Below are 55,089 nucleotides of genomic sequence, written 5' to 3' on the forward strand. Positions count from 1 at the left end.
TGACTTTTGGCACGCTGTTGAGTTCTCAAGGAACGGACGCTTCCTTCGTACTCACCCTCTCGGGCTTTCCTCCGGGCGCTTCCCTTCGGTGTTTCCGACTCTATCAGATCCTTTCGGGCCTGATTCCCTGTCGGCGGGGCCTTTCGGCATTCACTACGTTAGCCGATTCCCTCTGCAACTCATAATCGAGTTCCGCGCGTTTGAATTCAGGCATGCGGACATGCAGAATTCGCCCTCGCTGAGGGTGATCGTAAGTAGTGGTTTGGCCGCTTCCGGCTGCTGGCGATCGCCGTACCCGGTTCAAGCGGCTCGGGCTACGTTACGCACCTTCCAAGGGGGAGTCAACTTCGGCGGCGCCTGGGGACGTGGGCCCGATAAGGGCTCACCGTCGGGTCGTTGGCGACCCAGAAGCGCCACGGCTGCACGGCTCCGTCGCCGCCCACCCCGGTGCGCGGACCGTTGAGTACCTGGTCGGAGGCGATTGGAGTGCCCGTCAGGATGCGCAAGGGGGTCTCCCCGGGGGCGCATGCGTCCGTGCCGTCCAGGGCGCGGTCCACACCCAGGGCCGTGGCAAGACGGGCGGGTCCTTTGGCCAGTTCTTTGTCGTTTCGGGCCGAGAGTCGACGTTTACGCGCCTGCTCGACGCCTTCGAGCACCTCACCGGCGCGGAGCAGGACCCCGCTCGCCCGGTCCTCGGGGCCGCACACGAGGTTCATGCAGAACCACATGCCGTAGGTGAAGTAGACGTACACGTGCCCGGGCGGACCGAACATCACGCCGTTGCGGACGGTGCGGCCGCGATAGGCGTGGGAGCCGGGGTCGTTCTGGCCGTCGTAGGCCTCGATCTCCGTGAGACGCAGGGCGATCGGACCGTCGGGGGTCGTACGCACGAGGACTCGGCCCAGGAGATCCGGGGCGACTTCCAGGACAGGGCGGTCGAAGAACTCCCTGGGGAGTGGCGTACGGTCCGGGGGCGTGATCATGCGGCCCGAGCCTAGTCCAGACGGGTGGGAGCCAAGGACTGGTCAAGGCTTCGTCTGCTTGCCAGGGTGAGGGCGCGGAACCGGGCGGACCCGGATCGCGTTTGTAGGGATCAAGGATCCATACGTAAAGGGAGAGTCATGGCGTTCAAGAAGCTGCTCGCGAGTCTGGGGGCCGGCGGGGCTTCGGTCGAGACGGTACTGACCGAGGTCAACGTCGTTCCGGGTGGCGTCGTCCAGGGTGAGGTGCGGATCCAGGGCGGGTCCGTGAACCAGGACATCGAAGGCCTGTCCGTGGGGCTGCAGGCGAAGGTCGAGGTCGAGAGCGGCGACGAGGAGTACAAGCAGAACATCGAGTTCACGAAGGTGAGCCTCGGTGGGGCCTTCGAGCTCCAGGCGGGCGCCGTGCACGCCGTGCCGTTCGGGATCGAGATCCCGTGGGAGACGCCGGTCACCATGATCGACGGTCAGACGCTGCGTGGGATGAACATCGGTGTGACCACCGAGCTGGCGATCGCCCGTGCCATCGACTCCGGTGACCTGGACCCGATCAACGTGCACCCGCTGCCGGCGCAGAAAGCGATCCTGGACGCGTTCATCCAGCTGGGCTTCCGCTTCAAGAACGCCGACATGGAGCGCGGCCACATCCGGGGTACGCGGCAGACGCTGCCGTTCTACCAGGAGATCGAGTTCTACCCGCCGTCGCAGTACCGGGGCCTCAACCAGGTCGAGTTGAGCTTCGTCGCCGACGAGCACGCCATGGACGTCATCCTGGAGATGGACAAGAAGCCCGGCCTGTTCAGCGAGGGCAGCGACACCTACCGGTCGTTCCAGGTGGGTCAGCACGACTTCCACGGGACCGACTGGGCGGCGTACCTCAACCAGTGGCTGTCCGAGGTCGGCAGCAAGCGGAACTGGTTCTAGGCTCGGAACTGCTGATTCCGTAATCGATCAGGAGGTACCGAGGTGACCGAGCTCAAGCGGCGGCCGCTCCCCCACGACTTCCATCCGCCCGTTCCCGCGTTCACGGTGACGAGTGAGGACGTCCAGGAGGGCGCCACGCTCAAGGACGCTCAGGTCTACGCGGCCGGGAACACCTCGCCGCAGCTGCGGTGGGAAGGTTTCCCGGCCGGGACCAAGAGCTTCGCCGTGACCTGCTACGACCCGGACGCCCCGACGGGCAGCGGGTTCTGGCACTGGGTGCTGTTCGACATCCCGGCTTCCGTGACCGAGCTTCCGGTCGGCGCGGGCACCGGCAAGTTCGAGGGGCTGCCCGAGGGTGCGGTGCAGGCTCGTAACGACTACGGGTCCAAGGACTTCGGCGGCGCCGCCCCACCCCCCGGGGACGGACCGCACCGGTATGTGTTCACGGTGTACGCCGTGGACCAGGAGAAGCTCGGTCCGGACGCGGACGCCAGTCCCGCCTTTGTCGGCTTCAATCTGCGGTTCCACGCGATCGCGCGTGCCCAGCTGATCGGTGAGTACGAGGTGCCCGCGGAAGCCTGACGTTCATTGAACGTTTGCCCGCCCCCGGTCATGGAAGTGATCGGAGGCGGGCATTTTTTATTGCGTTGTCCATCTCGGCGTGCCCGGCCAGAGTTGATCCAAGCCCGCCAGGGGGTGGGCCGGTGCGCGTGGGAGGTGGGCTGGATGCGGGACACGCTGGTGCTGAATGCGAGCTTCGAGCCGCTGTCGACGGTGACGTTGAACCGAGCCGTCGTTCTGGTGCTGCAGGACAAGGCCGTCGTCGAGCAGGCCCACCCCGAACTGCGCATGCGGGGAGCCGCGGTCGACATACCCGTACCCCGGGTGATCCGGCTGTGCAGGTACGTGAAGGTGCCGTTCCGAAGACAAGCGCCGTGGTCCAGGCGGGGTGTGCTGGTCAGGGACCGGCACCGGTGCGCGTACTGCGGCCGGCGGGCGACGACCGTGGACCACGTGGTGCCGCGGTCGCAGGGTGGTCGGGACTCGTGGCTCAATACGGTCGCCTCGTGCGCGGAGGACAATCACCGTAAGGCCGACCGGACTCCGGAGCAGGCGGGGATGCCGTTGCTGCGGCTGCCGTTCGAGCCGACTCCTCAGGATGCGATGTTGCTGACGCTGGGGGCGGAGGAGTTTCGGGCGCTGCCTTCTTGGCTTTCACGGGACGCCGCCTGACCGTAGGGCTTCAGGTCGTATGCCGGGTGCGGCTGTCCTGTGGCCGGTCGCGCAGTTCCCCGCGCCCCTGACAGAACTCGGGGCCCGCCTTCCTGGAGAAGGCGGGCCCCACTGTCGTTGTGCCTCAGTCTATGGACGGCTTCTCGCGGCGTTCCGCTGCCTTCTCGGGGGCGCCACCGCCGGACGGGCCGCCGAGGCCGAAGTTGCCCATGGCGCCGGAGAGGCCCTTGAGGGCGTCGCCGATCTCGCTGGGGACGATCCAGAGCTTGTTGGCGTCGCCCTCGGCGATCTTCGGAAGCATCTGGAGGTACTGGTAGCTGAGCAGCTTCTGGTCGGGGTCGCCGGCGTGGATGGACTCGAAGACCGTGCGGATCGCCTGGGCTTCACCCTCGGCGCGCAGGGCGGCGGCCTTCGCCTCGCCTTCGGCGCGCAGGATCTGGGACTGCTTGTCACCTTCGGCGGTGAGGATCGCGGCCTGGCGCGTACCTTCGGCGGTGAGGATCGCGGCGCGCTTGTCACGGTCGGCGCGCATCTGCTTCTCCATCGAGTCCTGGATGGAGGTGGGCGGTTCGATCGCCTTGAGCTCGACGCGGTTGACGCGGATGCCCCACTTGCCGGTGGCCTCGTCGAGGACGCCGCGCAGTGCCGCGTTGATCTCCTCGCGGGAGGTCAGGGTCCGCTCGAGGTCCATGCCACCGATGATGTTGCGGAGCGTGGTGACGGTGAGCTGCTCGATCGCCTGGATGTAGCTGGCAACTTCGTACGTGGCGGCGCGGGCGTCGGTCACCTGGTAGTAGATGACCGTGTCGATGTTGACGACCAGGTTGTCCTGCGTGATCACCGGCTGCGGCGGGAACGGCACGACCTGCTCACGCAGGTCGATGCGGTTGCGGATCGTGTCGATGAACGGGACGACGATGTTGAGACCCGCGTTGAGAGTCCGCGTGTAGCGGCCGAAGCGCTCGACGATGGCGGCGCTGGCCTGCGGGATGACTTGGATCGTCCTGATCAGGGCGATGAAGACCAACACCACCAGAATGATCAGGACGATGATGACCGGTTCCATCGTCGTTCCCCGTACCCTTCTCCGCCTCGGCGCTTTCGGAAGATCTTATGGGCTGTTGAAGATCTTGCTGGTCGAGTCTGTCAGACCGTCGCACAACTCGTGGGCTGTTCCGTTCAGTTGAGTCCTGCGAGGTCAGATGACGATCGCGGTGGCTCCTTCGATCTCCACGACGTCGACTTCCTGGCCCACCTCGTAGGCGCTGTCGCCGTCGAGCGAACGTGCGGACCAGACCTCGCCGGCCAGTTTGATCCGGCCTCCGGCGCCGTCGACGCGCTCCAGGACGACGGCCTGCTTCCCCTTCAACGCCTCGACGCCTGTGGCGAGTTGGGGGCGTTGCGCGCTGTGCCGGGCCGCGATGGGCCGTACGACGGCGATGAGGGCGACCGAGACGACGCCGAAGGCGATCACCTGGGCCACGGCGCCGAAGCCGAGTCCTGCCATGACCGCGGCGGCGACGGCGCCCACCGCGAGCATGCCGAACTCCGGCATCGCCGTGACCACGAGGGGGATTCCGAGCGCAGCCGCGCCGACGAGCCACCACACCCATGCGTCGATGTCGTTCACGTCGTCATGGTAGGACCGCGAGTCCCGCCTCGGACAGGGCGCGATGTGGCGGGGAGGGGCTTCTTGCCCTTGTTTTCGCGGGTACTTCACACGGTCAGGACAGCGGCAGGCCCTGAGCGGTCCAGCGGTCGCCCATCTGTTCGACGACGAGCGGGAGGCCGAAGCAGAGGGAGAGGTTGCGGGAGGTGAGTTCGAGCTCCAGGGGGCCGGCGGCGAGGACCTTGCCCTGACGGATCATCAGGACGTGGGTGAAGCCGGGGGCGATCTCCTCGACATGGTGCGTGACCATGATCATCGAGGGGGCGATCGGGTCGCGGGCGAGCCGGCCGAGGCGGCGGACCAGATCCTCGCGACCGCCGAGGTCGAGGCCGGCGGCGGGCTCGTCGAGGAGGAGCAGCTCGGGGTCGGTCATCAGGGCGCGGGCGATGAGGGTGCGCTTGCGCTCGCCCTCGGACAGCGTGCCGAACCTGCGGTCCACGTACTCGGTCATGCCGAGGCGGTCGAGGAAGGCGCGGGCGCGCTGCTCGTCGACGTCCTCGTACTCCTCCTGCCAGCCGGCCGTCATGCCGTAGGCGGCGGTCAGCACGGTCTGCAGGACGGTCTGGCGCTTGGGGAGCTTGTCGGCCATGGCGATGCCTGCCATGCCGATGCGCGGGCGCAGTTCGAAGACGTCGGTGCCGGGCTTGCCGAGGGTCTCGCCGAGGATGGTCGCGGTGCCCTTGCTGGGGTAGAGGTAGCTGGACGCGACGTTGAGGAGCGTGGTCTTGCCGGCGCCGTTCGGTCCGAGGATGACCCAGCGCTCGCCCTCCTTGACCGACCAGGAGACCTGGTCCACCAGAGCCCGGCCCTCCCGGACCACTGATACGTCCTGAAGCTCCAGAACATCGCTCATGAGCGCGTTGTCTCCCCTTGCAGTGTGACCGGTCTCGGCGTCTCGGCTGTCGCGTGCGCGTTGTGGGCGCTGCCCTCGACGAAATCTACGCCACCGGTCGGCCCGACCATTCCATCGGTCCGGTCCTTAGGGTGGAGGCATGCTCTCGGAACCGCGCTCAGGACGCCTTGCGGCTTGGGGAAATGCCCTTTTGGCCGGACTTGCCTCACCCGATGACGCCGTGGTCACGATCGTCGGGGACGACGCCGTGCACCGGATGGAGGGGCTGCCCGGCGAGTCGGGGCCGGTCGGGCTCACGCTCGGGCTCGGTCGGCTGCGCGCCCTCGGGGTGACCGGGCTGCGGCTCGCACTGCCGGCGCCGGGACATCCGCTGGGACTGAGCGGCCCGCCGGAGTTCAACGCGCGGGCGATCGAGGCCGGGGAGGCGGTCATCTGCTACGGCGCCGCCTTCGGGCTGGTTCCCGAGGTGTACGAGGCCGGGCCCGACGGCGATGTCCATGTCGAGGTCGTCTGGCACTGTCTGCCGGTGCGGGAGGCCCCGCCGGCCGACGTGCCCTCGCTGGGCGAGGCCGAGCGGGAGCTGGCGGAGGCGCTTAGGGATGCCACGGAGGTGCTGTCGCGGCTGGACGTCGCCGCGTCGGGGCCGGTGGCGGAGGCGGCGATCGACGCGTATCGGGCGCGGGCCGAGCGGGGGCGCGGGCAGGAAGTACTGGCTCCGGGGTATCCGCCGCGGGCGGTGCGGGTGCTGGAGCTGGCGCAGCGGATCGGGTTGCTGGTCTTGATCGCGCGGGAGAACGGGCACGGGGGTGCGGTGAGCTCCGCCGAGATGGCGGCCCGGGCCGAGGCCTTGCGGCCGGTGGAGCGGGTGGGGCGGCGGGCTCAGGTCGCGGCGTACAACTCCGTTGTGGAGGAGCGGGAGCGGGGGGTGCGGTGAGCGTCGGTCTCTTCGGCGCCGGTGCTCTGCGGTGCCGCACCTGGGGGGCTTTGCCCCCAGACCCCCGTTTCGGCCTGGACGGCCTCCTCCTCAAACGCCGGCCAGGCTGGAAAGGCTGAGCCGGGCTGAAGAGGCCCACACAGAACTGACCGGCCTCCCGGGTGCCGGGAGGCCGGTGGTCACTGCATGCGTATGGGGGGTGTCAGCGGTTGACGCCCAGGTTGCCGAAGGCCGGGTTGAGGACGCCGATGACGTTCACGCTGTTGCCGACCGCGTTCACCGGGACGTGGACGGGGGCCTGGATGAGGTTGCCCGAGATGACACCGGGCGAGCCCACGGCGGTGCCGTCGGCGTGCGCGTCGGTGGCCGAGGCCATTCCGGCACCGGCCGCGATCAGTCCACCGGCCACCATCGTCACTGCCGCTGCCTTCTTCAGGTTCTTCACTTTCTGAGCCCTCCCTAGCGATTGCCGCGACGTTCGCCGCGGCACGCACTGGAGAACGGCGGAGATCCACGAAGGATGCGCCATCCGGGGGACATTCCCACGACGGTATGAATCTCAGCCCGGAAGGGAACCCTCCGAATTGCCGTCGGGAGCACCGGCGCGCGCGGCGCGTCTCAGCCCGTCACGCCGTGGCGTACGGCCCAGAGCGCGGCCTGGGTGCGGTCGGCGAGGTCGAGCTTCATGAGGATGTTCGAGACATGGGTCTTGACGGTCTTCTCGGAGAGGACCAGGGCGCGCGCGATCTCGCGGTTGGAGCGGCCGTCCGCTATCAGGCCGAGGACCTCGCGCTCCCGGTCCGTGAGCGAACCGCCTCTGCCCTGGCCCGAGTTGGCCTCCTCCTGGGACAACAGGGCGCCCGCGACCTCGGGTTGGAGCAGGATGTGCCCGGCGTGCACGGAGCGGATGGCGCCGGCGAGGGCGTCCGGGTCCACGTCCTTGTAGACGTAGCCGGCGGCGCCCGCGCGCAGGGCCGGGACCACCGTGCGCTGTTCGGTGAAGCTGGTGACGATCAGCACGCGCGCGGGGTTGTCCAGCTCGCGGAGCTTGCGCAGGGCGTCCACGCCGTCCATGCCCGGCATCTTGACGTCCATCAGGACGACGTCGGGCCGCAACTCCTCGGCGCGGGCGACTCCTTCGGCGCCGTCGGCCGCCTCGCCCACGACCTCGATGTCGTCCTGCACCTCCAGGAACGTGCGCAGGCCGCGCCGGACCACCTGGTGGTCGTCGACGAGCAGCACCTTGATTGCGTCAGCCACCGGGGACCTCCATCTCGATCGTGGTGCCCCTTCCGGGCGCCGACTCCACCGTCAGCGTGCCGCCGACCCCGCCCGCGCGGTCGCGCATGGACACCAGGCCCAGGTGGCGTCCCGCCCGTCGTATCGCCTTCGGGTCGAAACCGCTGCCGTCATCCGCCACACGCAGGACCGCGGCGCTGCCGCGCCGGGCCAGGGTGACGTCCACGCGCTCCGCGCCGGAGTGCCGCAGGGCGTTGTGCAACGCCTCCTGGGCGACGCGCAGGACGGCCTCCTCCTGGGAGGTGGGCAGGGCCCGTACGCCGCAGCTGTCGAAGGTCACGCGCGCGCTGTGGGCGCGGTCGAGGACCTGGATCTGGGTGCGCAGGGTGGCGACGAGGCCGTCCTCGTCGAGGGCCGCGGGGCGCAACTCCACGACGGCGGCGCGCAGTTCGTCCGCAGCCTCCGCAGCGAGCACGGCGACCTGCTGCAGCTCGCCCTTGGCGCGGGACGGGTCGCGGTCGACGAGGGCGGCGGCGGCCTGGGCGGTCAGGCGCAGGGAGAAGAGCTTCTGGCTGACCGCGTCGTGCAGTTCGTGCGCGAGGCGGGAGCGCTCCTCGGCGATCGTCAGCTCGCGGCTGCGCTCGTACAGGCGGGCGTTGGTCAGGGCGATCGCCGCGTGCTGGGCGAGGATCTCCAGCAGGTCCGCGTCGTCCTCGGTGAAGCCGCAGCCGCCCTCCGGCTTGGGGCAGTCCTTGTTGGCGAGGAAGAGCGCGCCGATGACCTCGTCGCCGTCCTTGATGGGCAGGCCCAGGAAGTCGGACATGTCGGGATGGGCGGAGGGCCAGCCCTCGAAGCGGGGGTCCTTGCGGACGTCCGCGAGGCGCTCGATCTTCGCCTCCCGGAGCATCGACGCGAGGATGCCGTGCTGGCGCGGGAGCGGGCCGATGGCCTTCCACTGGGCGTCGCTGACGCCGTCCACCACGAACTGGGCGAAGCCGCCGTGGTCGTCGGGGACCCCGAGCGCGGCGTACTGCGCGCCGAGCAGCTCGCGGGCCGAGGCGACGATCGTCTTGAGGACGTCGCGCACCTCGAGATGCCTGCTCATGGCCAGCAGCGCGGAGCTCACCGCGGCCAGGCCCGACCTGGGTCCTTGACTCATGTCCTCAAGGTACCGGCGGGGTGTGACAGCGCGGATCGGACCTGTGACCGCCCGGACTGCGCCGGTGGGCCTAGGTCCGGCGACCTAGGCCCTGAGCCCCGGACCTGCGGCTTAGGGCGAAGGGCCCCGGCACTTTGCGGCCCGCGTCCGACGCGCGGCGGGCGGCTCGGTTCCTACGTTGAAGTCACCGCCGATCGACAGGCGGGCGAGACGAGGGGACGTGTCATGCCGGTAGGGATCATCACGGGGGCCTCGAAGGGGCTGGGGCGGGCGCTCGCCGAGGCGCTGGCCGCGCGCGGCTGGGATCTGGTGCTCGACGCCAGGACGGCAGCGGTGCTCCAGGAGACGACGGACCGGCTGGAGACGTACGGCACGCGCGTGACGGCGCTGCCCGGGGACGTCACCGACGCCGGTCACCGGGCCGAGCTGGTGGCGGCGGCCCGGAAGCTGGGTGGGCTCGATCTGCTGGTGAGCAATGCGAGCGCGCTGGGCGCGGAGCCGCTCGTACGGCTGGAGGCGCTCGATCCGGACGGGCTGCGGCGGGCGCTGGAGGTGAACGTGGTGGCCGCGCTGGGCCTGGTGCAGGAGGCGCTGCCGCTGCTGCGGGCGTCCGGGGCGGGCACGGTGATCGCGATCAGTTCGGACGCGGCCGCAGAGGCCTACGAGACCTGGGGCGGGTACGGGGCGTCGAAGGCGGCCCTGGACCACCTTGCCGCGGTGCTCGGCGCGGAGGAGCCGGGACTGCGGGTCTGGGCGGTCGACCCGGGCGACATGGCCACCGACCTGTACGCGGCGGCCGTACCGGACGACGGGGATCCACGGCCGGCGCCCGCGAGTGTGGTGCCGGGCTTCCTCAGGCTGCTGGACGAGCGTCCGTCCAGCGGCCGCTATGCGGCTCAGGCGCTGCTGGAGGGACAGCGATGACGGTGGCGGCGCAGGTGCCGCGGGAGCTGTCGGCGCGTGTCCCGGTCGAGCAGCGCGGCGCCGGGCTCGGCCGGGACGCCGTACGGCTGCTCGTGTCGCGTGGGACGAAGGTGTCGCACCACGCCTTCAGGGAGCTGCCGCGGCTGCTGCGGGCCGGGGATCTGCTGGTGGTGAACACCTCGCCCACGCTGGCCGCCGCGGTGGACGCGCGGGTCGGGCACGCGCGCGTGGTGGTGCACTTCTCCACGCGCGGCGACGACGGGCGGTGGGCGGTCGAGCTGCGGGATCCCGACGGGAGGGGCACCACACGCGCGCGTGCGGGCGGGCCCGCGGGTACGGAGGTGTGGGCGCCCGGCGGTGTGCGGCTGGTTCTGGAGGAGCCGCTGAGCATGCGTGCGGACCGGTTGTGGTGGGCACGCGTGTCCGGGGCGGAGGTGCTCGGGATGCTGCGGGAGCACGGGCGGCCCATCCGGTACTCGTACACGGAGCGGGACCAGCCGCTGTCCGTCTACCAGACGGTGTTCGCGCTCCCCTCCCCCGACGGGACGGGCAGTGCGGAGATGCCGAGTGCCGCGCGGCCCTTCACCGCGCGGCTGGTCGCGGAGCTGGTGAGCCGGGGTGTGCAGTTCGCGCCGGTCACGCTGCACACCGGGGTGGCCTCGACGGAGGCGCACGAGCCGCCGTATCCGGAGCGGTTCTCGGTGCCGGAGGCGTCGGCACGGCTGATCAACGCCGCGAAAACCGGCGACCGCCGGGTCGTCGCCGTCGGGACGACCGCCGTGCGGGCCGTGGAGTCGGCTGCCGGTCCCGACGGGGCCGTACGCGCGCGTGAAGGGTGGACGGACCTGGTGGTCACCCCGGAGCGCGGGGTGCGGGTGGTGGACGGGCTGCTGACCGGGCTGCACGAGCCGGAGGCCTCGCATCTGCTGATGCTGGAGGCCATCGCCGGACGGGCCGCGGTCGACCGCAGCTACGACGAGGCGCTGCGCGGGCTCTACCTGTGGCACGAGTTCGGGGACGTCCACCTCATCCTGCCGGAGGAGGGCACTCACACAGCGCATTGCGCCAGCAACTGCCGGTGAGACTGTTACGCCTCTGATGTGAGCCCGCGCATAGGGTCCACATCACGTACGAAGCCCGGTAGGAGATACAGCGTCCCCTTTTGAGCGGGGCAGACGGTCCAGTCTGCCCCGTTTTGCCCATCCCCGATCCACTATCCAGGATCGTACGTCACATCTTTGCCTAGGCATTTTGCGGCCGCTAAGAATTGCTTCCGTCGCTCAGCGCCGCGGGTTACCACCGCGGCTTTTGTGCGGGAAGGGCCCCATGTCCCCCGCCGGCGTAGAGCGACCTCCGCGCTATTCGAAGAGGTCTGTCTGCAATGCCCAAGAACATCCAGATTCGCCGACTCAGTCGCTCGCTCAACCGTCACCAGAAGATCGCGATAGCCGGTGTCGCCTCCCTCGGCGCCGCTGCCCTCGCGTTCTCCGCGGTCCCCAGCAACGCCGACACGACCACGAGCGAGGCCGCCGTCTCCACGGCCAAGGTGGAGTACAGCAACAAGCCCATCAAGGACGTCAAGGCCAGCGTCACCGACCAGCTGGCCGGCCAGCACCTGAAGGCCGAGGCCGTCGCGAAGCAGGCCGCCGCCAAGAAGAAGGCCGCCGCCGAGGCGGCCGCGAAGAAGGCCCTGGCGAAGAAGAAGGCGGCCGCCGCTGCCGCCGCCAAGAAGGCCGAGGCCGCGCGTAAGGCCAAGGCGGCCGCGAGCCGGTCCGCCCACCGGCCCACGATCAAGAAGGCCGCCCCCAAGCTCTACTCGAACAACCTCAACGGCTGGATCAACCACGCCCTCGACATCATGCACAACAAGGGCATCCCGGGCAGCTACAACGGCCTGTACCGCAACATCATGCGTGAGTCCTCGGGCAACCCGAACGCGATCAACGGCTGGGACATCAACGCCATCAACGGCATCCCGTCCAAGGGTCTGCTCCAGGTCATCCCGCCGACCTTCACCGCGTACCACGTGTCCGGCACCGCCTGGAACATCTACGACCCGGTAGCCAACATCACCGCCGCCGCCAACTACGCGGCCGACAAGTACGGCTCGATCGACAACGTCAACAGCGCGTACTGAGGTCGGCGCGGACCTCTTCACGTGAACGCCGAAGGGCGGCACCCCTCACGGGTGCCGCCCTTCGCACGTCGCAGAACGGCGACTACTTGCGCATGACCTCCGGCTCGTGGCGGCGCAGGAAGCGGGCCACGAAGAAGCCGCAGATGACGCCCAGGACGATCAGGGCGAGCATGTCCATGCCCCAGGCACCGACCGTGTGCTCCCACAGCGGGTCGTTGCTCTTGCCCTTGCCGGGCGGGCTGATCTTGTTGAAGTCCAGCGTGGCGCCGGCCGCGGCGACCGCCCAGCGGGACGGCATCAGGTACGAGATCTGGTTGGCGCCGATCGAGCCGTTCAGCGCGAACAGGCAGCCGGTGAACACGACCTGGATGATCGCGAACATGACCAGCAGCGGCATGGTCTTCTCGGCCGTCTTCACCAGCGCGGACATGACCAGGCCGAACATCATCGAGGTGAAGCCCAGGCCCATGATCGGCAGGGTGAGCTCGATGAGCGTGGCGTTGCCCAGGACGAGTCCCTCCTTGGGGATCTCGCGGCTGGCGAAGCCGATGACGCCGACCATCAGGCCCTGCAGCATGGTGACCACACCGAGCACGAAGACCTTGGACATCAGGTAGGCCGAGCGGGACAGTCCGGTCGCGCGTTCGCGCTCGTAGATGACCCGTTCCTTGATCAGCTCACGGACGGAGTTCGCGGCGCCGGCGAAGCAGGCGCCGACCGCGAGGATCAGCAGGACGGTGGTGGCCGTGCCGTTCGGGACGGGCTGGCCGGTGGCCCGGTTGATCATCGGATTCGGCAGCAGGCCCTTGCCGGAGTCGATGAGCAGGCTCACCGCGCCGAGGACGAGCGGCAGGATCACCGTCAGCGCCAGGAAGCCCTTGTCGGAGGCGATGACCGAGACATAGCGGCGCACCAGCGTGACGAACTGCGACATCCAGCCCTGCGGCTTCGGCGGCTTCATCGCCTGCATCGGCGGCATCTGTACGGACTGCGGCGCAACGGCGTCGATGTCCGCGGCGTACATCTGGTAGTGCTGCGAGCCCTTCCAGCGGCCCGCCCAGTCGTAGTCGCGGTAGTTCTCGAAGGCGGAGAAGACGTCGGCCCAGGTGTCGTAGCCGAAGAAGTTCAGCGCCTCCTCCGGCGGGCCGAAGTAGGCCACCGAGCCTCCCGGGGCCATCACCAGGAGCTTGTCGCAGATCGCCAGCTCGGCAACGGAGTGGGTGACCACGAGGACCGTGCGGCCGTCGTCGGCGAGGCCGCGCAGCAGCTGCATGACGTCGCGGTCCATGCCCGGGTCGAGGCCCGACGTGGGCTCGTCCAGGAAGATCAGCGACGGCTTGGTGAGCAGCTCCAGGGCCACCGAGACACGCTTGCGCTGGCCGCCGGAGAGGGAGGTGACCTTCTTCTCCTTGTGGACGTCCAGCTTCAGCTCGCGCAGCACCTCGTCGATACGGGCCTCGCGCTCGGCGCCCGTCGTGTCGGCCGGGAAGCGGAGCTTGGCCGCGTACTTGAGGGCCTTCTTGACGGTCAGCTCCTTGTGCAGGATGTCGTCCTGCGGGACCAGACCGATGCGCTGGCGCAGCTCGGCGAACTGCTTGTAGAGGTTCCGGTTGTCGTAGAGGACGTCGCCCTGGTTGGCGGGCCGGTAGCCGGTGAGCGCCTTGAGCAGGGTCGACTTTCCTGAGCCGGACGGGCCGATGACCGCGATCAGCGACTTCTCCGGGACCCCGAAGGAGACGTCCTTCAGGATCTGCTTGCCGCCGTCGACCGTGACGGTCAGGTGGCGGGCCGAGAAGGAGACCTCACCGGTGTCGACGAACTCCTCGAGCCGGTCACCGACCAGACGGAAGGTGGAGTGGCCGACGCCGACGATGTCGTTCGGGCCGAGGAGTTGCGAGCCGCCCTTGGCGATCGGCTGGCCGTTGACGTAGGTGCCGTTGTGCGAGCCCAGGTCGCGGATCTCGAAGCGGCCGTCGGGCGTCGCGTGGAACTCGGCGTGGTGGCGGGAGACCTGCAGGTCCGAGACGACCAGTTCGTTCTCCAGCGCACGGCCGATGCGCATGACGCGGCCGAGGGAGAACTGGTGGAACGTGGTCGGACTGCGGTCGCCGTAGACCGGCGGCGCCCCCGCGCCACCACCGGGGCCCTGCTGCGCCGGGACCTGCGCCGCGGCCTGCTGAGGTGCGGCCTGCTGAGGCGCGGGCTGCTGCGGCCAGCCGGCCTGCGGGGCCTGCTGCTGCGGCGGCGCCTGCTGCGCCCAGCCTGGGCCCGCGCCCTGGGCGGCGTACGGCTGCTGCTGGGGCTGGGCGACGGCGGCCGCCGCTCCGGTCACGGTCACCAGCGGGCCGTCGGTCGCGTTGCCGAGGTGCACGGCGGCGCCCGGCCCGATCTCCAACTGATGGATCCGCTGCCCCTGCACGAACGTGCCGTTGGTGCTGCCGTGGTCGTCGATGACCCAACTGCGGCCGTTCCAGCTGATCGTGGCGTGACGCCAGGACACCCTGGCGTCGTCGATCACGATGTCGCCCTGCGGATCGCGTCCGAGGGCGTACGGCCTGGACGGGTCGAGCGTCCAGGTACGTCCATTCAATTCCAGTACGAGTTCAGGCACTCCATGCCCCATGAGTAGTCCCCCGAGTTGCCCCCATCACAGGGAGTCTAGGGATGTCGAACATCGTCGGGAACTATTTCAGGCTCGCCCCCCTGACCGAAAGTCGGGCCTTGTGAAGAGCACGCAGGTGCGCATCGGATGGTTCCGTTGACGGGGTTGAAACCGACCCGGAGAGTGGTAATCCACGCGAGGTGGGACAGGCGCGGTGGCCGTGCCGTGTCGCGGATCGGGGGGTCTGCCATGAGCGTGTCGTCGAGTGTCGAGTCGGGACGGAGCGGCACGAAGGTGCCGTGGGGAGACGTCGTGCTGTCCGCGATCGCCTCCGTGAGCTGGGCGTTGATAGGAATGGCGGGGACGGCCGCGCTCGGCCTGCACCTGCTGGGGGCGGACGCGTCGGCCTCGCTCGGGCCGATGACCGCGGCGGTCGTCGCACTGGGGGCGGGCGGCTCGGTCACCCCGTCCGGCGATGTGTCCGCATTCGGACTGAAAGGCGCGGAAGCACACACGGCCGTCACGATCACGCCATTGGGGGTGAGCCTGGTCGGAGCGCTGCTGCTGTCCTGGTTCTTCCTAAGGTCCCTGCGTGCAGCGGGAGTTGTGGTCGAACCGGCCGAACTCCTCGCGCGTGCGGGCGCGGTGGTCGCGCTGTTCGTGGCGACGCTGGGCGGGCTCGCCTGGGCAGGACACGATGTCATCACGATCGACGGTGGCTCGCTGGGCCTGGACAAGCTGCCGGGCGGCGGAGGCGGGGGCGGGGGCGTCAACATCCCCGGCCTCGGCGACATCGGGGACATCGGCGGGCTGCTGCCCGGCAAGATCGGCGACCTCATCCACGCGAAGGCGGCGGTCGGTTTCACGGTCGACACCGCCCCGACGCTGCTCGGCGGTCTCGGCTGGTCGGCCGGCGTCCTGCTGATCGCCCTGCTCGCCTCGCGCCGCACGCCCCTGCCGCGCGGCTGGGAGGCCGTGCACCGGGTCGTGCGGCCCGCGGTGTCGGCGATCGTCATGGTGATGGTGATGTCGGTGCTGGCGGGCCTCGCGGCGGCGGTGTACGCGGCGATCGGCGACGACCACCCCAAGCGGATCTTCGGCGCCGCGCTGCTGGGCGCGCCCAACGGCACCTGGCTGGCCGTCCCGATCGGCCTCTTCGTGCCCTACGACGGCAAGGCGACGGGTGAACTGGCCAAGCTGCTGCCGAATCCGCTGGACGACCTGCTCACGGCCAGGACCGACCAGTCGGTGACGCTGGGACGGCTGGCGGACCTGGACGGCCGGGTGTGGCTGCTGGCCGTGGCGGCGGCCGTGATGATGCTGCTGGCCGGGGTGCTGACGGCGGTACGGACACCGGTCGGCGTCGAGGGCGTACGGGGGCCGGGCGCGCTCGCGTTCGCGGGGCGCTGCGCGGTGCGGCTCGGGCTCGTCACGGCGCTGACGCTGCCGCTGCTCGCCTGGCTGACGGAGGTGTCGGTGAACGCCTCGCTGTCGGTGCTGGGCTTCGACGCCTTCGGCGCCGGGATCACGCTGCACGGGAGCCTCGGCCTCGCACTGCTCCTCGGCGCCCTGTGGGGTGCGGGGGCGGGGGCCGTCGGGGCGCTGCTGGCCTGGTCGTCCGGGTCGGCGGGGCGGCGGGCGGCGCCGCTCGCGCTGAGGACCGCGGCCGTGGGGGCGCCGGCCGAGGGCGCCGTACAGCCGCAGTACGTGCGCGAGGCCGGGGTGTCCGCCGGTGAGCGGGGCAGGCGCGGGGGTGCGGCGGGGCCGTACACGCCCGGCACGCCGTACCGGGCGCCGAACCCGGCCACCAATCCCTATCTCCAGCTGCCGGACGAACTCCGCGAGCCGGAGGACGCACGGCCACCGTCCGGCGACGCGCAGGGCCCCGGGAAGGCGCCGCCACCCGGGAACGGCGAAGGCGGCGGTGAGAGCGGCGACGGCGGCATGTACGGCGCTCCCACGGTCGCCTGGCAGGCCGGAGACCCGCCTCCGCCGCCCCCGCGCCGCCGCCCCCGGCCCGGTGAGCGGCCACGGACTTCGCGGGACGACGGGCCGCCTCCGCCGCCGCCCCCTCCGGGGCGGCCCAAGGGGCGTCCGTGAGCGAGCGGGGGACGCCGTGGGCACCCGAGGGGCGTCCGTGAGCGTGCAGGGGGTGTCGGTGGGCACCCGAGGGGCGTCCGTGAGCGTGCAGGGGGTGTCGGTGGGCGCCGAGAGGCGTCCGTGAGCGTGCAGGGGGTGTCGGTGGGCGCCGAGAGGCGTCCGTGAGCTGAGGGAGCGGCCGGTATGGCCTGCCCCCGTGATGTCTGCGAAGCTTCTGCTGCGGCCGTGGGCTCTCGGTGCAGTCGTGGTTGACCCTTCAATCCGTCGTCACCCACTCGACACCCACTGTTCCGTGTCCGCTAGGCGGACCGCGGCGGCGGTAGGCACTGGGTGCCGGATACGGTGGAGCCACCATGAGCGCTGAGCAGACCTCGACCTCCGACGTTCCCACACTCCTTGTCAAGATCTTCGGCAAGGACCGGCCCGGCATCACGGCCGGCCTCTTCGACACCCTCGCCGCCTACTCCGTCGACGTGGTCGACATCGAGCAGGTCGTCACCCGTGGCCGAATCGTGCTGTGCGCGCTCGTGACCCCGCCGCCGGCCGGACTCGAGGGCGACCTGCGCGCGACCGTGCACAGCTGGGCCGAGTCGATGAGGATGCAGGCGGAGATCATCTCCGGCCACGGAGACAACCGGCCACGCGGCCTCGGGCGCTCTCTGGTCACCGTCCTCGGTCATCCGCTCACCTCGGAGGCGACCGCCCGGATCGCGGCCAAGATCACCAAGGCCGGCGGCAACATCGACCGCATCTTCCGCCTCGCCAAGTACCCCGTCACGGCGGTCGAGTTCGCGGTGTCCGGCGTGGAGACGGAGCCGCTGCGCACCGCCCTGGTGACGGACGCGGCGGCACTCGGTGTCGACGTGGCGGTCGTCGCGGCGGGTCTGCACCGGCGGGCACAGCGGCTGGTGGTCATGGACGTCGACTCCACGCTCATCCAGGACGAGGTGATCGAGCTCTTCGCCGCGCACGCGGGCTGCGCGGACAAGGTGGCCGAGGTGACCGCGGCCGCGATGCGCGGCGAGCTGGACTTCGAGCAGTCGCTGCACGCGCGCGTGGCGCTCCTGGAGGGGCTCGACGCCTCCGTGGTGGACAAGGTGCGCAGCGAGGTACGCCTGACACCCGGTGCCCGCACCCTGATCCGCACGCTGAAGCGGCTCGGGTACCAAGTGGGCGTGGTCTCCGGCGGGTTCACGCAGGTGACCGACGACCTCAAGGAGCGGCTCGGGCTGGACTTCGCCCAGGCCAACACCCTGGAGATCGTCGACGGGCGGCTCACCGGCAAGGTCACCGGCGAGATCGTCGACCGCGCGGGCAAGGCGCGGCTGCTGCGCCGGTTCGCCGCCGAGGCGGGCGTACCGCTGGCCCAGACCGTGGCGATCGGCGACGGCGCCAACGACCTGGACATGCTCAACGCGGCCGGCCTCGGCGTCGCCTTCAACGCCAAGCCGGTCGTCCGCGAGGCCGCGCACACCGCGGTGAACGTGCCCTTCCTGGACACCGTCCTGTACCTGCTGGGCGTGACCCGCGAAGAGGTCGAGGCGGCGGACACGCACGACGAGGAGTAGACCTTCCGCCTACGTCGAGGAGCAGACCTTCCGCAGACGTCGAGGGCCCGGCACCGCGCTGGTGCCGGGCCCTCGCGCGTGGTGCCGGCTACTCGGACGGCGCCCAGTAGTCGAGCAGCTTGGCCGCGGAGGGCTCCAGGGTCTTCCAGGAGCCCTCGCAGGACAGGACGGCGAAGGCGGCGGCCGGGAAGCCGCGCCGGTCCATCCGCTCGCGGGCGTCACCCTCGGCCGAGCCGGCCAGGATGTCGGTGAGGCCCTGCACGCCCGGGTTGTGGCCGATGAGTACGGCGTTCTGCGCGTCGTCCGGGATTTCGTTGAGCAGCGCGATCAGCTCGCCGGGCGAGGCCTCGTAGATCCGCTCCTCGTAGATGGTTTTCGGCCGCTGCGGGAACTCGTGGACCGCGAGCTTCCAGGTCTCGCGGGTCCGGACCGAGGTGGAGCAGAGAGCCAGGTCGAAGGGGATGCCGGTGTCGGCCAGCTTGCGTCCGGCGACTGCGGCGTCCGTCCGCCCCCGCTCAGCGAGGGGGCGCTCATGGTCGGTCACCTGCGGCCAGTCGGCTTTCGCATGCCGGAAGAGGACGATCCTGCGGGGTTCAGCGACGCTCATGGAATCCAGCTTCGCATGAAACAGGCCAATGGGCGCAGGTAGTTGGCCGGTGGCCGCGCGGCACTCAGTGCGCCATCAGCTGCTGCAGGCGCTCGAAGAGGTGGGTGATCGCCGGGTCGCCCGACGCGGCCTGCGCGTCGGTCGGGTTCAGCATCAGTGCCAGGAGCACGATGAAGGCGAGCGCCGGCAGCGCGAGGGCCCACCAGGGCAGCCGGATGTCGACGCCACCCTTGGTCGCCGGGTGGGGCAGGGTGTGCGTGCGGGCCGACATGGGTACCTCCGCTGGTCTTCGAGTGGTCCGTGGTCCGCTTCTCGCGGTCACAGTTCGAAGGTACGGATCCGGTGGTCCCCAACCCATCCGGAGACCCACCCACTTGACCCTGACACCCGCCCCCTAGGGGATGGTGGGGCTAGCCCCACCATCGGGTGTCACGGCCGCGCGGCGAGGCCGTCGGGGGTCACGGCGAGGCGATCGTCGCAATGATGGCGATGATCACGAAGATGGCCAAGAACGAGCCGAAGACGAGCAGCATCTTCTTCTGGCCGTTCTGCGGGTTCGGGTCGAGCACTGGCATGCGGCAAGTCTCGCACCCCGCGCCCGCGGCGGTGCGGCGGGGGTGAGCAAGGCGCGCCGCCGCCCGTCCGGGGTCAGCCGGCCGCCTCGTCCTCCACCGTGCGGTTGCGCCCCGCCAGGACGCCGACGAGCATCTGCGGGATCAGCAGGGCGGTCATGAGGCCGATCGGCAGGCTCCAGCCGCCGCTGTGCTGGTAGAGCACCCCCACCAGGAGCGGGCCGGGGATGGAGAGCAGATAGCCGGTGCTCTGCGCGAAGCCGGACAGCTGGGCCACGCCCGCGCTGGTCCTGGCCCGCATGCCGACCATCGTGAGGGCCAGCGGGAACGAGCAGTTGGAGATGCCGAGCAGCACGGCCCACGCCCAGGAGCCGGCCGCCGGGGCGAGGAACAGGCCGGCGTAGCCGACGAGGCCGCAGGCGCCCAGCGCGACCACGATCGGCCCCTGGTGGGGCAGCCGGGTGGCCAGGCGCGGGATGACGAATGCCAGCGGCACGCCCATCACCATGGTGACGGCCAGCAGCAGTCCCGCCGTGCCGGCGGGCACGCCCGCGTCCCGGAAGATCTGCGCCATCCAGCCCATGGTGATGTAGGCGCCGGTGGCCTGGAGCCCGAAGTAGACGGCGAGCGCCCAGGCGGTGCGGCTGCGGGTGATCCGCAGCGCGGGCGGCTGCACGCGCGCGTGCTCCTGCGGCGCGGCCGGCTCCTCGGCGGGCCCGGCACCCCGGTGCCGCACCAAGGGGATCCACGGCAGTACGGCCACCGCCGCGAGGGCCGACCAGACCGCGAGGCCCGACTGCCAACTGCCGCCCAGGGCCTCGGTCATGGGCACGGTCACGGCCGCCGCGGCCGCGGTGCCCAGGGCGAGGGCCATCGAGTAGAGGCCGGTCATGGGGCCGACCCGGTCCGGGAACCAGCGCTTGACGATGACCGGCATCAGGACGTTGCTGACCGCGATACCCATCAGGGTGAGCGCGCTGGCGGCCAGGAAGCCGGCCGTGCTGTGCGTGTACGGCCGTACCAGCAGGCCCGCACAGATGGCGACCATGCCCACGCAGACCACCGCGGCCGGCCCGAAGCGGCGCGCCAGACGCGGGGCCGTGACGCCGAAGACGGCGAAGCAGAGCGGGGGCACGGAGGTGAGCAGCCCGGCCACGCTGCCGCTCATGCCGAGCCCGTCGCGGACCTCCTCCAGGAGCGCGCCCAGGCTGGTGATGGCGGGGCGGAGGTTCAGGGCGGTGAGGACGATGCCGACCATGAGCAGGCGCGTCACCCACGCGCGCGTGGCGGGCCCTGTGGTCGTCGGCGCCTTTGGGGGGCGTATCTGCTGGGACGTGATCGTCCTGGATTCCTCGCTTGCCATGTCGCCCATCATAGAATCATGGGATGATTGGTTGTCCATCCCCGGTCCGTCCGTTCCGGGTACCCCCGTGCGAAGGTGTGCCATGCCCTTGAGCCACCCCCGTCGCTCGGCACTGTCCGAGCAGGTCATCGCCGCGCTGCGGCACCAGATCACCTCGGGCGAGTGGCCGGTCGGCTCGCGCATCCCGACCGAGCCGGAGCTGGTCGGGCAGCTCGGCGTCGCCCGGAACACGGTCCGCGAGGCCGTCCGCGCGCTTGCGCACAACGGCCTGCTGGACATCCGCCAGGGCTCGGGCACCTACGTCGTGGCGACCAGTGAGCTGGCGGGCGTGATGCACCGCCGCTTCGCCGAGGCGGACCCGCGGCACATCGCCGAGCTGCGCTCCACGCTGGAGTCGGCCGCCGCCAGGCTGGCCGCCGAGCGGCGCACGGAGAAGGACCTCAAGCAGCTGGACGCGCTGCTGGTGCGGCGCGAGGAGGCCTGGGAGTCGGGCGACACGGAGGCGTTCGTCACGGCGGACGCGACCTTCCACCTCGCCGTCGTGGCGGCCTCCCACAACGACGTGATGAGCGCGATGTACGCGGACCTCGGCGAGGTGCTGCGGGACTGGCTGCGCGAGGACGTCGGCGAGGCCCTGACGCCGGAGACGTACATGGAGCACACGCGCCTGGTCGACGCGATCCGCGCGGGCGACGCCGAGGCGGCGGGCGTGGCGGCGGCGAGCTATCCGTTCCTGTGCCGTGCCGGGCGGTTCACCGCTTCTGGTGACTGATCCACACCGAGCGGACCTCCTCCCAGCACCGGCCGGTGAGCCGTACGGTCATCGCCGGACCGGTGTCGACCGGGGTGCCGTCGGTGTCGAGGTCCCACCAGCGTGCGCATTCGACGTGCAGGCTGACGGCGTCGGTCTGCGGATAGGGGTTGTGGCAGTACGCGGTCACGTGCGAGCCGGTGATCCTGGTGCGGCAGTCCGCTCCGAAGAGCTGCGGGGAGGGCGGCTTCCCGGGCGCCACGCGCGTGTGGGGCATCGCCTCGTACGGCAGGGACATCACGAGGGCTACGGCTACTGCCGCTGAGGCCAGGCTGCGGAACAGGCGCACAAGGGGACCTCCTCGGCCGGGCTGGGGAGGGAATCACGTGCTGAACACGTAATCCAGAGTGCCCAGTTGGGGCCCGGCCCGCCCGGCCGGATAGGCCGAACGGGTGATACGCCAAGGGCGCGCGTCCCGCAGGACGCGCGCCCTCGAAGGCGGTCGTACGGCAGTGTCCGTGATCAGGCGCCGATGGCGTGCAGACCGCCGTCCACGTGGACGATCTCGCCCGTGGTCTTCGGGAACCAGTCGCTCAGCAGCGCGACGATGCCCTTGCCGGCCGGCTCCGGGTCCTTGAGGTCCCACTCCAGCGGGGAGCGGCTGTCCCACACCGCGGCCAGGTCGCTGAAGCCCGGGATGGACTTGGCGGCCATCGAGCCGATCGGGCCCGCCGAGACGAGGTTGCAGCGGATGTTCTGCTTGCCCAGGTCACGGGCGAGGTAGCGGCTGGTGGCCTCGAGGGCGGCCTTGGCCGGGCCCATCCAGTCGTACTGCGGCCAGGCGTACTGGGCGTCGAAGGTGAGGCCGACGACCGAGCCGCCGTTCTGCATCAGCGGCAGGCAGGCCATGGTGAGCGACTTCAGCGAGTACGCCGAGACGTGCATGGCCGTGGCGACCGACTCGAACGGCGTGTTCAGGAAGTTGCCGCCGAGCGCGTCCTGCGGCGCGAAGCCGATGGAGTGCACGACGCCGTCGAGGCCGCCGAGCTCCTCGCCCACGATGTCGGCCAGGCGGCCGAGGTGCTCGTCGTTGGTGACGTCGAGCTCGACGACCTTGGTGGGCTTGGGGAGCTTCCGGGCGATGCGCTCGGTCAGCGTGGGCCGCGGGAACGCGGTCAGGATGATCTCGGCGCCCTGCTCCTGGGCCAGCTTGGCGGCGTGGAAGGCGATGGAGGACTCCATCAGCACACCGGTGATCAGGACGCGCTTGCCCTCGAGAATTCCGCTCATGGTGATCAGTGACCCATTCCCAGTCCGCCGTCTACGGGGATGACGGCTCCAGTGATGTACGAGGCGTCGTCGGAGGCGAGGAACCGCACCGTCGCGGCGATCTCCTCCGGCTGCGCGTAACGTCCGAGCGGCACCTGCTTCACGATGCCCTCACGCTGCTCGTCGGTGAGCACCTTGGTCATGTCGGTGTCGACGAAGCCCGGCGCGACGACGTTGAAGGTGATGTTGCGCGAGCCCAGCTCACGGGCGAGGGAGCGCGCGAAGCCGACGAGACCGGCCTTGGAAGCGGCGTAGTTGGCCTGGCCCGGGCCGCCGAACAGCCCGACGACCGACGAGATGAGGACGACGCGGCCCTTCTTGGCGCGCAGCATGCCGCGGTTGGCGCGCTTGACCACGCGGAAGGTGCCGGTGAGGTTGGTGTCGAGGACGGACGTGAAGTCCTCCTCGGACATACGCATCAGGAGCTGGTCCTTGGTGATGCCCGCGTTGGCGATCAGGACCTCGACCGGGCCGTGCTCGGCCTCGATCTCCTTGTAGGCCTGCTCCACCTGCTCGGTGTCGGTGATGTCGCACTTGACCGCGAGGAAGCCGGCCGGCGGCTCTCCCGAGCGGTATGTGATCGCGACCTTGTCGCCGGCGTCGGCGAATGCGCGGGCGATGGCGAGGCCGATGCCCCGGTTGCCTCCGGTGACGAGAACCGAGCGGCTCAACGGATCACCCTTTCGATAGCGGTCTGATGCCTCCGCCCGAACACCTGGATGACAGGCGGCTTCCTCGAAAACCTATCGGTCCGGGACCTCCGGCGGACAATCGGGCACCGACAGTGGCTAACGGGACTCGCTGTCGGGTCCCTACAGAAAGTTCTCCGTACCGGACCCAAACCTGTGGTCCGCCGGGCGGCTCTCACGACATGATCGGAGCAGCCACAGGTCACGACGGGTCACGACAGCAAGGAGAGACCTCGGTGCCTCATTCCATCGATGAAGCCTTCACGGCACTTCCTCTACGCGCCCTCGCCGACGCGGCGCTGGCACGCGCGCGTGCGCTGGGCGCCGAGCACGCGGACTTCCGGTTCGAGCGGGTGCGCAACGCGTCCTGGCGGTTCCGGGACGCCAAGCCCGCCGGTTCGTCGGACACCACCGACCTCGGGTACGCGGTGCGGGTCGTGCACGGCGGCACGTGGGGCTTCGCGTCGGGGGTGGACCTGAGCCTCGACGCCGCCGCCAGGGTCGCCTCGCAGGCGGTGGCGATGGCCAAGCTCTCCGCCCAGGTGATCAGGGCGGCCGGCTCCGACGAGCGGGTCGAGCTCGCCGACGAGCCCGTGCACGCCGACCGGACCTGGATCTCGTCGTACGAGATCGATCCGTTCACCGTGCCCGACGAGGAGAAGTCGGCGCTGCTGGCGGACTGGAGCGCGCGGCTGCTCGCGGCGAACGGCGTGGACCACGTCGACGCCTCGCTGCTCACCGTGCACGAGAACAAGTTCTACGCCGACACCGCCGGGACCGTGACGACGCAGCAGCGCGTGCGGCTGCATCCGTCGCTGACGGCCGTCTCGGTCGACGAGTCGAGCGGCGAGTTCGACTCGATGCGGACGATCGCACCGCCGGTCGGGCGCGGCTGGGAGTACCTCACCGGCACCGGCTGGGACTGGGAGGGCGAGCTGGAGCAGATCCCGGAGCTGCTCGCCGAGAAGATGCGGGCGCCCAGTGTCGAGTCGGGCCTGTACGACCTGGTCGTCGACCCGTCCAACCTGTGGCTGACCATCCACGAGTCCATCGGTCACGCCACCGAGCTGGACCGCGCGCTCGGCTACGAGGCCGCCTACGCCGGCACCTCCTTCGCCACCTTCGACCAGCTCGGCAAGCTGCGGTACGGCTCGGAACTGATGAACGTCACCGGTGACCGCACCGCCGAGCACGGCCTCGCGACGGTCGGCTACGACGACGAGGGGGTCGCGGGCCAGTCCTGGGACCTGGTGAAGGACGGCACGCTGGTCGGCTACCAGCTGGACCGGCGCATCGCGAAGCTGACCGGCTTCGAGCGCTCCAACGGCTGCGCCTTCGCCGACTCCCCCGGGCACGTGCCCGTGCAGCGCATGGCCAACGTGTCGCTCCGGCCGGATCCGGCCGGGCTGTCCACGGAGGACCTGATCGGCGGGGTCGACCGCGGCATCTACGTCGTCGGGGACCGCTCCTGGTCCATCGACATGCAGCGCTACAACTTCCAGTTCACCGGTCAGCGGTTCTTCCGGATCGAGAACGGGCGGATCACCGGGCAGCTGCGGGACGTCGCGTACCAGGCGACGACCACCGACTTCTGGGGCTCGATGGCCGCGGTGGGCGGCCCGCAGACCTATGTCCTCGGGGGTGCCTTCAACTGCGGCAAGGCCCAGCCGGGCCAGGTCGCCGCCGTCTCGCACGGCTGCCCCGCCGCGCTCTTCAAGGGCGTCAACATCCTCAACACCACGCAGGAGGCCGGTCGATGAGCGTCAGTGCAGGACTCGGCCGGGGGTCCGGGGGTCGTCCCCCGGGAAGGCACAGTCTCAACACCACGCAGGAGGCCGGTCGATGAGCGTCAGTGCAGGACTCGGCCGGGGGTCCGGGGGTCGTCCCCCGGGAAGGCACAGTCTCAACACCACGCAGGAGGCCGGTCGATGAGCGCGCGTACGAGCAAGCCGCACGAGGTCGTCGAGCGGGCCCTGGAGCTGTCCACCGCCGACGGCTGCGTCGTCATCGCCGACGAGCAGTCCACCGCCAACCTGCGCTGGGCCGGCAACACGCTCACCACCAACGGCGTCACCCGGGGACGTACCCTCACGGTCGTCGCGACCGTCGACGGCAAGGAGGGCACGGCCTCCGGTGTCGTCTCCCGCTCGGCCGTGACCGTGGACGAGCTGGAGCCCCTGGTCCGGGCCGCCGAGGCCGCCGCGCGCGGAGCGGGTCCCGCCGAGGACGCGCAGCCGCTGGTGACGGGCGTGGCGCACTCGCCCGACTTCACCGACGCGCCCGCGGAGACCACCTCCGCCGTGTTCGCCGACTTCGCCCCGGCGCTCGGCGAGGCGTTCGCACGCGCGCGTGCGGGCGGCCGAGAGCTGTACGGCTTCGCCAACCACGAGCTGGTGACCAGCTACGTGGGGACGTCGACGGGACTACGGCTGCGGCACGACCAGCCCAACGGGACGCTGGAGCTGAACGCCAAATCGCCGGACCGCACCCGTTCGGCGTGGGCGGGCCGCTCCACGCGGGACTTCAAGGACGTCGACCCCGCGGCGCTGGACGCGGAGCTGGCGGTGCGCCTGGGCTGGGCCGAGCGGCACATCGACCTGCCGGCCGGGCGGTACGAGACGCTGCTGCCGCCGACCGCCGTCGCCGACCTGCTGATCTACCAGCTGTGGTCGGCGTCGGGCCGGGACGCGACGGAGGGCCGCACGGTGTTCTCCCGGCCGGGCGGCGGCACGCGCGTGGGCGACCGGCTGAGCGAGCTGCCGCTGACCCTGCGCAGCGACCCGAACGAGCCGGGTCTGGAGTCGGCGCCGTTCGTCCTCGCGCACTCCTCGGGCGGCGACCAGTCCGTCTTCGACAACGGCCTGCCGCTCACGGCCACCGACTGGGTGCGCGAGGGCGAGCTGACGCACCTCACCACGAGCCGGCACAGCGCGGGCCTGACCGGGCTGCCGGTGGCTCCCGCGATCGACAACCTGATCCTTAGCGGCGGCGAGGACCGCTCCCTGGACGAGATGGTCGCCGGCACCGAGCGCGGGCTGCTGCTGACCTGCCTGTGGTACATCCGCGAGGTCGACCCGGCGACGCTGCTGCTGACCGGTCTGACCCGGGACGGCGTGTACCTCGTCGAGAACGGCGAGGTGACCGGCGAGGTCAACAACTTCCGGTTCAACGAGTCGCCGGTCGACCTGCTCGGGCGGGCCACCGAGGCCGGGCGCACGGAAAAGACGCTGCCGCGGGAATGGAGCGACTGGTTCACTAGGGCCGCGATGCCCGCACTGCGGGTGCCCGACTTCAATATGAGCTCTGTCAGTCGGGGCGTATAACCTCGTAGCCGGTAGTCGCGCGACTGCCCGAAGATCATCAAGGAGATACGAGAACCGTGACGGACATCGTCGACGAACTGAAGTGGCGCGGGCTGATCGCCCTCTCCACTGACGAGGACGCATTGCGCAAGGCGTTCGCGGACGGTCCCGTCACGTTCTATTGCGGCTTCGACCCGACCGCGCCCAGCCTGCACCTCGGCAACCTCGTGCAGATCCTGACGATGCGCCGCATCCAGCAGGCCGGCAACCGGCCGCTGGGCCTGGTCGGGGGTGCCACCGGCCTGATCGGTGACCCCAAGCCCAACTCCGAGCGCACGCTCAACGCCCCCGAGGTCGTGGCCCAGTGGGTCGACCGGCTGCGGGGACAGATCGCCCCGCTGCTGGACTTCGAGGGTCCGAACGCCGCGGTCATGGTGAACAACCTGGACTGGACGCAGGGCCTGTCGGCCATCGAGTTCCTGCGCGACGTCGGCAAGCACTTCCGCGTGAACAAGATGATCGCGAAGGAGGCCGTCGCCCGGCGCCTGGAGTCCCAGGAGGGCATCAGCTACACGGAGTTCAGCTACCAGATCCTGCAGGGCATGGACTTCCTGCAGCTGTACCGGCGGTACGGCTGCACCCTGCAGACCGGCGGCAGCGACCAGTGGGGCAACCTCACCTCGGGCACCGACCTGATCCACAAGGTCGAGCCCGACGCGGTGGTGCACGCGCTGGGCACGCCGCTGATCACCAAGGCCGACGGCACCAAGTTCGGCAAGACGGAGTCCGGCACGGTCTGGCTCGACCCCGAGATGACCACGCCGTACGCCTTCTACCAGTTCTGGCTGAACGCGGACGACCGGGACGTCTCCAAGTTCCTGCGCATCTTCAGCTTCAGGTCCCACGCGGAGATCGAGGAGCTGGAGAAGCAGACGGAGGAGCGTCCGCAGACCCGTGCCGCGCAGCGCGCGCTGGCGGAGGAGCTGACGACGCTGGTGCACGGCGCCGGCCAGACGGCCGCCGTCGTCGCCGCGTCGAAGGCGCTGTTCGGTCAGGGTGAGCTGGCGGAGCTGGACGAGAAGACGCTCGCCGCGTCGCTCTCCGAGGTGCCGCACGTCCAGGTCACCGAACTCGGCCCGGTCGTCGACCTCTTCGCCGAGGTCGGGCTGGTGGCCAGCAAGTCGGCCGCGCGGCGGACCGTGAAGGAGGGCGGGGCCTACGTGAACAACGTGAAGGTCGCCTCCGAGGACGCGGTCCCCGCCAAGGAGGAGCTGCTGCACGGGCGGTGGCTGGTGCTGCGGCGGGGCAAGAAGAATCTGGCCGCGGTCGAGGTGACCGGGGCGTAGACGCCGCCATAGGGGTGCGGGACCGTATGTCGATGCGGTTCCGCACCTTTCGTGGTGCTCAGGCGTGTTGTTGTTTGCGTTTTCCCAGCGTCGCCATGTAGAGCATGTCGACCACGAAGACGATGATGATCGCGGCCACCAGCTGGAAGGCGTGGCGGCTCCAGTCGATGCCCCGGGTCGATTCGACGCCGACGGCGCGAGCGATCGCGTTGCCCACGATCGCGCCGAGCATGCCGCAGATGGTGGTCAGCCAGAGGGGGCTGTGCTGCTTGCCCGGGATGATCGCCTTGGCGATCAGACCCAGCACGAATCCCACGATGATCGCCCACAACCAGCCCATGGCTGCCTCCTCGTACGGATCGACGTGAGCACTACGCCCAGTGTCGGCCCGTGCACGCTACGGCGCATGTCGGGGACGGTCGTACGCGCTACGGCTGATGCCGTCCGCCCAGGCAGGAGGTGCCCCGGTCTCGTAGGCGGCGCAGGCGCGGCGTAACGTGGGACGTGTCCGGGAGTCGTCCCTCCACCGGGGGCGGGCCGGACACGGGGACGGGGAGTGTCCGATACGGGCGGATGGTGGAATCTGATGCGGAAGCAGCATGGCGACGGCAACGGCCAGGTGTTCCGGATCACCGGCGCCCGGACGAGCCTGGACGAGGACGTACGCGGGCGCCAGCGCAGGTACGTCATCTCGATGTCCGTCCGTACGGTGGCGGTGATCCTCGCCGCCTCGTTGTGGAACGTCGAACGGTACGTCGCTGTCGTGGCGTTGGTCCTCGGGCTGGTCCTCCCCTATGTCGCCGTGGTGATCGCGAACGCGGGGCGGGAGAACGCGCCGTCGCTGCCGTCGTCGTTCATCGGTGTCCCGACGCGTCCGATGATCGCGCCACCGCGCGCCGACGACCGTGCCTCGGAACCGGTCCCGGAAGATGTCGCGGCCGAGCCGGCGCCGGGTTCGGGCAGCGAGCCGCACGACCGGACGTGATCGCTGCGGGCCACGCGCAGACGGTCGCGGGCCCCGCGGCAAGCTCAAGAAATGCTCAGATCAATCATGTTGTTCCGGTGCCGGGCGGCGGGTTACCCGTGACATACTTCCTAAGCGCTCCGCATCCCCCGTCGGAGCGACGGACCGACGCCGGGCAGCTCCCCCCGTGGCTGCTCGGCGTCGCCTTGTTTGCCGTACTTGTGAGACGAAATCCGTGAGTGACGAAACCCCCATCTGCTCCGCCAAGGGCTGCCGTGTCGATGCCGTTTATGTGCTGGCGTGGAACAACCCCAAGATCCATACGCCGGAGCGGCGGAAGACGTGGCTGGCCTGTGAGGAGCACCGGGAGCATCTGTCTCAGTTCCTCGGGGTGCGGGGTTTCCTGAAGGACGTGGTCCTGCTGACGGAGTGGGAGTCCCCCGAGGGGGCCTAGCCGCCGATCGCCGACATGGGGCGGTCCGGCTGGAGGAACGAGGGGTCGTCCAGGCCCGAACCGGCCTTCTTGCCCCACATCGCCAGACGCCAGATGCGGGCGATCTCCTCGTCGGGGGCGTCGGAACGCAGCGCGGCGCGCAGGTCCGTCTCCTCCGTCGCGAACAGGCAGGTGCGTATCTGGCCGTCCGCGGTGAGGCGGGTGCGGTCGCAGGCCGCGCAGAACGGGCGGGTGACGGAGGCGATGACGCCGACGCGGTGCGGGCCGCCGTCCACGATCCAGCGCTCGGCCGGGGCCGAGCCGCGCTCCTGGGAGCCCTCCGGGGTCAGCTCGAAGCGGGTGCGCAGGGCGGCGAGGATGTCGCCCGCGGTGACCATGCCCTCGCGCTTCCAGCCGTGCTGGGCGTCCAGGGGCATCTGCTCGATGAAGCGCAGTTCGTAGTCGTGCTCGACGGCCCAGGCGAGGAGGTCAGGGGCCTCGTCCTCGTTCAGCCCGGGCATCAGAACGGTGTTGACCTTGACGGGGGTCAGCTCCGCCGCGCGGGCCGCTTCGAGGCCATCGAGGACGTCCTTGTGCCGGTCCCGGCGGGTGAGGGTCTTGAAGACGTCCGGGCGCAGGGTGTCCAGGGAGACGTTCACCCGGTCCAGACCCGCCGCCTTCAGGGCAGCCGCCGTGCGCTTGAGGCCGATGCCGTTGGTCGTCAGGGACATCCGGGGGCGGGGGTCCAGCGCGGCGACCCGCTCGACGATGCCGACCAGGCCCGGGCGGAGCAGGGGTTCACCGCCGGTGAAGCGGACCTCCTTGATGCCCAGTGAGGTGACGGCGATGTCGATCAGGCGGACGATCTCGTCGTCCGTGAGCAGGTCGGGCTTGGCCAGCCACTGCAGGCCCTCTTCGGGCATGCAGTACGTGCACCGGAGGTTGCACCGGTCGGTCAGCGAGACCCTCAGGTCGGTGGCCACTCGGCCGTAGGTGTCGATAAGCACGTGGCCCCTCCCTCGTATCGGATCGGTACCCAGCAATCTTTCCCGTCACTTGCGAGCCTACGTGACCCGACCGACAACGACATCGGCCCGATCCGACGAGTGCGGCACGGCCGCGTCGTAGAGATCTACGACGCGGCCGCTCAGGGGACGTTCGAGGCTGGTCCTCAGTGGGCGCCGGTGCCGGTCAGGGACCGGACCTCCAGCTCCGCGTACTTGCCGGCGTCCGGCTCCTCCTTGGACAGGTACGTGCCGAGGACGCCCAGCAGGAAGCCGACCGGGATCGAGATGATGCCGGGGTTCTCCAGCGGGAACCAGTGGAAGTCCGCGTCGGGGAACATCGACGTCTCCTTGCCGGAGACCACCGGCGAGAACAGCACCAGACCGACCGCCGTGATCAGGCCGCCGTAGATCGACCACAGCGCTCCGGAAGTGGTGAACCGCTTCCAGAAGAGGCTGTAGAGGATGGTCGGCAGGTTGGCGGAGGCGGCGACCGCGAACGCGAGGGCGACCAGGCCGGCCACGTTCAGGTCGCGGGCCATGGCACCGAGCACGATGGAGACGGCGCCGATGCCGACCGTCGCCCAGCGGGCCGCGCGCAGCTCCTGCTTCTCGCTCGCCTCGCCCTTCTTGATGACGTTCGCGTAGATGTCGTGGGCGAACGACGAGGACGAGGCCAGGGTCAGGCCGGCGACGACCGCGAGGATCGTGGCGAAGGCGACCGCGGAGATGGAGGCGAGCAGGATGGCGCCCCAGTTGGAGTCGACGCCGCCCAGGTGCAGCGCCAGCAGCGGGGCGGCCGTGTTGCCCGCCTTGTTGGAGGCGATGATCTCGTCCGGCTTGATGAGGGCCGCGGCGCCGAAGCCCAGCGCGAGCGTCATCAGGTAGAAGGCGCCGATGAGGCCGATCGCCCAGTTCACCGACTTACGGGCGGCCTTGGCCGTGGGCACGGTGTAGAAGCGGATCAGGATGTGCGGCAGGCCCGCGGTGCCCAGGACCAGTGCGATGCCCAGGGAGATGAAGTCCAGCTTGGACGTCGAGGTGAGACCGTACTTCAGGCCGGGCTCCAGGAAGGCCGACCCCTTGCCGCTGTTGTCGGCGGCCGAGCCGAGCAGGTCGGAGATGTTGAAGTTGAACTTCAGCAGCACCAGGAAGGTCAGCAGCAGGGCGCCGACGATGAGCAGCACGGCCTTGACCATCTGCACCCAGGTGGTGCCCTTCATGCCGCCGATGGTGACGTAGACGATCATCAGGACGCCGACGAGGGCGACGATGCCGATCTTGCCACCGTCGCTGGTGATGCCGAGCAGCAGCGAGACCAGGACGCCGGCGCCCGCCATCTGCGCGAGCAGGTAGAAGATCGACACGACGATCGTGGAGGTGCCGGCCGCCGTGCGGACGGGGCGCTGGCGCATCCGGTAGGCGAGAACGTCGCCCATCGTGTAGCGGCCGGAGTTGCGCAGCGGCTCGGCGACCAGGAGCAGGGCCACCAGCCAGGCGACCAGGAAGCCGATGGAGTACAGGAAGCCGTCGTACCCGGCGAGCGCGATCGCGCCCGCGATGCCGAGGAAGGACGCCGCGGACATGTAGTCGCCGGAGACCGCGAGGCCGTTCTGGAAGGCGGTGAACTGCCGTCCGCCGGCGTAGAAGTCGGCCGCGTCCTTGGTCTGACGGCCGGCCCACACGGTGATGACGAGGGTCGCGACGACGAACACCGAGAACAGGGTGATGATCAGCGGCCGGTGCTCGCTCGCTTCTCCGGCCGCCAGCAGGGTGCTCTGAACGGGGCTCATGCGCCGCCTTCCATACGGGACTTGATGGCTTCGGCCTTGGGGTCGAGCTTCGCGGCGGAGTACCGCGAGTACCACCAGGCGATGAGGAACGTGGTGAGGAACTGGGCGAGGCCGAGCACCATGGCGACGTTGATGTTGCCGAACAGCTTGGTGCCCATGAAGTCGCCCGCGTAGTTCGACAGCAGGACGTAGAGCAGGTACCAGGCGATGAAGGCGACGGTCAGCGGGAAGGCGAAGGAGCGGTGGGAGCGGCGCAGTTCACCGAACTCCGCGCTCTCCTGCTCCGCGACGAACTCCTCGGTGGAAGGAAGCCGGGCTTGGGTTTTCGAGGGGGGCGGTGTCTCGGTGGCCACGGAGTCTCCTCGCGTTACGGATGCGGTTGTGACGGGGATCGGGGGCGAGTGTCCTCGTGCTCCCTGCTCAAGGTCACGGCGCCACGCGATGGCGGGTTCAACTCGCTTGACCAGTTTCCGAACTCGTCTTGGGCAACTCATTGCTGACCAGCGCCTTCGGGGGTTAGTTTCTGGCCTGCACCGCCCGTCATGTACCTGCCCGAGCGCCACCGTGTCTCGGGCGGTTCCGTTTCCGGATGATGTGGAGATCCCATGGCTCATCTGCGTTCCAGACGCCGGCTCGCCCTCGCCGTACCGGTCGTGCTGTCCCTGACGGCCTCGCTCGGCTTCCTGCCGGCGGCGGCGCAGGCCGCCCCGCGCGCGGAGTCCACGGCACAGGCGGCCGACGCGGGAACCTACGCGTACCTCGTCAACACGAGGACGGACCGTCACACGATCTCGTCGGTGGAGAAGGCGATCGCGGCCAACGGCGGCAGCGTCGTCGTCGCGTACGAGAAGATCGGCGTCATCGTCGCGCATTCCGCGAACCCCGATTTCGCCGCGAAGATACGCAAGGTACGCGGCGTGCAGTCGGCGGGTGCCTCGCGCACCTCGCCGGTGACCGCGGCGGGCACGACGGACGAGGGAGCGGTCCAGTACCTCTCCAAGGCCCAGGCCGCGAAGGTCGCGAAGAGCTCGGCGGCCGGCCAGGAGCCGCTCGAGGCCGACCAGTGGGACCTCAGGGCGATCGGCGCCGACAAGGCGTCCCGGATCGACCCGGGCAGCAGGAAGGTGACCGTCGGCGTCATCGACACCGGCGTGGACGACACCCACCCGGACATCGCGCCCAACTTCTCCGCCTCGCAGTCCGCGAACTGCGTGAGCGGCAAGGCCGACACGACGTACGGCGCCTGGCGGCCGGTGGACGCCGACCACTACCACGGCACGCATGTGGCGGGCGAGATCGCCGCGGCCCGCAACGGCATCGGTGTGGCGGGCGTGGCCCCCGGCGTGAAGGTCGCGAGCATCACGGTGGCGCAGCCGGACGCGAACTCGCTGTTCTACCCGGAGAGCGTCGTGTGCGCCTTCGTCTTCGCCGGCGATCACGACATCTCCGTCACCAACAACAGCTACTACGTTGACCCGTGGCTGTACAACTGCATGGACGACCCCGATCAACGTGCCATCGTCGATGCGATCAACAGGGCCCAGCTGTACGCCCAGCGCAAGGGCACGCTCAATGTCGCCTCGGCGGGCAACTCCAACGACGACCTCGACTCGCACGCCCTGACCGACGCCTCCAGCCCCGACGACGGGTCCCCGGTGACGCGGACGGTCGACCCGCACGAGTGCTTCGACGTGCCGACCCAGCTGCCCGGTGTCGTCACGGTCAGCGCGACGGGCGTCACGAGCGCCAAGTCGTACTACTCCAGCTACGGCGACGGTGTCATCGACGTCGCGGGACCGGGCGGCGACAAGTACAAGGCCGCGGACACCCCGTCGAAGGACGGCCGCATCCTGTCCACGCTGCCGAACAACCAGTACGGCTTCCTCCAGGGCACGTCGATGGCCTCGCCGCACGTCGCGGCCGTCGCCGCCCTGCTGAAGTCGACGCACCCGCACGCCACCCCGGCGCAGCTCCAGGCGCTCCTCAAGGCGCAGGCCGACAACCCGGGCTGCCCGACCGCCCCGTACGACGGCAACGGCGACGGCGTCGTCGACGCGACCTGCGTGGGCGGCAAGCGCGTCAACGGCTTCTACGGGTACGGCATCGTGAACGCCTTGCGCGCGGTGAAGTAGCGCTCGCACGCGTGAAGTGAGGGGCCGGACGGGATGCGTACCGTCCGGCTCTTTCGCGTCCGGAAGTCCCGCCCGGGACCCCGTCCAGTGCCGTCATATTGATTGAATCAATAGTGCATAGTGCTGTCATGACAGAAATCAAGGCGGCATGGACGGAGCTGGGCGGCGATCCCGCCCTGGTCTCGCGGGTCTCCACCGTCGCTCGCCCGGGAGCACTCGAAGCACGGCTTCCCGTACGGGAATTGGCGCGGGCCTGCGTCGGAGCGTGCGCGCTGGCCGCCGCCGAGCTGGCGGCGCGGCGGGGCGGGCTCGCGCAGATGCCCGGGGTGCCGGTGGACGACGGGGCCGTCGCCGCGGCCTTCCGCAGCGAGCGGAATCTGCTGATCGACGGTCGGGCTCCGGTCACCTTCGCGCCGTTGTCGCGGCTGTGGCGGACGGCGGACGGCTGGGTACGGACGCATGCCAACTATCCGCATCACCGTGCCCGGTTGCTGGACGTGCTGGGCGTGTCCGAGGACGTGAGTGCCGTCGAGGCGGCGCTGGCGGAGCGGTCCTCTCTCGAGATCGAGGAGTCCGTGTACGCGGCCGGCGGGCTGGCCGTGGCGCTGCGGACGCCCAAGGAGTGGGCCTCGCACGAGCAGGCGGCCGCGGTGGCCGCGCGGCCCCTGGTGGAGCGCGAGCGGCTGGACTCAGCGCACGCGCGCGTGCTCGCGCCCCTCGACGGCACTCCGATGCTGCCCGCCGCGGGACTGCGTGTCCTGGACCTGACGCGGGTCCTCGCGGGTCCGGTCGCCACCCGCACGCTCGCCCTGCTGGGCGCGGACGTGCTGCGCGTCGACCCGCCGCGGCTGCCCGAACTGCCCGACCAGCACGCCGACACGGGGTTCGGGAAGCGGTCCGCGACGCTCGACCTCACCGTCGGCCGGCGCGCCTTCGAGGAACTGCTGGAGACCGCGGACGTAGTCGTCACCGGCTACCGGCCGGGCACCCTGGACCGGTTCGGGCTGTCGCCGCGGGCACTGGCCGAGCGCCGGCCCGGGCTGGTCGTGGCCCAGGTGTCGGCCTGGGGCGTCTACGGGCCCTGGGGTGAGCGACGGGGCTTCGACAGCCTGGTGCAGGTGGCGTCGGGGATCGCCGTCGTCGAGGGCTCGGCGGAGCGGCCGGGTGCGCTGCCCGCGCAGGCGCTCGACCACGGCACGGGGTATCTGCTGGCGGCCGCCGTGCTGCGCGCGGTCACCGAGCAGTCGTACGACGGCGGCAGCAGGCTCGTACGACTGGCGCTGGCGCGGACGGCCGAGTGGCTCGTCAACGGCATCGACGCCACAGTGGCGGGCGCGGTGGACGTCGCGTACGACGGGCCCGGCGCCTGGCTCACCGAACGGGACAGCGCGCTGGGGCGGCTGCGGTACGCCCTGCCGCCGGTGTCCTTCGAGGGCGGACCCGCCGACTGGGCGCGGCCGCCGGCTCCCTGGGGAACCGATCCCGACCGGTGGCTCTGAGCCGGCGCCCGCTGAACCGGCGGAGCTGCTGGGCCGCCGAGTCGCGGAATCCCTGGGCCGCGGAGCCGCTGAGTCCCAGGGCGACCGAAAACGTACCCATGGGCGGAATGCCATGCCGCCAGTTGTTTTACTTCACTTGCCCGGTTCTGCGACGGCCGGTGAAGATCTCGAGGTGACGTTGACCAGACCCACGGCCGGGGCGGCCGACGCGAGCGGGCCGATACGGCGTCCCGGAACCGTCCGGGCCGTCGCCGTCCTCGTCCTCGTGGCGCTGGCGGCGCTCATACCCCTGCTCGCCCCGTCCGCCGCGCTGCACGGCACCGGCGAGGCCGCGGCACCCGGCGTCGGCGGCATCGCGCTGCTGCGGGCGGTGCTGTTCGCCGCGCTGTGCGTCCCGGTGGGCGAGCTGTTCGTGAACCGCCTGGCCCGTGCGCTGCCGGGCGCCCCCGACGCCGCGCCGCCCCACAGTTGGGCCCCGTACGCGGCCGGCGCCGGTCTCCTCGCCGCCCTGGGACTGGCCTCGGTCGTGGCCACGGGCAACCTGGTGCCGCACAGCCTCGCCCAGGTCGACGTCGGCGGGCTGTACGACTCCCGGGACGGCAAGCTCGCGCTGATCCAGGTCAACGCATTCCTGGCGGCCGGCCTGTGCGCCCGCTCGCGCCGCCCGGCGATCCAGTTGTGGCCCCTGGCCGCGGTGATCGTGGCGGAGGCGCTGCGCGCGCATCCCGCCCCCGAGCACGATCCGCTCCTCGGTTCGGGGCTGACCCTGATCCACCTGACGTGCGCCGTCCTGTGGACGGGCGGCCTGCTGCACGTGCTGCGGACACTGCGCCGCTGGGGTCCCGCGGAGGCGGGTCCCGCGCTGCTGGGACTCTACGCGCGCGTGGCGGCCGTGCTGCTCGCCGCCATCACCGCGACAGGGGTGTGGAGTTCGCTGCGCCGGATGCCGCCGCACACCGTCCTCGACCAGCTGACCACGACGGCGTACGGACGCGTCCTGCTCGCCAAGGTGGTCCTCGTGGCCGGCGTCGCCCTGCTCGCCCTGTGGGCGCGCGTCCGCCTGAGCCGTGCCGCCGACCCGCTGACCGCCTGCTCCCCCGCGCGCGCGGAGGTCGCCGTGCTGGGAGTGGTGGTCACGGTGTCGGGGCTGCTGACGGCGCTGCCGCTGCCGATCAGATGGTGAACGTCAGTTGGTCACCAGCACCTTGAGCGCGGTGCGCTCGTCCATCGCCTTGTAGCCGTCGGGGACGCCTTCCAGACCGACCGTCATGTCGAAGACCGGCGAGGCGTCGACAGTGCCGTCCAGGACGTCCGGCAGCAGCTCCGGGATGTAGGCGCGGACCGGTGCGACGCCGCCGCGCAGCGCGATGTTCCGGTCGAACATGACGCTGAGATCGAGACCGGTGCCGCTGCCGTGCGGCACGCCGACGAAGCCGATCGCGCCGCCGTCGCGGGTGATGTCGACCGCCGTACGCATGGACTGCTCGGTGCCGACGGCCTCGACGACGGCGTGCGCGCCCTGTCCGCGGGTGAGTTCGCGCACGGCCTCGACGGCCGCGTCCCCGCGCTCGGAGACGACGTCGGTGGCGCCGAAGCGGCGCGCGATGTCCGTACGCACCTGGTGGCGGCCGAGGGCGATGATCCGCTCCGCGCCGAGCCGCCTGGCGGCGAGCACCGCGCACAGGCCGACGGCGCCGTCACCGACGACGGCGACCGTGGCACCCGGGCGCACGCCCGCGCCGAGGGCGGCGTGGTGGCCGGTGCCGAGGACGTCGGAGAGGGTCAGCAGGGAGGACAGCAGGTGGTCGTCGGACGCGGCCTCCTTGGGGAGCTGCACGAGGGTGCCGTCGGCGAACGGCACGCGCACGGCCTCGCCCTGGCCGCCGTCGTGCCCCACGGCGCCCCAGAAGCCGCCGTGCTCGCAGGAGGTGGTCAGGCCCTCGCGGCAGTAGTCGCAGACGCCGTCGGACCACATGAACGGCGCGACGACGAGGTCGCCGCGGCGCACCGTGATCACCTCGGAACCGGTCTCCTCGACGACTCCGAGGAACTCGTGCCCGATCCGCTGCCCCGGCTGCCGGGCCGCCTCGCCGCGGTACGCCCACAGGTCGCTGCCGCAGATGCAGGCGCGCAGCACTCGCACCACGGCGTCGGTGGGCAGCTGCGCCACGGGTTCGGGCACGTCCTCCACGCGCATGTCGTACGGGGCGTGGATGGTGGTGGCGCGCATGGCGAGGGTCCTTCTCGTGCTGTGTCGTGGGCGCGCTCAGGGGTGGCGAGCGCACTTCACCGTACGCCGCCACCGGTGCGGGCCGCGCGGCGAGGGCGCCCGGAGCAGGCGAAACACTCCCCGGGGTACGTCAGGCGGCCGCGGTCCCCTCTGCGGCGGCCGGCTCCGCGACCGCGGCCGGCTGCGTCACCGGTGCCGGCCGCCAGCCCGGTCCGCAAAACACCCGCCCGGCCCGCTCGCGCCAACTCCGGGCCGCCCGTACATCGTTGACGATGGAGACGTACTCGTGGGTGGCCACCTTGATCGGATTGAACGTGTTGATGTTCTTGGTCAACCCGTAGACGGGCCGCTCGTCCTCGGCCACGAACGAGCCGAACACGCGGTCCCAGACGATGAGGATGCCGCCGAAGTTGCGGTCCAGATAGCCGCCCTGGGAGGCGTGGTGGACGCGGTGGTGCGACGGCGTGTTGAGGACGAACTCGAACCACCGCGGCATCTTGTCGATCCGCTCGGTGTGGATCCAGAACTGGTAGACGAGGTTCACCGAGGAGCAGAACGCGAGCGCGGCGGGGTGCACGCCGGCGGCGACGAGAGGGACGTAGAACGGCCAGGAGGTGAGGGACGTCCAGGGCTGGCGCAGCGCGGTGGAGAGGTTGAACTTCCGGCTGGAGTGGTGGACGACGTGGCAGGCCCACAGGATGCGGATGACGTGGTGGCCGCGGTGCTGCCAGTAGTAGAAGAAGTCCTGGGCGAGCAGCATCAGGACGACGGTCCACCACAGCACGGGCACGCGCAACGGGGTCAGTGCGTAGATCGCCGTATAGATGCCGACGATCGGGGCCTTCCACAGGAAGTCGAAGAAGAGGCTGCCGAGCCCCATGCCGATGCTGGTCGCGGCGTCCTTCGACTCGTATCCCGCGGCGTCCTCGTCGGGATGGATGCGCACGCTGATCATCTCGACGACGGTGAGCAGCACGAAGGCGGGTATCGACCACATCACGGTGTTGGGCAGGTTCGGCATGTAGGCACCGTAGGACCACTGATCGGCCACGGCCAGACGTTGTTACCCACAAGTACCGAAGGTCGTCCCACGCCGACGCGCGGGCGGCCGGCCGCTAGACCCCCGCCGCACCCAGCAACGCACCCGCCGCGTACGTGACCCCCATGGCGAGGGCCCCGCCGACCATGTTCCGGACGACCGCCGGCTGCGGCTTCGCGGCGCCCAGGCGCGCGCTGCTCCAGCCGGTGAGGGCGAGGGCCGCCAGCACCGACACCACCGTGACCCCGAGCCGCCAGTCGGGCGGCGGCAGCACGATCGCCAGCAGCGGCAGCAGCGCCCCCACGGTGAACGACAGGAAGCTCGCCCATGCCGCGTGCCAGGGGTTGGTCAGCGTGTCGGGGTCGATGCCGAGCTCCACGCGCGCGTGCGCCCTGAGCGCGTCCCGCTCCGTCAGCTGCTCGGCCGCCTCCCGGGCCACCTCGCGCGACATCCCGCGCTGCTCGAGCAGTTCGGTCAGTTCCTCCAGTTCGGCCTCGGGCTGCTCGCGCAACTCCCGCCGCTCCTGGGCGAGTGCGGCCATCTCCGAGTCCCGCTGGGTGGAGACGGACACGTACTCGCCCGCGGCCATCGACATCGAGCCGGCCAGCAGACCGGCGAGCCCGGCGGTGAGCAGCGCGGAGCGGTCGTCGGTCGCGCCGGCCACGCCCACGACGAGACCCGCCGTGGAGACGATGCCGTCGTTCGCGCCGAGAACGGCCGCCCGCAGCCAGTTCAGGCGCTCCCCCAGAGCGCCTGAGTGCGCCTCGTCGTGCGTAGGTTCCGTCACACCCGGGAGGATGCCACCCCGGGCGTCACCAGACCCGTACCGACGCTCCCCGCGCGAACGCCGGGCTCGTCGCGTCCGCCGGGGACTTCTCCAGCGGCTGCGCGACCTCCTCCACCGTGGGGCCCACCTTCGCGGCGATCGGGTCCAGCAGGTCCAGGTCGAAGCCGTAGACGCGGGCCGCGTTCCCGCCGATCATGGCCGCGACCTCGTCACGCGGCACATCCGCGTAGGCGATGCGCAACCCCTCCCTGGAGTAGGGGTAGGTCCCCTCGTCGTGCGGGTAGTCGCTGCCCCACATGATCTTGTCGATGCCGATACGGTCCCGCAGGGGCACCTCGTGGGGGCGCATGAAGCTGGCGCCGACGAAGCAGTTCTCGTGCCACACCTCGGAGGGTGGCCGGCCCATGCGGGCGGCCAGGCCCGCGCCGAACTTGGACTCGGCGGTGCTCGCCCTCGTCGCCGCCGCGACCAGGCGGCCGTGGTAGTAGTCCAGCATGTCGAGCACCCCGGGGATCCAGCCCGAGCCCTGCTCGGTCAGCACCAGGTTCAGCCCCGGGTGGCGGCGGAAGGCGCCGCCGAACACCAGGTGCCACAGGGCGCGGTGGGAGAACCAGGTCGTCTCGACCATGAAGACGGCGCGGGCGGCCGGTTCGTCGCCCAGTGGCGGGGACGCCGAGCCCGCGTGGTGGTTCACCGGGACTCCCAGCTCCGCGCAGACCGCCCAGACGGGGTCGTACGCCTGCGAGTAGAGCTCGGGCAGGCCCGAGCCCGGAGGTGTTCCGGGCAGCATCAGGCCGCCCTTGAGGCCGGCTTCGGCGGCCCGGCGGATCTCCGCGACCGCCGCGTCCACGTCGTTCAGCAGGACCTGGAAGACGCCGGCCCGCCGTCCGGGCGCCGCCGCGCAGAAGTCCGCGAGCCAGCGGTTGTGGGCGCGCAGGCCGGCCCAGCGCAGCTCGAGCTCCCCGGCGGTCGGGGCGGGCGCCATCAGGGAGCCGGAGGGGAAGAACGGCGGGATCGTGTTCGGGAACACGACCTCCGCGACGATGCCGTCCTCCTCCAGCTCGGCCACCCGGCGGTCGGAGTTCCAGTTCTTGTCGGCCGTGTCGGCGAGCAGGTCCTCGTACGGATTGACGTACGTCGCCGCCCAGACGTCGAAGTCGTCGTGGTACCGCTTCTCCAGGTACGGCCTGTAGTCCAGCAGGTCGGCTCCGGCGTGGCAGTCGGCCGAGATGACCGTGTACCGGTCGCTCACTGTGTCACCCCCAGCATCGGGAAGTCGTGGTCGGTCAGCCAGTGCCGGCCCACCTCGCGCGAGCGTGCCCAGGACGCCGCCACGGCCTCCTGGTCGTCGGGCTGGCCGAGGTCGGCCGGGGTGGGGCCGATGCGGCGGGCCAGTCGGGTCAGCCCCGCGGTGTCGAAGCCGAAGACCTCCGCGGCAGCGAGGCCCAGCATGCGGCGGGTCTCGGTCACCGGGATGTCGTGGAAGGTGCGCCGCAGCCACGCGCGCGTGTCGGGCCAGGTGCCCTCGGGGTGCGGGAAGTCGCTGCCCCAGAGGATGTTGTCGACGCCGATCTCGTAACGCTGGGCCAGTTCACGGCGCTTGGTGTTGGTCGCGCAGATGAAGACCTGGCGGTCCAGGTACTCGTGCGGCGGACGCTTCAGCTCCTGGAACGGGGAGAGCTTCTTGCCGCCGTGCGCGCCCAGGTAGAGGCGGTCCATGAACCACAGGAGGTTCGGCAGCCACCAGCAACCCGACTCCGCCACACCGAACTTCAGGCCCGGATGGCGCTCGAAGACACCGGACCACAGGAGGAACCAGAGCGGCCGCGCGGGCCACCAGGTGACCTCGGAGACGTAGATGCCGAGGTGGTCGCCGTACTCGTGGCGCGGAGCCGCTCCCGAGTGCGTCACCACGGGCATCGCGCACTCGGCGGCCGCCGCCCACACCGGGTCGTAGCGGCGGTCGTGGTAGGGCTCCTTGTCGACCCACATGGACGGGATCATCAGGGCGCGGAGGCCGGATTCCCTGGCACGGTGCACCTCGGCGACCACGCGGTCCACGTCGGCCGTGATCGGCAGCAGGGCGACCCCGCAGTGCCGTTCGGGGTGCTCCGAGACGAAGTCCGCCAGCCAGCGGTTGTGCGCCTGGGCGCCCGCCATGCCCAGCTCCGGGTCCTGGTCGCCGGAGAGGCCGAGGCCCACGCCGAAGGGCGCGGCCGTGCGGCTGTCCACCGCGTCCGCGTCGGGGAAGACCACCTCGGCCGCGACCCCGTCGCCGTCGAGCTCCTTGAGCCGCTGCGCGGCGTCCCAACCCCCGCGCAAACCTTCCTCGTTGTCGTGGAACCACTTGGCCGCGAACGCCTCGTTGCGGATGCCGAGCCGGGTCATCTCCTCACGGCGGCGGTCGCGCCCGGCGAGGAAGTCGTCGAAGTCCCGGTGGAAGCGCGTGTCCAGATAGGGGCGGTACTCCTCGGTGGGCAGCCCGGCGTGGCAGTCGGAGGAGATGATCAGGTACGGGTCCTGCGGGTCCTGGCCGGTCACGCGATCCCCCTGTCAGTCCAGGATGAAGCTCTCGAGATACGACGGGTTGGTGCGGTCGAGCATCGAGCGGGCCCGCGCGCGGATCTGCGCGTCGCTGTGCTCGCTCGGCGGCAGGAGCCAGAAGCGGTCGGCTCGTACGCCGTCGACGACGAGGTCCGCGACCTCCTCCACGGGCGTGAAGTGCACCTCCTTGCCGGCGTCGCGCATCGCGCCCTCCCACTGGCCGAGGCTGCGGTACGGCGTCCTGCGCGGCCGCTCCTTGGCGTACCGCGCGGGCCGGTTGCGGTGCGACTCCCACAGGCCGGTGCGCAGCATGTGCGGTCCGGGGAAGAGCACCGACGCGCCCACGCGCGCGTGCTCGGCCCTGAGATGGGCGTAGAGGGACTCGGTCATCGTCACGACGGCCGCCTTGGTGACGGCGTAGACGGAGGCGGTGGGCAGCGGGGCGATGCCGCCGTCGCCGGAGGACGTGTTGACGACATGACCGGGTCGACCCGACTTGATCATCCGTGGAACGAACGCCTGGACACCGTGGAAGACGCCCCACACATTGACGGAGAACGCCCATTGCCAGTCGTTCGGCTCGTGCTCCCACATCCGGCCCTCGGCGCCCGAGCCGACCCCGGCGTTGTTGCACAGCACGTGGACGGCGCCGTAGGTCTCGTACGCCGACTCGGCGAGGTCCAGGACCTGTTGGCGCTCCCCGACGTCCACCACGCGCGCGTACACGTCGGCGCCCTCGGCGCGCAGGCCGGAGGCGGCCTTGTCCAGCGCGTCCCGCTCGACGTCCGCGAGGACGACCTTCAGTCCCTCGGCCGCGAACCGCCGGGCCATCGCGAGCCCGATCCCGCTCGCGGCGCCGGTGACGACGGCAACCTGTCCGGCCTTCAGCTCCATCAGCGCGTCCCTTCGGACGGCGGTGCGTCGTGGACCTGCTGCGGATCGTCGTAGCGCTGGTGGACGTACGGCAACAGCGCCTCGGCGCCGACCCGTTCCACGACCTTGCCGCGCTGGTCGCTGGTCTTCTCGCCGATGGTGATGTCGACGAGCTCGAGGACCGGGAGGTCGGCGACCGGGTCGTACATGGACTCACGCAGGACGACGTCCCCGGTGATGCGCTCCAGCCTGCGCACCTTCTCGTGGCGCCGGCAGTGCACCAGCACCGGGCCGGCGTCGAAGCCCGAACCGTCCACCGCGGGAAGGAACTTGAAGTAGAAGTCGGTCTTCCGGCTCGGCTCGGGCAGCGGCAGCTCCCCGTCCACCGCGCCGCGCACCTCGACGAACGAGATGCCGTGCCGGGCCATCCACGCGTGCACGACGAGCCCGTCCCGCTCGACCGCCACCTCGCCCAGCTTCTTCGGCTCCCCGAAGACCTCACGGCCGCCGGTGAGGGCCCGCTCGTGGGTCATCGGCATGACGAGCGGATACCAGCCGTCGACGCCGGCGTGACTGGCGGCGACCGCGAACGAGCCCGCTCCGAGCGGGTATCCGGGCAGTTCGACCTTGCTGATGTTCACCCGGACCAGTGGCCTGCCGGTGGGTTTGAGGGGTGGCGGCAGGACCGCGGCGAGTGCGTCCGGGTCGGTCTCCCACCGGGCCACGACCCCGGTGGACCAGATGTCGGGCAGCCGCGCGCTCGCCGTGCGCGCGGCGGCGATCTCCGCCTCGGTCCGTGCGCCGTACCGTACGCGTGCCATACACCGTACCGCCCTTCCGTCGAGGGTCACACGCCGGGCGGGCAGCACGGTCGCACCGGGGACCGAAAAGGTCCATAGCCATGGGCACAGACATTCGCGCCATTCGCGGCACGCGAACGGACCGGCGTGGAAGGCCACCTGACGGTCAGGACTGTCAGTGGCGGCCCGTATCCTCAGGGACCATGCTCGAAGACCGTACGACCGCAGCGTCCTCCCCCACAGCGTGGCCGGCCGCGTATCCGGTGGGATACGCGGTCGTTGACGTGGAGACCACCGGCCTGGCCCGCGACGACCGGATCATCTCCGCGGCCGTCTACCGCCTGGACGCGCGCGGCGAGGTCGAGGACCACTGGTACACGATGGTCAACCCCGAGCGGGACCCGGGCCCGGTGTGGATCCACGGTCTGACGAGCGACGTACTGGAGGGCGCGCCCCTCTTCCACGACATCGCCGAGGAGTTCGCCTCCCGGCTGCAGGGCCGGGTGCTCGTCGCGCACAACGCGGTCTTCGACTGGCAGATGATCGCGCGCGAGTACGCGCGCGTGAAGCGCGAGGCGCCGGTACGTCAGCGGCTGTGCACCATCGCGCTGTCCAAGGAGCTGGGTCTGCCGCTGCCCAACCACAAGCTGGAGTCGCTGGCCGCCCACTTCGGCGTCGTGCAGCAGCGCGCGCACCACGCGCTGGACGACGCGCGCGTGCTGGCCGAGGCGTTCCGGCCGAGCCTCAGGGCCGCGGCGGAGGGGGACGTACGGCTGCCGCTGCTGGAGTGCCGGCCGCTGACGGAGTGGACCGACCGGCCCGTGCCGCGCCAGTCCGGCGGCTACGGCGCCTACCGGCCGACCAGTTGGCGTCCCGCCCGCAAGAGGCCCGCGTGCCCCTACCCCAACCCGGGGCGCTACGAGGACGGCAAGCCGCTCAGGCAGGGCATGCGGGTCGCCTTCTCCGGCGACACCTCGGTGGAGCGGGACCTGCTGGAGGACCGCGCGACGGAGGCGGGGCTGCATGTCGCGACGAGCCTGTCCCGGCTGACCAGTCTGCTCGTCACGAACGACCCGGACTCGGGCACCTCGAAGGTGGTCAAGGCCCGGCAGTTCGGCACGCCGGTGGTGGACGAGGCGGCGTTCGGCCAGCTGCTGCGGGACGTCGAGCCCTCGGACGGGTGACCCGTACGGACGGGTGATTGCCGCGCGACTCGCCCGCCGCCCTCTCGCCCGTGCGACGGCGAGGGCTCACCCTGTGGCGCATGGCGACCTGTGAAGTATGTGGCAATGACTACGGAATGTCCTTCGAGGTGCATGCTCAGGGAGCGGTGCACGTCTTCGACTGCTTCTCCTGCGCGATCCATCGCATGGCACCCCAGTGCGAGCACTGCCGGGTGCCGATCATCGGCCAGGGCGTGGAGGTCGAGGGCCAGTGGTACTGCGGCGGGCACTGCGCCCGCGAGGAGGGCAAGGCGGGAATCGTCGACAAGGTGTGACCCCTCGCCCGCCCGGCGGCACCCCCCGCGATGACACCCCACGACCGAGATGTACGGTCGTGGGGTGTACCGCTTCCTGTTGTCCCGGCAGTGGGTGATCCTCACCCTCGTCGCCCTCGTGCTGATCCCCACCATGATCAGGCTGGGCATCTGGCAGAAGCACCGGTACGAGATGCGGACCGCGCGCAACGACCTGGTCTCCTCGGCGCTGCACGCCAAGCCGGTACCCGTGGAGCGGCTCAGCTCGCCCGGACACGCGGTGACCACCGCCGAGAAGTACCGCACCGTCACCGCGACGGGCACCTTCGACACCGCGCACGAGGTCGTCGTGCGGCGCCGCACCAACTCCGACGACGAGGTCGGCTTCCACGTCCTGACCCCGCTCGTCCTCACCGACGGCAAGGTGGTGCTGGTCAACCGCGGCTGGATCCCGGCGAACGGCGCGCAGACCACCTTCCCGAAGATCCCCGCGCCGCCCGCCGGCAAGGTCACCATCAAGGGCCGTCTGAAGGCCGACGAGACGACCGCGGCGAGCGGCATCAAGGAGATCAAGGGACTGCCCGACCGGCAGATCATGCTGATCAACAGCGAGGAGCAGGCGCGCCGTCTCGGCGCCACGGTCCTCGGCGGCTACGTCGAGCAGACGTCGCCGGAGGCCAAGGGCGGCAGCCCCGAGCAGATCTCCGACCCCGGCAGCGAGGACGCCCCGCTGAACTACGCGTACATGATCCAGTGGTGGCTGTTCGCCGCCGCCGTGCCGGTGGGCTGGTGGGTGCTGGTGCGGCGCGAGCGCCGCGAGCGGGAGGAGGCGGCTGCCGAGTCGCCGTCCGAGGAGACGGAACCGGCCACCGTCTGACCCACGCGTCCCGCGCCGCCCGGCCGTCACTCCCGCGGCCCCCGGCCTGATTGCCCGGCGCCCGGGCCGGGAATCCGCAACTGCGTGCACCACCACCGCATCGAGGACTACGCCCTCATCGGCGACGAACAGACCGCCGCCCTGGTCGGCCGGGACGGCTCCGTGGACTGGCTGTGTCTGCCCCGGTTCGACTCCGCGGCCTGCTTCGCCCGGCTGCTCGGCGACGAGGACAACGGCCACTGGCGCATCGCGCCCAAGCACGCGCCGGGCCACTGCACCCGCCGCGCCTACCGTCCGGACACCCTGGTGCTGGACACGGAGTGGGAGACCGGCAAGGGTGCGATCCGCGTCACCGACCTGATGCCCCAACGCGACCGCTCGCCCGAACTCGTGCGCGTCGTGGAGGGCCTGAGCGGCCAGGTCACCGTGCGCAGCACCCTGCGGATCCGCTTCGACTACGGCTCGATCGTCCCCTGGATGCGCAGGTCCGGCGACCACCGGGTGGCCGTGGCCGGCCCGGACTCGGTGTGGCTGCGCAGCGAACCGCTGGTCGAGACGTGGGGCAAGGACCGCGCCACGCACTCGGAGTTCACGGTGAGGGAGGGCGAGCAGGTCGCGTTCGTCCTGACCTGGCACCCCTCGCACGAGCCCCGTCCGCCGCTCGTCGACCCGTACGAGACGCTGCGCGCCAGCGTCCGCGACTGGCAGATGTGGGCGCGGCGCTGCCGTTACGACGGCCCGTACCGCGACACCGTCGTCCGGTCCCTGATCACGCTCAAGGCGCTCACCTACCGCCCGACCGGCGGCATCGTCGCCGCGCCCACCACCTCGCTGCCCGAGGAGCCGGGCGGCGTCCGCAACTGGGACTACCGCTACTGCTGGCTGCGCGACTCCACCCTGACCCTGAACGTGGGCCTGTCGGCGGGCTACCGGGAGGAGGCCGAGGCCTGGCGCGACTGGCTGCTGCGCGCGGTCGCGGGCGACCCGGCCGACCTGCAGATCATGTACGGCCTCGGGGGCGAGCGGCGGCTGCCGGAGTTCGAGCTGCCATGGCTGTCCGGCTTCGCCGGCTCGCGCCCGGTGCGCATCGGCAACGAGGCCGTGGGACAACTCCAACTGGACGTGTACGGCGAGGTGATGGACTCCCTCCATCTGGCACGGCGCGAGGGCCTGCCCACCAAGCCGCACATGTGGGACATCCAGGCAGCACTGATGGAGTGGCTGCGGGAGCAGTGGCGGCAGCCCGACGAGGGGCTGTGGGAGGTGCGCGGCGGCCGGCGCCACTTCGTGCACTCCAAGGTCATGGTGTGGGTGGCCGCCGACCGCGCGGTCCGCACCCTGGAGGAGAACCCGGAGCTGCGCGGCGATCTCGACGGCTGGCGCGCGCTGCGCGACGAGGTGCACCGCGAGGTGTGCGAGAAGGGCTTCGACCCGGAGCGCAACACGTTCACGCAGTACTACGGCTCGCGCGAACTCGACTCCGCGGTCCTGCTCATCCCCCGGGTCGGCTTCCTGCCTCCCGGCGACCCGCGTGTGCTCGGCACCATCGACGCGGTCCGCGAGGAACTGGGTCAAGGCGGCTTCCTGCGCCGCTACAGCACGGCCGGGACGGCGGTCGACGGGCTGCCCGGCGACGAGGGCACCTTCCTGGTGTGCTCGTTCTGGCTCGCGGACGCCCTGAACATGACGGGCCGTCGGAAGGAGGCCCGGGAGCTGTTCGAACGGCTGGTGGGCCTCACCAACGACGTGGGTCTGCTGTCCGAGGAGTACGACCCCGTGGAGCACCGGCAGCTCGGGAACTTCCCCCAGGCCTTCAGCCATGTCGGCCTGGTGAACACCGCCCTCGCCCTGTTCGGTGACGAGGAGGCAGGATAGGGGCCATGGATCTTGGACTGAAGGACCGGGTGTACGTCGTCACCGGGGCCACGCGGGGCCTCGGCAACGCCGCCGCGCGCGAGCTCGTCGCGGACGGCGCGAAGGTGGTCATCACGGGCCGGGACGAGAAGCGGGCCGGCGACGCGGCGGCCGAGCTGGGGCCGAACGCGGCCGGGATCGCCGTCGACAACTCCGACCCGGACGCGCCGGCACGCCTCATCGAGGCCGCGCGGCAGCGGTTCGGCGGCTTCGACGGCATCCTCATCAGCGTCGGCGGGCCGCCCGCCGGGTTCCTCGCGGACAACACGGACGAGCAGTGGCGTACGGCGTTCGAGTCGGTCTTCGTGGGTGCGGTCCGGCTCGCCCGGGCGGCGGCCGCGGAGCTGGAGGCCGGGGGTGTGATCGGGTTCGTGCTGTCCGGCTCGGTGCACGAGCCGATCCCGGCGCTGACCATCTCCAACGGACTGCGCCCGGGTCTGGCCGGCTTCGCCAAGTCGATCGCGGACGAGCTGGGCCCGCGCGGGATCCGCGTGGTCGGCCTGCTCCCGGCCCGGATCGACACGGATCGCGTGCGCGAGCTGGACGGGTTGTCCGCCGACCCCGAGGCGACGCGGGCGGCCCACGAGTCCCGGATCCCTCTTCGCCGTTACGGCATGCCGGACGAGTTCGGGCGTACGGCGGCGTTCCTGCTGTCGCCGGCCGCCTCCTACCTGACGGGGATCATGGTCCCGGTCGACGGCGGCATGCGGCACGGCTTCTGACAGCGCTCAACTCACCCTTTCCGCCCGGTGCTTGACGGCCTTCATCCGCACCTCCGCGGGGAAGGCCGCGAGGCCGGCCGAGTTGCGGGCGTGCGTCAGCGCCTCGGCGGCCAGCTCGTGGAGGGCCGTTCCCGGGTCCACGTGCGGTTCCAGTTCGAGCTGCAGACGTGCCTCGGGGGCGGTCCGGCCGCCGGTCAGCCGGGCGCGGGCGTGCGCCACGCCCTCCAACTGGCCCGCCTCGCCCGCCAGTACGTTCTCCAGGGCCCGGCCCCGCAGCAGCGCGCCCTCGCCGTCGCCGGTGTCGACCAGGACCTCGGCGAGGCGGCGCCGGCGCAGGACCGCGGTCAGCCACCACAGGCCGATCAGGACCAGCACGGCCAGCGCGGCGATGACGGTCGGCCACCACCACCCGGAGTCCCGCCAGTGGGTGCGTTCGGCGTCGCTGAGCAGAACGTCGTGCCGGCCGTCGTGGATCCACCAGGAGGGCGGCCGCACCCCGAGTCCCACGGCCAGTACGGCGCCGCCCAGGACGAGCAGCACCAGCCCGGCGATCGCGATCAGTACGCGGTTGACGGTCCTCAGCACCGCGCTCACCCCTTCCGTCCGGGACGCCGTACGTGCACCGTCAGCGCGGGCGGCCGGGCGAGCCCCATGCCCCTGACCGCCTCGCCGAGCGTGCCGTCCAGATCGGCCTGTACGTCGTCCAGTTCGCGGAAGTGCGAGAGGGCGGAGACATCGGCGCGGCGGCGGCGCGTCCGCACCCGTACGGACTGGACGCCGGCGACCTCCATGGCGCGGTCGCGCAGCACCAGGGCGGCCGCGTCGCGGTGCAGTCCGGCGCGTACGTCGGCCTGCGGGCGCCGCATCGGCAGCACGTCGCGCAGGCCCGGCGTGACGGCGAGCACGATCAGCCAGAGGCCGAGGGCCGCTGCGACGCCGGCGCCGACGAGCACCCAGATGTCGTCGAGGGGGCGCTCGGCGAGCTGCTTGGCGAGCTCGCGGCGCCAGCTCATCGCCGGCCGGTTCGCGCGGACGGCGGCGATGTCGTAGAGGAAGACGCCCGCGACGGCGAGAACCAGGACGGCGACGATGGCCGCCGGGACGCGGCGCGCGGACCAGAAGCGGCCCTCGCGCGCGCCCTCGTCGGCGGCCGGGGGTGGCGCCCCGAGGTCGAGGCCGTCGTCGAACTCCTTCTCGATGACCGGTAGTCGCTGTGTGATGCCCTCGGAGCCCTGGGACTCGCTCATCGCGTCCTCCCCTGTGCCGCGCCGTGCGCCGGGGTCAGGTGCAGCCGCTCCACGTGGACGGCGACCTCCGGCACCTCCATGCCCACCAACGCGCGTACCCGCAAAGCGACATGTCGACGCACCTCGGCGCAGCGGGTCCCGATGTCGCAGGGATAGTCGAGCTCGATGTGGACGCGGACGTGCGCGAACGACGCATGGTGCACCACGACCGTGGCGTGCGGGTGCGCCGTGGCCGCGGACTGGTCGGCGAGCGTCTCGCGGGCCGCCTGGGCGGCGATCTTCGAGACCACCCGGTCGGCGATCCGGGTGGCCCCGCGTTCGCCCGGCGTGACGGCGGCCGGGGATCTGGGCAGCTCGCCGACGCTCTCACTCACCGATGTCACCGCCGACGGTCGTCACGCGTACGGAAGAAGTCACCGACCTGCAGGTCCCCTTCCAGGAACCGGCCGACGACGAAACCGATGGCGCCCAGCGCGGCCACCAGAAGGAAGGCCCCGAAGCCGCCGAAGTATCCGGCGAAGCCCAGTGCCATGCCGGCGATCATGCCGACCACGGCCATGCTCATCGTGCGCTCCCCTCAGCGGTGCGGTTGTCAGGTCGCCGGCGCGTCACTGGATCCGGGGCTCCGGCTCCTCGTCCTCTTCGTCCGGCAGCTTGACGTCACTCACCGCGATGTTGACCTCGACGACCTCGAGGCCCGCCATGCGTTCCACCGCCGCGATGACGTTCTCGCGCACGGCGTGGGCGACGTCGGAGATGGAGACGCCGTAGTCGACGACGATCTCCAGGTCGAGCGCCGTCTGCACCTCGCCGACCTCGGCCTTGACGCCCCGCGTCACGGACTTCGAGCCGCCGGGGACCCGGTCGCGCACGGCCCCGAAGGTACGGCTGAGGCCGCTGCCCAGGGCGTGCACGCCGACCACGTCCCGTGCGGCGAGCCCCGCGATCTTCTCGACGACGCCGTCGGCGATCGTCGTCCGTCCCCGGGTGGCCGGGTCTCCGCCACCACGCCGCGTCGTCTTGCGCACGGTCGCGGATGTGTCCGGCACGTCCTTCTCTCCTCCGGGGGTCCTCGTCCGGTTCTGCTCCGTCATATCGGTCATCGCCGTACGTCCCTTCGGTTCGTCCTCCTCAGACCACGGTATGTGGGGTTGCGCTCCCGCGCGCCAGGGATGCGGCAGGCTGGAGCAATGACGGCGGAACGATGGGCGCAGACGGTGCGGCATCAGTTGGGTCTGGGCAGGCTGCTGCCCCTGGGTGGCCCGCGGGACGGTGCGTGGATCTCGGAGGAGGCGGCCGAGGCGGCGCTGCGCCGTGCGGCCGAGAAAATGCCGGGAGTACGGCTGGACGTCCTCCGGATCGCCCTCGCCGACCCGGAGGACGTGCACGATCCGGTGGTGCCTGCGCCGCCGAGCGCCCTGCCGCCCGGACCGCTGCGGGTGACGGCGGAGTTCGCGGCGACCGCCGCCGTGCCGTTGCCGGCGACGGCGGCCCTGGTGCGTACGACGCTGACGGCCGCGGCGGAGGACCGGCTCGGCCTTCAGGTGGCGGAGGTGGACCTGCAGGTCACGGCCCTCCTGGACGAGGAACCGGAATCCGTCCCCGTACGGCAGCCCGACCCGCCGCGTGCCGCGGAGCCCGGGCCTGACGACGAGGGCCGCGCGGCGACCGCCGCCCTGGCCGTCCCGGGGGTCACCCACCTCACGACCGGCCTGGGCCGGGCGGTCCACCTCGAGGAGAGACCCGCTCAGAACGCCCTGCCCCACCGCCACGCGCGCGTGGAACTCGCGGTCGACCCGGGCCACCGCGCGTCGGACGTGGCCCGGCAGGTCCGCACGGCGGTCCAGGACGCCCTGCCGGACCGCCCGACGGTGGCGGTACTGGTGACGGCGATCGGCTGACACGCCACCGCGACGGGCCGGCCGGCGAACGCGGACCACCGCACCCCCGGCAGCCCGCGACGGGCCGGCCGGCTTGTGGCGCCGCGCCTGACGGCCGGCTCGCGCCGCGGCCGAACGGGGGCCGCAGCGCCGAGCCGAGGTGTTACTCGCCGAGGCCCGCCAGGTCGCGCAGGCGGCGGGCCTGGGCCGAGCGTTCCGCGGTGCGCTGGTCGTCGTAGGAGCGGCCGTGCGCTCCGCGGATCAGGGCCTTCGTCTCGATCACGGCGTCGCGGGGCGCGGCCAGGATCGCGGACGCGAGGTCGTGGACGGCGCCGTCGAGCTGGTCGGCCGGGACCGCGAGGTTGGCGAGGCCCGTGCTGACGGCCTCCTCGGCCTGGACGAGGCGCCCGGTGATGCAGATCTCCAGGGCGCGGGCATACCCGACCAGCCCGACGAGCGGGTGCGTGCCCGTCAGGTCCGGCACCAGCCCGAGGCTGGTCTCGCGCATGGCGAACTGCACGTCGTCGGCGACGACGCGCAGGTCACAGGCGAGGGCAAGCTGGAAGCCCGCTCCGATGGCATGCCCCTGCACGGCGGCGATGGACACGAGGTCGCTGCGCCGCCACCAGGTGAAGCCGTCCTGGAACTCGGCGATGCTCGCGTCGAGTTCACCGTCGCTGCTGCGCGCGAGATCGATGAACGTCGGCTCGCCCTCGATGCCTTCGGGCGTGAACATCTGCCGGTCGAGGCCGGCCGAGAAGGACTGGCCCTCGGCACGCAGCACCACGACACGGACCGACCCCGGCAGGACCCGCCCGGCCTCTGCGAGCGTCCGCCACATCGCGGGGCTCTGCGCATTGCGCTTGGCCGGATTGGTCAGCGTCACCGTGGCGATCGCGTCGTCGACGGTGAGCCGTACGCCGTCCTTGTCGAGTACGGGACCGAGGTCCTTGGCGGACGTGGCCATGGGGCGCCTCCGATGGGTGCGGTCAGCAGAGCAGAGCTAAGTGACTGCACAGTAACCACCCGGCCGATCGTCCGACCGACCGGGTGGCCACCATCGAGGCCGAGGGGCCGCCCGGGGTCAGCCTGAGGCTTTCTTTCCCCGCGTCGCCCCGCCACGCCCACGGAGCGTGACGCCCGATTCGCTGAGCATCCGGTGTACGAAGCCATACGAGCGGCCGGTTTCCTCGGCCAGCGCCCGAATGCTCGCACCGGAGTCGTACTTCTTCTTCAGGTCTGCCGCGAGCTTGTCGCGCGCGGCGCCGGTTACCCGGCTGCCCTTCTTCAGAGTCTCGGCCACCCGTGCCTCCTCATGGGAAGTGCGCTCTGGTCTCCTCATGATCACCCCTCCGGGGCTTCATGGCCACCCATTCGGCAAGGTCCGTAAGACAGGGATTTGACGACAGGAGCGCATCCCCACAAGGGGAATCCGGGATTCCACCCGGCGGCGTTCGTACCGCCGAACGGGTTGTTCCGCGAAGTGCCAGGTCAGCGGCGTACGGCGGCCGAGCCCTTGCGGATAAAGGGCTCGGCCGGGATTTCGATGTAGGACACACCTCGGTACGAGGAGATCTCACACAGATGATGGATCACCGATGGGCCGAATGATCCATACGCTGTGGATCACGCTTTCGATCAAGCCAGGGCGACGAGATCCGCGTAGTCCGAGCCCCACAGGTCCTCGACACCGTCCGGAAGCAGGATGATCCGCTCCGGCTGAAGCGCCTCGACCGCGCCCTCGTCGTGGGTGACGAGAACGACCGCGCCCTGGTACGTGCGCAGGGCGCCGAGGATCTCCTCGCGGCTGGCCGGGTCCAGGTTGTTGGTGGGCTCGTCCAGCAGCAGGACGTTCGCGGCGGAGACCACGAGGGTGGCGAGCGCCAGCCGGGTCTTCTCCCCGCCGGAGAGGACGGCGGCCGGCTTGTCGACGTCGTCGCCGGAGAACAGGAACGAGCCGAGCACCTTGCGGACCTCGACGAGGTCCATGTCGGGGGAGGCCGAGCGCATGTTCTCCAGGACCGTGCGGTCGGGGTCCAGGGTCTCGTGCTCCTGCGCGTAGTAGCCGAGCTTGAGGCCGTGGCCGGGGACGACCGCGCCGGTGTCGGGCTGCTCGACGCCCGCGAGGAGCCTCAACAGGGTCGTCTTTCCCGCGCCGTTGAGACCGAGGATGACGACGCGCGAGCCCTTGTCGATGGCCAGGTCGACGTCGGTGAAGATCTCCAGCGAGCCGTACGACTTCGACAGGCCCTCGGCCATCAGCGGGGTCTTGCCGCAGGACGCGGGCTCCGGGAAGCGGAGCTTGGCGACCTTGTCGGACTGCCGGACGGCCTCCAGACCGGCGAGCAGCTTGTCGGCACGGCGGGCCATGTTCTGCGCGGCGACCGTCTTGGTGGCCTTGGCGCGCATCTTGTCGGCCTGCGAGTGCAGCGCCGCGGCCTTCTTCTCGGCGTTGGCCCGCTCGCGCTTGCGGCGCTTCTCGTCGGCCTCGCGCTGCTGCTGGTAGAGCCTCCAGCCCATGTTGTAGATGTCGATCTGGGCGCGGTTGGCGTCCAGGTAGAACACCTTGTTCACGACCGTCTCGACCAGGTCG

The 55,089-nt window shown here is 71.0% G+C and carries 58 protein-coding genes (1 of these 58 only partly in view); 24 read left to right on the plus strand and 34 right to left on the minus strand.

The window, feature by feature from the left end:
- Nucleotides 1-341: 341 nt before the first annotated feature.
- A complete protein-coding gene (locus ACGFYN_RS24285) occupies nt 342-983 on the minus strand; it encodes a DNA-3-methyladenine glycosylase (protein ID WP_393867934.1) in 642 nt (213 codons plus the stop codon).
- Between the two features lie 138 nt (nt 984-1,121).
- Between ACGFYN_RS24285 and ACGFYN_RS24290 the strand changes: the two genes are divergently transcribed.
- From ACGFYN_RS24290 to ACGFYN_RS24300, 3 genes are all read left to right on the plus strand, one after another.
- Nucleotides 1,122-1,904 carry a sporulation protein gene (locus ACGFYN_RS24290; protein WP_393867935.1) on the plus strand — a complete coding sequence of 261 codons (783 nt, stop codon included), beginning with the start codon at nt 1,122-1,124 and terminating at the stop codon, nt 1,902-1,904.
- Between the two features lie 42 nt (nt 1,905-1,946).
- A complete protein-coding gene (locus ACGFYN_RS24295; protein ID WP_393867936.1) occupies nt 1,947-2,486 on the plus strand; it encodes a YbhB/YbcL family Raf kinase inhibitor-like protein in 540 nt (179 codons plus the stop codon).
- A 144-nt stretch (nt 2,487-2,630) separates the two neighbouring features.
- Nucleotides 2,631-3,137: an HNH endonuclease gene (locus tag ACGFYN_RS24300; protein WP_393868187.1), complete on the plus strand. Its 507-nt coding sequence runs from the start codon at nt 2,631-2,633 to the stop codon at nt 3,135-3,137.
- 124 nt (nt 3,138-3,261) lie between these two features.
- On the opposite strand, the gene ACGFYN_RS24305 is transcribed toward ACGFYN_RS24300, so the two are convergent.
- The 3 genes from ACGFYN_RS24305 to ACGFYN_RS24315 all read right to left on the minus strand — a co-directional run bounded on the left by ACGFYN_RS24305 (nt 3,262) and on the right by ACGFYN_RS24315 (nt 5,659).
- Nucleotides 3,262-4,203 carry an SPFH domain-containing protein gene (locus tag ACGFYN_RS24305; RefSeq protein ID WP_393867937.1) on the minus strand — a complete coding sequence of 314 codons (942 nt, stop codon included), beginning with the start codon at nt 4,201-4,203 and terminating at the stop codon, nt 3,262-3,264.
- Between the two features lie 132 nt (nt 4,204-4,335).
- Nucleotides 4,336-4,767, minus strand: coding sequence for an NfeD family protein (locus tag ACGFYN_RS24310; protein WP_393867938.1), 432 nt, complete (start codon nt 4,765-4,767; stop codon nt 4,336-4,338).
- A 94-nt stretch (nt 4,768-4,861) separates the two neighbouring features.
- A complete protein-coding gene (locus tag ACGFYN_RS24315; RefSeq protein WP_393867939.1) occupies nt 4,862-5,659 on the minus strand; it encodes an ABC transporter ATP-binding protein in 798 nt (265 codons plus the stop codon).
- A gap of 139 nt (nt 5,660-5,798) precedes the next feature.
- Between ACGFYN_RS24315 and ACGFYN_RS24320 the strand changes: the two genes are divergently transcribed.
- On the plus strand, nt 5,799-6,593 hold the full coding sequence (locus ACGFYN_RS24320) for a hypothetical protein (RefSeq protein ID WP_393867940.1): 795 nt from the start codon (nt 5,799-5,801) through the stop codon (nt 6,591-6,593).
- Nucleotides 6,594-6,795: 202 nt separating this feature from the next.
- On the opposite strand, the gene chpE is transcribed toward ACGFYN_RS24320, so the two are convergent.
- From chpE to ACGFYN_RS24335, 3 genes are all read right to left on the minus strand, one after another.
- The gene (chpE, locus tag ACGFYN_RS24325) at nt 6,796-7,038 is read right to left on the minus strand and encodes a chaplin ChpE (protein ID WP_393867941.1); all 243 of its coding nucleotides are present in this window, start codon (nt 7,036-7,038) and stop codon (nt 6,796-6,798) included.
- A gap of 173 nt (nt 7,039-7,211) precedes the next feature.
- Nucleotides 7,212-7,853, minus strand: coding sequence for a response regulator (locus ACGFYN_RS24330; RefSeq protein ID WP_393867942.1), 642 nt, complete (start codon nt 7,851-7,853; stop codon nt 7,212-7,214).
- On the minus strand, nt 7,846-8,991 hold the full coding sequence (locus tag ACGFYN_RS24335; protein ID WP_393867943.1) for a GAF domain-containing sensor histidine kinase: 1,146 nt from the start codon (nt 8,989-8,991) through the stop codon (nt 7,846-7,848). Before ACGFYN_RS24335 ends, ACGFYN_RS24330 begins: the two co-directional genes overlap by 8 nt.
- 225 nt (nt 8,992-9,216) lie before the next feature.
- On the opposite strand from ACGFYN_RS24335, the gene ACGFYN_RS24340 reads away from it, so the two are divergent.
- The 3 genes from ACGFYN_RS24340 to ACGFYN_RS24350 all read left to right on the plus strand — a co-directional run bounded on the left by ACGFYN_RS24340 (nt 9,217) and on the right by ACGFYN_RS24350 (nt 12,052).
- Nucleotides 9,217-9,915, plus strand: a complete 699-nt coding sequence (locus tag ACGFYN_RS24340; RefSeq protein WP_393867944.1) for an SDR family NAD(P)-dependent oxidoreductase — start codon at nt 9,217-9,219, stop codon at nt 9,913-9,915.
- Nucleotides 9,912-10,997, plus strand: coding sequence for an S-adenosylmethionine:tRNA ribosyltransferase-isomerase (locus tag ACGFYN_RS24345; RefSeq protein WP_393867945.1), 1,086 nt, complete (start codon nt 9,912-9,914; stop codon nt 10,995-10,997). The genes ACGFYN_RS24340 and ACGFYN_RS24345 overlap by 4 nt, the downstream gene beginning before the upstream one ends.
- A 299-nt stretch (nt 10,998-11,296) precedes the next feature.
- Nucleotides 11,297-12,052 carry a transglycosylase SLT domain-containing protein gene (locus ACGFYN_RS24350; RefSeq protein ID WP_393867946.1) on the plus strand — a complete coding sequence of 252 codons (756 nt, stop codon included), beginning with the start codon at nt 11,297-11,299 and terminating at the stop codon, nt 12,050-12,052.
- A gap of 82 nt (nt 12,053-12,134) precedes the next feature.
- Here the strand turns inward: ACGFYN_RS24350 and ACGFYN_RS24355 are convergent, their stop codons facing one another.
- Nucleotides 12,135-14,663 carry an FHA domain-containing protein gene (locus ACGFYN_RS24355; RefSeq protein ID WP_393867947.1) on the minus strand — a complete coding sequence of 843 codons (2,529 nt, stop codon included), beginning with the start codon at nt 14,661-14,663 and terminating at the stop codon, nt 12,135-12,137.
- 240 nt (nt 14,664-14,903) lie between these two features.
- Between ACGFYN_RS24355 and ACGFYN_RS24360 the strand changes: the two genes are divergently transcribed.
- Together ACGFYN_RS24360 and serB are read left to right on the plus strand one after the other, a co-directional pair.
- Nucleotides 14,904-16,754 carry a streptophobe family protein gene (locus tag ACGFYN_RS24360; RefSeq protein ID WP_393867948.1) on the plus strand — a complete coding sequence of 617 codons (1,851 nt, stop codon included), beginning with the start codon at nt 14,904-14,906 and terminating at the stop codon, nt 16,752-16,754.
- A 353-nt stretch (nt 16,755-17,107) separates the two neighbouring features.
- Nucleotides 17,108-18,322 carry a phosphoserine phosphatase SerB gene (gene serB, locus ACGFYN_RS24365; RefSeq protein ID WP_393867949.1) on the plus strand — a complete coding sequence of 405 codons (1,215 nt, stop codon included), beginning with the start codon at nt 17,108-17,110 and terminating at the stop codon, nt 18,320-18,322.
- An 88-nt stretch (nt 18,323-18,410) separates the two neighbouring features.
- On the opposite strand, the gene ACGFYN_RS24370 is transcribed toward serB, so the two are convergent.
- The 4 genes from ACGFYN_RS24370 to ACGFYN_RS24385 all read right to left on the minus strand — a co-directional run bounded on the left by ACGFYN_RS24370 (nt 18,411) and on the right by ACGFYN_RS24385 (nt 20,876).
- Nucleotides 18,411-18,929 (minus strand): SixA phosphatase family protein, encoded by a 519-nt coding sequence (locus ACGFYN_RS24370; RefSeq protein WP_393867950.1) that lies wholly within the window; start codon nt 18,927-18,929, stop codon nt 18,411-18,413.
- 64 nt (nt 18,930-18,993) lie between these two features.
- A complete protein-coding gene (locus ACGFYN_RS24375; protein WP_393867951.1) occupies nt 18,994-19,200 on the minus strand; it encodes a hypothetical protein in 207 nt (68 codons plus the stop codon).
- A gap of 187 nt (nt 19,201-19,387) precedes the next feature.
- Complete coding sequence (locus tag ACGFYN_RS24380) at nt 19,388-19,504, minus strand: SGM_5486 family transporter-associated protein (protein ID WP_269787331.1); 117 nt, start codon at nt 19,502-19,504, stop codon at nt 19,388-19,390.
- Nucleotides 19,505-19,577: 73 nt separating this feature from the next.
- Nucleotides 19,578-20,876 carry a CynX/NimT family MFS transporter gene (locus ACGFYN_RS24385; protein ID WP_393867952.1) on the minus strand — a complete coding sequence of 433 codons (1,299 nt, stop codon included), beginning with the start codon at nt 20,874-20,876 and terminating at the stop codon, nt 19,578-19,580.
- Between the two features lie 70 nt (nt 20,877-20,946).
- Between ACGFYN_RS24385 and ACGFYN_RS24390 the strand changes: the two genes are divergently transcribed.
- A complete protein-coding gene (locus ACGFYN_RS24390; protein WP_393867953.1) occupies nt 20,947-21,636 on the plus strand; it encodes a FadR/GntR family transcriptional regulator in 690 nt (229 codons plus the stop codon).
- Here the strand turns inward: ACGFYN_RS24390 and ACGFYN_RS24395 are convergent.
- The 3 genes from ACGFYN_RS24395 to fabG form a co-directional block, all read right to left on the minus strand.
- Entirely contained in the window at nt 21,617-21,964 is a 348-nt protein-coding gene (locus ACGFYN_RS24395; protein ID WP_393867954.1) for a hypothetical protein, read from the minus strand. The two genes, ACGFYN_RS24390 and ACGFYN_RS24395, sit on opposite strands and share 20 nt — an antisense overlap.
- Before the next feature lie 173 nt (nt 21,965-22,137).
- Nucleotides 22,138-22,905: an enoyl-ACP reductase FabI gene (fabI, locus tag ACGFYN_RS24400; protein WP_393867955.1), complete on the minus strand. Its 768-nt coding sequence runs from the start codon at nt 22,903-22,905 to the stop codon at nt 22,138-22,140.
- Between the two features lie 5 nt (nt 22,906-22,910).
- Nucleotides 22,911-23,615: a 3-oxoacyl-[acyl-carrier-protein] reductase gene (gene fabG, locus ACGFYN_RS24405; protein WP_393867956.1), complete on the minus strand. Its 705-nt coding sequence runs from the start codon at nt 23,613-23,615 to the stop codon at nt 22,911-22,913.
- A gap of 254 nt (nt 23,616-23,869) precedes the next feature.
- On the opposite strand from fabG, the gene ACGFYN_RS24410 reads away from it, so the two are divergent.
- The 3 genes from ACGFYN_RS24410 to tyrS all read left to right on the plus strand — a co-directional run bounded on the left by ACGFYN_RS24410 (nt 23,870) and on the right by tyrS (nt 28,281).
- Nucleotides 23,870-25,393 (plus strand): TldD/PmbA family protein, encoded by a 1,524-nt coding sequence (locus ACGFYN_RS24410; RefSeq protein ID WP_393867957.1) that lies wholly within the window; start codon nt 23,870-23,872, stop codon nt 25,391-25,393.
- A 168-nt stretch (nt 25,394-25,561) separates the two neighbouring features.
- Nucleotides 25,562-26,956, plus strand: coding sequence for a metallopeptidase TldD-related protein (locus tag ACGFYN_RS24415; RefSeq protein ID WP_393867958.1), 1,395 nt, complete (start codon nt 25,562-25,564; stop codon nt 26,954-26,956).
- Between the two features lie 56 nt (nt 26,957-27,012).
- A complete protein-coding gene (tyrS, locus tag ACGFYN_RS24420) occupies nt 27,013-28,281 on the plus strand; it encodes a tyrosine--tRNA ligase (RefSeq protein ID WP_393867959.1) in 1,269 nt (422 codons plus the stop codon).
- A gap of 58 nt (nt 28,282-28,339) precedes the next feature.
- Here tyrS and ACGFYN_RS24425 read toward each other — a convergent pair whose 3' ends face one another.
- Nucleotides 28,340-28,621, minus strand: coding sequence for a GlsB/YeaQ/YmgE family stress response membrane protein (locus ACGFYN_RS24425; RefSeq protein WP_393867960.1), 282 nt, complete (start codon nt 28,619-28,621; stop codon nt 28,340-28,342).
- Between the two features lie 246 nt (nt 28,622-28,867).
- On the opposite strand from ACGFYN_RS24425, the gene ACGFYN_RS24430 reads away from it, so the two are divergent.
- Together ACGFYN_RS24430 and ACGFYN_RS24435 are read left to right on the plus strand one after the other, a co-directional pair.
- Entirely contained in the window at nt 28,868-29,266 is a 399-nt protein-coding gene (locus ACGFYN_RS24430; RefSeq protein ID WP_393867961.1) for a DUF3099 domain-containing protein, read from the plus strand.
- Between the two features lie 214 nt (nt 29,267-29,480).
- Nucleotides 29,481-29,699, plus strand: coding sequence for a hypothetical protein (locus ACGFYN_RS24435; RefSeq protein ID WP_393867962.1), 219 nt, complete (start codon nt 29,481-29,483; stop codon nt 29,697-29,699).
- On the opposite strand, the gene moaA is transcribed toward ACGFYN_RS24435, so the two are convergent.
- The 3 genes from moaA to ACGFYN_RS24450 form a co-directional block, all read right to left on the minus strand.
- Nucleotides 29,696-30,685, minus strand: a complete 990-nt coding sequence (moaA, locus tag ACGFYN_RS24440) for a GTP 3',8-cyclase MoaA (RefSeq protein WP_393867963.1) — start codon at nt 30,683-30,685, stop codon at nt 29,696-29,698. The genes ACGFYN_RS24435 and moaA overlap by 4 nt on opposite strands.
- A 164-nt stretch (nt 30,686-30,849) precedes the next feature.
- Nucleotides 30,850-32,475 (minus strand): cation acetate symporter, encoded by a 1,626-nt coding sequence (locus ACGFYN_RS24445; RefSeq protein WP_393867964.1) that lies wholly within the window; start codon nt 32,473-32,475, stop codon nt 30,850-30,852.
- A complete protein-coding gene (locus ACGFYN_RS24450) occupies nt 32,472-32,828 on the minus strand; it encodes a DUF485 domain-containing protein (protein ID WP_393867965.1) in 357 nt (118 codons plus the stop codon). The genes ACGFYN_RS24445 and ACGFYN_RS24450 overlap by 4 nt, the downstream gene beginning before the upstream one ends.
- Nucleotides 32,829-33,080: 252 nt before the next feature.
- Here ACGFYN_RS24450 and ACGFYN_RS24455 point away from each other — a divergent pair, with 252 nt between their 5' ends.
- The 3 genes from ACGFYN_RS24455 to ACGFYN_RS24465 all read left to right on the plus strand — a co-directional run bounded on the left by ACGFYN_RS24455 (nt 33,081) and on the right by ACGFYN_RS24465 (nt 37,289).
- A complete protein-coding gene (locus tag ACGFYN_RS24455; protein WP_393867966.1) occupies nt 33,081-34,607 on the plus strand; it encodes a S8 family serine peptidase in 1,527 nt (508 codons plus the stop codon).
- 128 nt (nt 34,608-34,735) lie between these two features.
- Nucleotides 34,736-36,106, plus strand: a complete 1,371-nt coding sequence (locus ACGFYN_RS24460) for a CoA transferase (RefSeq protein ID WP_393867967.1) — start codon at nt 34,736-34,738, stop codon at nt 36,104-36,106.
- 172 nt (nt 36,107-36,278) lie between these two features.
- Entirely contained in the window at nt 36,279-37,289 is a 1,011-nt protein-coding gene (locus ACGFYN_RS24465; protein WP_393867968.1) for a CopD family protein, read from the plus strand.
- Between the two features lie 3 nt (nt 37,290-37,292).
- On the opposite strand, the gene ACGFYN_RS24470 is transcribed toward ACGFYN_RS24465, so the two are convergent.
- The 7 genes from ACGFYN_RS24470 to ACGFYN_RS24500 form a co-directional block, all read right to left on the minus strand.
- Entirely contained in the window at nt 37,293-38,336 is a 1,044-nt protein-coding gene (locus ACGFYN_RS24470) for a zinc-dependent alcohol dehydrogenase family protein (RefSeq protein WP_393867969.1), read from the minus strand.
- Nucleotides 38,337-38,466: 130 nt separating this feature from the next.
- A complete protein-coding gene (locus ACGFYN_RS24475; protein WP_393868188.1) occupies nt 38,467-39,357 on the minus strand; it encodes a sterol desaturase family protein in 891 nt (296 codons plus the stop codon).
- A 94-nt stretch (nt 39,358-39,451) separates the two neighbouring features.
- The gene (locus tag ACGFYN_RS24480) at nt 39,452-40,162 is read right to left on the minus strand and encodes a VIT family protein (RefSeq protein WP_393867970.1); all 711 of its coding nucleotides are present in this window, start codon (nt 40,160-40,162) and stop codon (nt 39,452-39,454) included.
- A gap of 25 nt (nt 40,163-40,187) precedes the next feature.
- Nucleotides 40,188-41,414: an amidohydrolase family protein gene (locus ACGFYN_RS24485; protein WP_393867971.1), complete on the minus strand. Its 1,227-nt coding sequence runs from the start codon at nt 41,412-41,414 to the stop codon at nt 40,188-40,190.
- A complete protein-coding gene (locus ACGFYN_RS24490) occupies nt 41,411-42,703 on the minus strand; it encodes an amidohydrolase family protein (RefSeq protein WP_393867972.1) in 1,293 nt (430 codons plus the stop codon). Before ACGFYN_RS24490 ends, ACGFYN_RS24485 begins: the two co-directional genes overlap by 4 nt.
- A 12-nt stretch (nt 42,704-42,715) precedes the next feature.
- Entirely contained in the window at nt 42,716-43,600 is an 885-nt protein-coding gene (locus tag ACGFYN_RS24495; protein ID WP_393867973.1) for an SDR family NAD(P)-dependent oxidoreductase, read from the minus strand.
- On the minus strand, nt 43,600-44,400 hold the full coding sequence (locus ACGFYN_RS24500; RefSeq protein WP_393867974.1) for an acetoacetate decarboxylase family protein: 801 nt from the start codon (nt 44,398-44,400) through the stop codon (nt 43,600-43,602). Before ACGFYN_RS24500 ends, ACGFYN_RS24495 begins: the two co-directional genes overlap by 1 nt.
- Nucleotides 44,401-44,582: 182 nt before the next feature.
- Between ACGFYN_RS24500 and ACGFYN_RS24505 the strand changes: the two genes are divergently transcribed.
- The 5 genes from ACGFYN_RS24505 (at nt 44,583) to ACGFYN_RS24525 (ending at nt 49,369) form a co-directional block, all read left to right on the plus strand.
- Nucleotides 44,583-45,563 carry a DEDDh family exonuclease gene (locus ACGFYN_RS24505; RefSeq protein ID WP_393867975.1) on the plus strand — a complete coding sequence of 327 codons (981 nt, stop codon included), beginning with the start codon at nt 44,583-44,585 and terminating at the stop codon, nt 45,561-45,563.
- 80 nt (nt 45,564-45,643) lie between these two features.
- A complete protein-coding gene (locus ACGFYN_RS24510; RefSeq protein WP_393867976.1) occupies nt 45,644-45,877 on the plus strand; it encodes a hypothetical protein in 234 nt (77 codons plus the stop codon).
- Nucleotides 45,878-45,941: 64 nt separating this feature from the next.
- A complete protein-coding gene (locus ACGFYN_RS24515) occupies nt 45,942-46,733 on the plus strand; it encodes an SURF1 family protein (RefSeq protein WP_393867977.1) in 792 nt (263 codons plus the stop codon).
- Between the two features lie 84 nt (nt 46,734-46,817).
- Nucleotides 46,818-48,608, plus strand: coding sequence for a glycoside hydrolase family 15 protein (locus ACGFYN_RS24520; protein ID WP_393867978.1), 1,791 nt, complete (start codon nt 46,818-46,820; stop codon nt 48,606-48,608).
- Between the two features lie 5 nt (nt 48,609-48,613).
- Nucleotides 48,614-49,369: an SDR family oxidoreductase gene (locus ACGFYN_RS24525; RefSeq protein ID WP_393867979.1), complete on the plus strand. Its 756-nt coding sequence runs from the start codon at nt 48,614-48,616 to the stop codon at nt 49,367-49,369.
- 6 nt (nt 49,370-49,375) lie between these two features.
- Here the strand turns inward: ACGFYN_RS24525 and amaP are convergent, their stop codons facing one another.
- From amaP to ACGFYN_RS24550, 5 genes are read right to left on the minus strand one after another with little or no spacing between them, the layout of a single operon-like run.
- Nucleotides 49,376-49,963, minus strand: coding sequence for an alkaline shock response membrane anchor protein AmaP (gene amaP / locus ACGFYN_RS24530; RefSeq protein ID WP_393867980.1), 588 nt, complete (start codon nt 49,961-49,963; stop codon nt 49,376-49,378).
- Entirely contained in the window at nt 49,960-50,616 is a 657-nt protein-coding gene (locus tag ACGFYN_RS24535) for a DUF6286 domain-containing protein (protein ID WP_393867981.1), read from the minus strand. Before ACGFYN_RS24535 ends, amaP begins: the two co-directional genes overlap by 4 nt.
- On the minus strand, nt 50,613-50,999 hold the full coding sequence (locus ACGFYN_RS24540) for an Asp23/Gls24 family envelope stress response protein (protein WP_393867982.1): 387 nt from the start codon (nt 50,997-50,999) through the stop codon (nt 50,613-50,615). The genes ACGFYN_RS24535 and ACGFYN_RS24540 overlap by 4 nt, the downstream gene beginning before the upstream one ends.
- Entirely contained in the window at nt 50,996-51,181 is a 186-nt protein-coding gene (locus ACGFYN_RS24545; RefSeq protein WP_393867983.1) for a hypothetical protein, read from the minus strand. The genes ACGFYN_RS24540 and ACGFYN_RS24545 overlap by 4 nt, the downstream gene beginning before the upstream one ends.
- 43 nt (nt 51,182-51,224) lie before the next feature.
- Nucleotides 51,225-51,719: an Asp23/Gls24 family envelope stress response protein gene (locus tag ACGFYN_RS24550; RefSeq protein ID WP_393867984.1), complete on the minus strand. Its 495-nt coding sequence runs from the start codon at nt 51,717-51,719 to the stop codon at nt 51,225-51,227.
- An 87-nt stretch (nt 51,720-51,806) separates the two neighbouring features.
- On the opposite strand from ACGFYN_RS24550, the gene ACGFYN_RS24555 reads away from it, so the two are divergent.
- Nucleotides 51,807-52,517: a nucleopolyhedrovirus P10 family protein gene (locus tag ACGFYN_RS24555; protein WP_393867985.1), complete on the plus strand. Its 711-nt coding sequence runs from the start codon at nt 51,807-51,809 to the stop codon at nt 52,515-52,517.
- Between the two features lie 142 nt (nt 52,518-52,659).
- Here ACGFYN_RS24555 and ACGFYN_RS24560 read toward each other — a convergent pair whose 3' ends face one another.
- The 3 genes from ACGFYN_RS24560 to ACGFYN_RS24570 form a co-directional block, all read right to left on the minus strand.
- Complete coding sequence (locus ACGFYN_RS24560; RefSeq protein WP_393867986.1) at nt 52,660-53,463, minus strand: enoyl-CoA hydratase/isomerase family protein; 804 nt, start codon at nt 53,461-53,463, stop codon at nt 52,660-52,662.
- 117 nt (nt 53,464-53,580) lie between these two features.
- The gene (locus ACGFYN_RS24565) at nt 53,581-53,799 is read right to left on the minus strand and encodes a helix-turn-helix domain-containing protein (protein ID WP_384266437.1); all 219 of its coding nucleotides are present in this window, start codon (nt 53,797-53,799) and stop codon (nt 53,581-53,583) included.
- A 335-nt stretch (nt 53,800-54,134) separates the two neighbouring features.
- Nucleotides 54,135-55,089: the 3' portion of an ABC-F family ATP-binding cassette domain-containing protein gene (locus tag ACGFYN_RS24570; protein WP_393867987.1), read on the minus strand. The gene runs 644 nt beyond the window's last position; the window shows 955 of its 1,599 coding nt (coding positions 645-1,599); its start codon lies beyond the right edge, outside the window — the gene reads right to left on this strand; the stop codon is at nt 54,135-54,137.

The sequence above is a fragment of the Streptomyces sp. NPDC048419 genome (assembly GCF_043200415.1).
GTDB lineage: Bacteria > Actinomycetota > Actinomycetes > Streptomycetales > Streptomycetaceae > Streptomyces.

Coding starts and splice junctions, on each gene's coding strand:
- ACGFYN_RS24545 (WP_393867983.1), bottom strand. CDS start 51,181: ATGAGCATGGCCGTGGTCGGCATGATCGCCGGCATGGCACTGGGCTTC.
- ACGFYN_RS24380 (WP_269787331.1), bottom strand. CDS start 19,504: ATGCCAGTGCTCGACCCGAACCCGCAGAACGGCCAGAAGAAGATGCTG.
- ACGFYN_RS24345 (WP_393867945.1), top strand. CDS start 9,912: ATGACGGTGGCGGCGCAGGTGCCGCGGGAGCTGTCGGCGCGTGTCCCG.
- ACGFYN_RS24385 (WP_393867952.1), bottom strand. CDS start 20,876: ATGATGGGCGACATGGCAAGCGAGGAATCCAGGACGATCACGTCCCAG.
- ACGFYN_RS24495 (WP_393867973.1), bottom strand. CDS start 43,600: ATGGAGCTGAAGGCCGGACAGGTTGCCGTCGTCACCGGCGCCGCGAGC.
- fabI (WP_393867955.1), bottom strand. CDS start 22,905: ATGAGCGGAATTCTCGAGGGCAAGCGCGTCCTGATCACCGGTGTGCTG.
- ACGFYN_RS24470 (WP_393867969.1), bottom strand. CDS start 38,336: ATGCGCGCCACCACCATCCACGCCCCGTACGACATGCGCGTGGAGGAC.
- ACGFYN_RS24500 (WP_393867974.1), bottom strand. CDS start 44,400: ATGGCACGCGTACGGTACGGCGCACGGACCGAGGCGGAGATCGCCGCC.
- ACGFYN_RS24360 (WP_393867948.1), top strand. CDS start 14,904: ATGAGCGTGTCGTCGAGTGTCGAGTCGGGACGGAGCGGCACGAAGGTG.
- ACGFYN_RS24305 (WP_393867937.1), bottom strand. CDS start 4,203: ATGGAACCGGTCATCATCGTCCTGATCATTCTGGTGGTGTTGGTCTTC.
- ACGFYN_RS24550 (WP_393867984.1), bottom strand. CDS start 51,719: ATGACCGATATGACGGAGCAGAACCGGACGAGGACCCCCGGAGGAGAG.
- serB (WP_393867949.1), top strand. CDS start 17,108: ATGAGCGCTGAGCAGACCTCGACCTCCGACGTTCCCACACTCCTTGTC.
- ACGFYN_RS24285 (WP_393867934.1), bottom strand. CDS start 983: ATGATCACGCCCCCGGACCGTACGCCACTCCCCAGGGAGTTCTTCGAC.
- ACGFYN_RS24430 (WP_393867961.1), top strand. CDS start 28,868: ATGCGGAAGCAGCATGGCGACGGCAACGGCCAGGTGTTCCGGATCACC.
- ACGFYN_RS24475 (WP_393868188.1), bottom strand. CDS start 39,357: ATGCCGAACCTGCCCAACACCGTGATGTGGTCGATACCCGCCTTCGTG.
- ACGFYN_RS24415 (WP_393867958.1), top strand. CDS start 25,562: ATGAGCGCGCGTACGAGCAAGCCGCACGAGGTCGTCGAGCGGGCCCTG.
- ACGFYN_RS24370 (WP_393867950.1), bottom strand. CDS start 18,929: ATGAGCGTCGCTGAACCCCGCAGGATCGTCCTCTTCCGGCATGCGAAA.
- ACGFYN_RS24510 (WP_393867976.1), top strand. CDS start 45,644: ATGGCGACCTGTGAAGTATGTGGCAATGACTACGGAATGTCCTTCGAG.
- ACGFYN_RS24460 (WP_393867967.1), top strand. CDS start 34,736: ATGACAGAAATCAAGGCGGCATGGACGGAGCTGGGCGGCGATCCCGCC.
- ACGFYN_RS24445 (WP_393867964.1), bottom strand. CDS start 32,475: ATGAGCCCCGTTCAGAGCACCCTGCTGGCGGCCGGAGAAGCGAGCGAG.
- ACGFYN_RS24390 (WP_393867953.1), top strand. CDS start 20,947: ATGCCCTTGAGCCACCCCCGTCGCTCGGCACTGTCCGAGCAGGTCATC.
- ACGFYN_RS24350 (WP_393867946.1), top strand. CDS start 11,297: ATGCCCAAGAACATCCAGATTCGCCGACTCAGTCGCTCGCTCAACCGT.
- ACGFYN_RS24290 (WP_393867935.1), top strand. CDS start 1,122: ATGGCGTTCAAGAAGCTGCTCGCGAGTCTGGGGGCCGGCGGGGCTTCG.
- ACGFYN_RS24315 (WP_393867939.1), bottom strand. CDS start 5,659: ATGAGCGATGTTCTGGAGCTTCAGGACGTATCAGTGGTCCGGGAGGGC.
- ACGFYN_RS24425 (WP_393867960.1), bottom strand. CDS start 28,621: ATGGGCTGGTTGTGGGCGATCATCGTGGGATTCGTGCTGGGTCTGATC.
- ACGFYN_RS24335 (WP_393867943.1), bottom strand. CDS start 8,991: ATGAGTCAAGGACCCAGGTCGGGCCTGGCCGCGGTGAGCTCCGCGCTG.
- ACGFYN_RS24375 (WP_393867951.1), bottom strand. CDS start 19,200: ATGTCGGCCCGCACGCACACCCTGCCCCACCCGGCGACCAAGGGTGGC.
- ACGFYN_RS24300 (WP_393868187.1), top strand. CDS start 2,631: ATGCGGGACACGCTGGTGCTGAATGCGAGCTTCGAGCCGCTGTCGACG.
- ACGFYN_RS24535 (WP_393867981.1), bottom strand. CDS start 50,616: ATGAGCGAGTCCCAGGGCTCCGAGGGCATCACACAGCGACTACCGGTC.
- ACGFYN_RS24340 (WP_393867944.1), top strand. CDS start 9,217: ATGCCGGTAGGGATCATCACGGGGGCCTCGAAGGGGCTGGGGCGGGCG.
- ACGFYN_RS24505 (WP_393867975.1), top strand. CDS start 44,583: ATGCTCGAAGACCGTACGACCGCAGCGTCCTCCCCCACAGCGTGGCCG.
- ACGFYN_RS24555 (WP_393867985.1), top strand. CDS start 51,807: ATGACGGCGGAACGATGGGCGCAGACGGTGCGGCATCAGTTGGGTCTG.
- ACGFYN_RS24525 (WP_393867979.1), top strand. CDS start 48,614: ATGGATCTTGGACTGAAGGACCGGGTGTACGTCGTCACCGGGGCCACG.
- ACGFYN_RS24320 (WP_393867940.1), top strand. CDS start 5,799: ATGCTCTCGGAACCGCGCTCAGGACGCCTTGCGGCTTGGGGAAATGCC.
- ACGFYN_RS24455 (WP_393867966.1), top strand. CDS start 33,081: ATGGCTCATCTGCGTTCCAGACGCCGGCTCGCCCTCGCCGTACCGGTC.
- ACGFYN_RS24560 (WP_393867986.1), bottom strand. CDS start 53,463: ATGGCCACGTCCGCCAAGGACCTCGGTCCCGTACTCGACAAGGACGGC.